The sequence below is a fragment of the Rhizobium sp. AN5 genome, assembly GCF_900215255.1.
GTDB classification, from domain to species: Bacteria; Pseudomonadota; Alphaproteobacteria; order Rhizobiales; family Rhizobiaceae; genus Agrobacterium; species Agrobacterium tumefaciens.
On record NZ_OCMJ01000004.1, the window covers coordinates 341,558 to 399,228 of the forward strand.

The 57,671-nt window shown below is 59.9% G+C and carries 47 protein-coding genes and 1 tRNA gene (1 of these 48 cut by a window edge); 28 read left to right on the top strand and 20 right to left on the bottom strand.

Annotation, left to right across the window (positions count from 1 at the left end):
* Positions 1 to 186, top strand: the 3' portion of a protein-coding gene (locus tag CRP02_RS13970; RefSeq protein WP_050923858.1) for a hypothetical protein. The gene continues 171 nt to the left of window position 1, outside the view; the window shows 186 of its 357 coding nt (coding positions 172–357); its start codon lies off the left edge, out of view; the stop codon is at positions 184 to 186.
* A gap of 21 nt (positions 187 to 207) precedes the next feature.
* On the opposite strand, the gene CRP02_RS13975 is transcribed toward CRP02_RS13970, so the two are convergent.
* From CRP02_RS13975 to CRP02_RS14005, 7 genes are all read right to left on the bottom strand, one after another.
* A complete protein-coding gene (locus CRP02_RS13975) occupies positions 208 to 1,572 on the bottom strand; it encodes a metallophosphoesterase (protein ID WP_097172774.1) in 1,365 nt (454 codons plus the stop codon).
* Between the two features lie 193 nt (positions 1,573 to 1,765).
* Positions 1,766 to 3,586 (bottom strand): phosphogluconate dehydratase, encoded by a 1,821-nt coding sequence (edd, locus tag CRP02_RS13980; protein WP_003515140.1) that lies wholly within the window; start codon positions 3,584 to 3,586, stop codon positions 1,766 to 1,768.
* Between the two features lie 123 nt (positions 3,587 to 3,709).
* Positions 3,710 to 4,408: a 6-phosphogluconolactonase gene (gene pgl, locus CRP02_RS13985; RefSeq protein WP_003515141.1), complete on the bottom strand. Its 699-nt coding sequence runs from the start codon at positions 4,406 to 4,408 to the stop codon at positions 3,710 to 3,712.
* 10 nt (positions 4,409 to 4,418) lie between these two features.
* The gene (gene zwf / locus CRP02_RS13990) at positions 4,419 to 5,894 is read right to left on the bottom strand and encodes a glucose-6-phosphate dehydrogenase (protein WP_003515142.1); all 1,476 of its coding nucleotides are present in this window, start codon (positions 5,892 to 5,894) and stop codon (positions 4,419 to 4,421) included.
* 137 nt (positions 5,895 to 6,031) lie between these two features.
* Positions 6,032 to 6,382: a hypothetical protein gene (locus tag CRP02_RS13995; protein ID WP_097171512.1), complete on the bottom strand. Its 351-nt coding sequence runs from the start codon at positions 6,380 to 6,382 to the stop codon at positions 6,032 to 6,034.
* 26 nt (positions 6,383 to 6,408) lie between these two features.
* Positions 6,409 to 7,695: an NAD(P)/FAD-dependent oxidoreductase gene (locus tag CRP02_RS14000; RefSeq protein WP_097171513.1), complete on the bottom strand. Its 1,287-nt coding sequence runs from the start codon at positions 7,693 to 7,695 to the stop codon at positions 6,409 to 6,411.
* A gap of 10 nt (positions 7,696 to 7,705) precedes the next feature.
* Complete coding sequence (locus CRP02_RS14005; protein ID WP_013635499.1) at positions 7,706 to 9,142, bottom strand: glutamine synthetase family protein; 1,437 nt, start codon at positions 9,140 to 9,142, stop codon at positions 7,706 to 7,708.
* A gap of 129 nt (positions 9,143 to 9,271) precedes the next feature.
* Here CRP02_RS14005 and CRP02_RS14010 point away from each other — a divergent pair, with 129 nt between their 5' ends.
* Positions 9,272 to 10,453 (top strand): NAD(P)/FAD-dependent oxidoreductase, encoded by a 1,182-nt coding sequence (locus CRP02_RS14010; protein WP_097171514.1) that lies wholly within the window; start codon positions 9,272 to 9,274, stop codon positions 10,451 to 10,453.
* A 316-nt stretch (positions 10,454 to 10,769) separates the two neighbouring features.
* Here CRP02_RS14010 and CRP02_RS14015 read toward each other — a convergent pair whose 3' ends face one another.
* Positions 10,770 to 11,117, bottom strand: coding sequence for a hypothetical protein (locus tag CRP02_RS14015; protein WP_179784022.1), 348 nt, complete (start codon positions 11,115 to 11,117; stop codon positions 10,770 to 10,772).
* A gap of 83 nt (positions 11,118 to 11,200) precedes the next feature.
* Between CRP02_RS14015 and CRP02_RS14020 the strand changes: the two genes are divergently transcribed.
* On the top strand, positions 11,201 to 12,073 hold the full coding sequence (locus CRP02_RS14020) for a LysR family transcriptional regulator (RefSeq protein ID WP_097171516.1): 873 nt from the start codon (positions 11,201 to 11,203) through the stop codon (positions 12,071 to 12,073).
* 6 nt (positions 12,074 to 12,079) lie between these two features.
* Here the strand turns inward: CRP02_RS14020 and CRP02_RS14025 are convergent, their stop codons facing one another.
* Both CRP02_RS14025 and aceA read right to left on the bottom strand, forming a co-directional pair.
* Positions 12,080 to 12,337 carry a hypothetical protein gene (locus CRP02_RS14025; RefSeq protein ID WP_003515151.1) on the bottom strand — a complete coding sequence of 86 codons (258 nt, stop codon included), beginning with the start codon at positions 12,335 to 12,337 and terminating at the stop codon, positions 12,080 to 12,082.
* A gap of 83 nt (positions 12,338 to 12,420) precedes the next feature.
* On the bottom strand, positions 12,421 to 13,710 hold the full coding sequence (gene aceA, locus CRP02_RS14030) for an isocitrate lyase (RefSeq protein ID WP_097171517.1): 1,290 nt from the start codon (positions 13,708 to 13,710) through the stop codon (positions 12,421 to 12,423).
* 254 nt (positions 13,711 to 13,964) lie between these two features.
* On the opposite strand from aceA, the gene CRP02_RS14035 reads away from it, so the two are divergent.
* The 5 genes from CRP02_RS14035 (at position 13,965) to CRP02_RS14055 (ending at position 19,703) form a co-directional block, all read left to right on the top strand.
* Entirely contained in the window at positions 13,965 to 15,380 is a 1,416-nt protein-coding gene (locus CRP02_RS14035; protein ID WP_097171518.1) for a helix-turn-helix domain-containing protein, read from the top strand.
* A 151-nt stretch (positions 15,381 to 15,531) separates the two neighbouring features.
* Positions 15,532 to 16,629 carry a polyamine ABC transporter substrate-binding protein gene (locus tag CRP02_RS14040; protein WP_003515154.1) on the top strand — a complete coding sequence of 366 codons (1,098 nt, stop codon included), beginning with the start codon at positions 15,532 to 15,534 and terminating at the stop codon, positions 16,627 to 16,629.
* 179 nt (positions 16,630 to 16,808) lie between these two features.
* On the top strand, positions 16,809 to 17,966 hold the full coding sequence (locus tag CRP02_RS14045; protein ID WP_013635505.1) for an ABC transporter ATP-binding protein: 1,158 nt from the start codon (positions 16,809 to 16,811) through the stop codon (positions 17,964 to 17,966).
* Positions 17,967 to 17,977: 11 nt separating this feature from the next.
* On the top strand, positions 17,978 to 18,886 hold the full coding sequence (locus CRP02_RS14050) for an ABC transporter permease subunit (RefSeq protein ID WP_003515156.1): 909 nt from the start codon (positions 17,978 to 17,980) through the stop codon (positions 18,884 to 18,886).
* 4 nt (positions 18,887 to 18,890) lie between these two features.
* Positions 18,891 to 19,703, top strand: a complete 813-nt coding sequence (locus CRP02_RS14055; RefSeq protein ID WP_097171519.1) for an ABC transporter permease — start codon at positions 18,891 to 18,893, stop codon at positions 19,701 to 19,703.
* Between the two features lie 311 nt (positions 19,704 to 20,014).
* Here CRP02_RS14055 and CRP02_RS14060 read toward each other — a convergent pair whose 3' ends face one another.
* Both CRP02_RS14060 and CRP02_RS14065 read right to left on the bottom strand, forming a co-directional pair.
* Positions 20,015 to 21,673: an ABC transporter permease gene (locus tag CRP02_RS14060; RefSeq protein WP_323455367.1), complete on the bottom strand. Its 1,659-nt coding sequence runs from the start codon at positions 21,671 to 21,673 to the stop codon at positions 20,015 to 20,017.
* A gap of 85 nt (positions 21,674 to 21,758) precedes the next feature.
* Complete coding sequence (locus CRP02_RS14065) at positions 21,759 to 25,511, bottom strand: PAS domain-containing sensor histidine kinase (protein WP_097171520.1); 3,753 nt, start codon at positions 25,509 to 25,511, stop codon at positions 21,759 to 21,761.
* Between the two features lie 361 nt (positions 25,512 to 25,872).
* Between CRP02_RS14065 and CRP02_RS14075 the strand changes: the two genes are divergently transcribed.
* The 3 genes from CRP02_RS14075 to CRP02_RS14085 all read left to right on the top strand — a co-directional run bounded on the left by CRP02_RS14075 (position 25,873) and on the right by CRP02_RS14085 (position 28,484).
* Positions 25,873 to 25,949, top strand: a tRNA-His gene (locus CRP02_RS14075).
* 166 nt (positions 25,950 to 26,115) lie between these two features.
* Positions 26,116 to 27,747: a Ppx/GppA phosphatase family protein gene (locus CRP02_RS14080; RefSeq protein ID WP_179784023.1), complete on the top strand. Its 1,632-nt coding sequence runs from the start codon at positions 26,116 to 26,118 to the stop codon at positions 27,745 to 27,747.
* Positions 27,744 to 28,484: an RlmE family RNA methyltransferase gene (locus tag CRP02_RS14085; RefSeq protein ID WP_097101564.1), complete on the top strand. Its 741-nt coding sequence runs from the start codon at positions 27,744 to 27,746 to the stop codon at positions 28,482 to 28,484. The genes CRP02_RS14080 and CRP02_RS14085 overlap by 4 nt, the downstream gene beginning before the upstream one ends.
* Here CRP02_RS14085 and CRP02_RS14090 read toward each other — a convergent pair whose 3' ends face one another.
* Positions 28,485 to 29,882, bottom strand: a complete 1,398-nt coding sequence (locus CRP02_RS14090) for an MDR family MFS transporter (protein ID WP_003515163.1) — start codon at positions 29,880 to 29,882, stop codon at positions 28,485 to 28,487.
* A 193-nt stretch (positions 29,883 to 30,075) separates the two neighbouring features.
* Here CRP02_RS14090 and CRP02_RS14095 point away from each other — a divergent pair, with 193 nt between their 5' ends.
* The 5 genes from CRP02_RS14095 (at position 30,076) to CRP02_RS14120 (ending at position 35,548) form a co-directional block, all read left to right on the top strand.
* On the top strand, positions 30,076 to 31,077 hold the full coding sequence (locus CRP02_RS14095) for an MBL fold metallo-hydrolase (protein ID WP_179784149.1): 1,002 nt from the start codon (positions 30,076 to 30,078) through the stop codon (positions 31,075 to 31,077).
* A gap of 284 nt (positions 31,078 to 31,361) precedes the next feature.
* Positions 31,362 to 32,867, top strand: coding sequence for an IMP dehydrogenase (gene guaB, locus CRP02_RS14105; RefSeq protein WP_003515165.1), 1,506 nt, complete (start codon positions 31,362 to 31,364; stop codon positions 32,865 to 32,867).
* A gap of 112 nt (positions 32,868 to 32,979) precedes the next feature.
* Positions 32,980 to 33,381, top strand: coding sequence for an MAPEG family protein (locus tag CRP02_RS14110; RefSeq protein ID WP_174002315.1), 402 nt, complete (start codon positions 32,980 to 32,982; stop codon positions 33,379 to 33,381).
* Positions 33,382 to 33,530: 149 nt separating this feature from the next.
* On the top strand, positions 33,531 to 34,559 hold the full coding sequence (gene adhP / locus CRP02_RS14115) for an alcohol dehydrogenase AdhP (protein ID WP_003515167.1): 1,029 nt from the start codon (positions 33,531 to 33,533) through the stop codon (positions 34,557 to 34,559).
* Positions 34,560 to 34,669: 110 nt separating this feature from the next.
* A complete protein-coding gene (locus tag CRP02_RS14120; RefSeq protein ID WP_097171523.1) occupies positions 34,670 to 35,548 on the top strand; it encodes a dienelactone hydrolase family protein in 879 nt (292 codons plus the stop codon).
* Between the two features lie 44 nt (positions 35,549 to 35,592).
* On the opposite strand, the gene moaB is transcribed toward CRP02_RS14120, so the two are convergent.
* From moaB to CRP02_RS14140, 4 genes are all read right to left on the bottom strand, one after another.
* Entirely contained in the window at positions 35,593 to 36,138 is a 546-nt protein-coding gene (gene moaB, locus CRP02_RS14125) for a molybdenum cofactor biosynthesis protein B (protein ID WP_179784024.1), read from the bottom strand.
* A 26-nt stretch (positions 36,139 to 36,164) separates the two neighbouring features.
* Complete coding sequence (locus CRP02_RS14130; RefSeq protein WP_097171525.1) at positions 36,165 to 37,049, bottom strand: 4-(cytidine 5'-diphospho)-2-C-methyl-D-erythritol kinase; 885 nt, start codon at positions 37,047 to 37,049, stop codon at positions 36,165 to 36,167.
* A 6-nt stretch (positions 37,050 to 37,055) separates the two neighbouring features.
* Positions 37,056 to 38,900 carry a tetratricopeptide repeat protein gene (locus CRP02_RS14135; protein ID WP_097103171.1) on the bottom strand — a complete coding sequence of 615 codons (1,845 nt, stop codon included), beginning with the start codon at positions 38,898 to 38,900 and terminating at the stop codon, positions 37,056 to 37,058.
* 192 nt (positions 38,901 to 39,092) lie between these two features.
* Complete coding sequence (locus CRP02_RS14140; protein WP_003515172.1) at positions 39,093 to 40,109, bottom strand: polyprenyl synthetase family protein; 1,017 nt, start codon at positions 40,107 to 40,109, stop codon at positions 39,093 to 39,095.
* 111 nt (positions 40,110 to 40,220) lie between these two features.
* Here CRP02_RS14140 and CRP02_RS14145 point away from each other — a divergent pair, with 111 nt between their 5' ends.
* The 11 genes from CRP02_RS14145 (at position 40,221) to CRP02_RS14200 (ending at position 50,960) form a co-directional block, all read left to right on the top strand.
* Positions 40,221 to 40,451, top strand: a complete 231-nt coding sequence (locus tag CRP02_RS14145; RefSeq protein WP_003515173.1) for a DUF2007 domain-containing protein — start codon at positions 40,221 to 40,223, stop codon at positions 40,449 to 40,451.
* A 6-nt stretch (positions 40,452 to 40,457) separates the two neighbouring features.
* The gene (locus CRP02_RS14150; RefSeq protein ID WP_097171526.1) at positions 40,458 to 41,258 is read left to right on the top strand and encodes a tRNA1(Val) (adenine(37)-N6)-methyltransferase; all 801 of its coding nucleotides are present in this window, start codon (positions 40,458 to 40,460) and stop codon (positions 41,256 to 41,258) included.
* 87 nt (positions 41,259 to 41,345) lie between these two features.
* Positions 41,346 to 42,215, top strand: a complete 870-nt coding sequence (locus tag CRP02_RS14155; protein WP_179784150.1) for a S49 family peptidase — start codon at positions 41,346 to 41,348, stop codon at positions 42,213 to 42,215.
* Between the two features lie 20 nt (positions 42,216 to 42,235).
* Positions 42,236 to 42,430 (top strand): NfeD family protein, encoded by a 195-nt coding sequence (locus CRP02_RS14160; protein WP_003503256.1) that lies wholly within the window; start codon positions 42,236 to 42,238, stop codon positions 42,428 to 42,430.
* Positions 42,431 to 42,530: 100 nt separating this feature from the next.
* Entirely contained in the window at positions 42,531 to 43,493 is a 963-nt protein-coding gene (locus CRP02_RS14165; protein WP_013635520.1) for a glycine--tRNA ligase subunit alpha, read from the top strand.
* 110 nt (positions 43,494 to 43,603) lie between these two features.
* Positions 43,604 to 43,987, top strand: coding sequence for a hypothetical protein (locus tag CRP02_RS14170; protein WP_323455368.1), 384 nt, complete (start codon positions 43,604 to 43,606; stop codon positions 43,985 to 43,987).
* Between the two features lie 120 nt (positions 43,988 to 44,107).
* Positions 44,108 to 44,659: a LemA family protein gene (locus tag CRP02_RS14175; RefSeq protein ID WP_097171528.1), complete on the top strand. Its 552-nt coding sequence runs from the start codon at positions 44,108 to 44,110 to the stop codon at positions 44,657 to 44,659.
* A gap of 84 nt (positions 44,660 to 44,743) precedes the next feature.
* Positions 44,744 to 46,021 (top strand): 3-phosphoshikimate 1-carboxyvinyltransferase, encoded by a 1,278-nt coding sequence (locus tag CRP02_RS14180; RefSeq protein ID WP_097171529.1) that lies wholly within the window; start codon positions 44,744 to 44,746, stop codon positions 46,019 to 46,021.
* A gap of 23 nt (positions 46,022 to 46,044) precedes the next feature.
* A complete protein-coding gene (locus CRP02_RS14185; protein ID WP_097171530.1) occupies positions 46,045 to 47,982 on the top strand; it encodes a DUF2207 domain-containing protein in 1,938 nt (645 codons plus the stop codon).
* Between the two features lie 98 nt (positions 47,983 to 48,080).
* Positions 48,081 to 50,234, top strand: coding sequence for a glycine--tRNA ligase subunit beta (gene glyS / locus CRP02_RS14190; protein WP_097171531.1), 2,154 nt, complete (start codon positions 48,081 to 48,083; stop codon positions 50,232 to 50,234).
* Between the two features lie 231 nt (positions 50,235 to 50,465).
* Positions 50,466 to 50,960 (top strand): DUF523 domain-containing protein, encoded by a 495-nt coding sequence (locus CRP02_RS14200; protein ID WP_097171532.1) that lies wholly within the window; start codon positions 50,466 to 50,468, stop codon positions 50,958 to 50,960.
* A gap of 60 nt (positions 50,961 to 51,020) precedes the next feature.
* Here the strand turns inward: CRP02_RS14200 and CRP02_RS14205 are convergent, their stop codons facing one another.
* The 3 genes from CRP02_RS14205 to purD form a co-directional block, all read right to left on the bottom strand.
* Positions 51,021 to 52,844, bottom strand: a complete 1,824-nt coding sequence (locus tag CRP02_RS14205) for a methyl-accepting chemotaxis protein (protein WP_097101590.1) — start codon at positions 52,842 to 52,844, stop codon at positions 51,021 to 51,023.
* Between the two features lie 328 nt (positions 52,845 to 53,172).
* Positions 53,173 to 53,685: a plant virulence effector HPE1-like domain-containing protein gene (locus CRP02_RS14210; protein ID WP_097172778.1), complete on the bottom strand. Its 513-nt coding sequence runs from the start codon at positions 53,683 to 53,685 to the stop codon at positions 53,173 to 53,175.
* A 157-nt stretch (positions 53,686 to 53,842) separates the two neighbouring features.
* Entirely contained in the window at positions 53,843 to 55,114 is a 1,272-nt protein-coding gene (gene purD, locus CRP02_RS14215; protein WP_097171533.1) for a phosphoribosylamine--glycine ligase, read from the bottom strand.
* Between the two features lie 200 nt (positions 55,115 to 55,314).
* On the opposite strand from purD, the gene CRP02_RS14220 reads away from it, so the two are divergent.
* On the top strand, positions 55,315 to 57,639 hold the full coding sequence (locus tag CRP02_RS14220; RefSeq protein WP_097171534.1) for a Tex family protein: 2,325 nt from the start codon (positions 55,315 to 55,317) through the stop codon (positions 57,637 to 57,639).
* Positions 57,640 to 57,671 lie beyond the last annotated feature (32 nt).

Consider the following 57,671-nt stretch of genomic DNA (forward strand, 5'->3'; position numbering starts at 1 on the left):
TTCTATCTGGATATTCCCGACGCCCGCATCAACAAGATCGGCTGCGTTATGTTGCGCGTCAACGCCAACAACACCATCCACGTTCGTTTTCTGCGCATGCTGACACAAAAGGAACTCGACCGCATTTTCGTGTTCAGCACGCATCCGGCGCACAAGGACCGGAAGCTCGATATCCGGTCTTTCTGAGGGGCTGGAGAATCTCCGGCTTCAGGAAAGCCCACCCAGAACCGTCTGCTTCAGCTTCACATCCGGCACTTCCGCAAACGTAAGATCGCTGCGGCCGAAATAGGATTTCTGGTTGGTGGCGGACCAGTCGTTGCAGACCAGTTTGTAGCGCTCTCTCGCGACCGGTTTTTCCGGCATGGCGTAGAGATAATCGCCGGTGCGGTCAGCAAGCGGAATGTCGCCGTCCTGGTTGCAGCGCTTGAGGATTTGCGCAAGCGCTTCGCCATCCACTTCCGTCACCATCAGCTTGCCGTCGAAACGCAGCGAGGCGTTGAAATCGTAGCGGCGGATATCACCCTGTGGCAAACCAGCGCCGAAGGAGGTGTGGCCGATGAAGCCGACATCCGCGCCGGTTTTTGCGGCGATAAGTTGCGCCACACGGCGTCCGGCCTCGTCAACTGTCATCGCCTTTTCCGTTTTGCCGACAACCGCCTTCTCTTCTGCCGTCAGATGTTTGTCGAGTGTCTGTTCGATCAGGTCTTTGAGCGCCGGGGAGGAGGGGGCGTCGCTGTCGATGGCAACGGTCTCGATCGTCGACGCCTTGCCGGCGGTCAGGATCGTGGCAATGGCCATGGACGTGCACCATGAGCCCGTGTGGACATAGCGCGTCGCACCCTGTTCATGCACGAAGTTCAGGTGATCGTGGCCGCCGACCAGCAGGGTGCCATCGGGCAGCAATGGCAGGATATCGCGGTCGGCAACAACACCGGCGTGGCTGAGAACGATGTTGATCGCCTCGGGCTTGACGATTGCCGGCAGATTCGCCCTGGCCCATTCCACAGGCTGCGGAATGTCCAGCATCTCACGCGTCGCCTTCGGATAGGTATTGATCGCGTTGGTGGCTAGGCCTGCAACGATGACCGGCCGTCCGCCCACAATCACCTCCGCACTGGCCGGTGCGTAGGGTGCGCCGCTGCGCTTGTCGATGATGTTGGACAGTACGGTGATGCCGAGCGCGCGGGCACGACTGACGAAATTTGCGAGGTCGTTATCAATATCCGGCTCATGGTTGCCGATATTGATGACGGTGGGCGCGAGCCTGGCGAGCGCCGAGAGGAACGTCCACTCGATTTCGCCGGACGACCGTGTCGCCACCGCATTGCCGGTTTCGAACAGGTCGCCGTTCAGAAGAATAATGTGGGGTGACTTGTCAGCCGCGATGCGCATTTCTGTAGCCGCTAGGAGCTGCCCGATGCGCTCATAGGCCGAATGCAGGTCGGCAATCACGATTGCACGCAGGGCCACATCCTGCGCCTCCGCCGGCGTTGCCACCACCATCAGCGGCAGTATGGCGGTGCCAGCCATAAGCTTCAGCACGTCACGGCGTTTGCTTGAGAAAATCGTCATGTCTGGCCCCATCATCTTGAAATGCGTCATCGTCCCGCGGCTTGCTGAGAAGCCCCTATAGGGCGATCATCACAGCCGCATGACAAGTTTGGCGTTTAAGAGACGGGAAATAAAGCGGTTTCAGCGCGGGGTATGCAGGTCATGCCAAGAGGGTGCGGAGGCGAGGCCGAATCCGGCCTTCGCCTCCGGGCGATCAATGGAACAGAACGCTGGCGCCCTGGTCGGCAGGGCCGACATTACGGCGGAACGGGGCGAAAAGTTCGCGGCCCATGCCCCATTCGTTGGCGGAAAGGTCGGCGCGCGCCGGTTCGCGCTTTGCGAGCTCTGCGGCTGGAACAAGCACTTCAAGCGTTCCGGAAATGGCGTCGAGACGGATGATATCGCCATCACGGATGAGCGAGATCGGGCCGCATTCGGAAGCTTCCGGCGTGACATGGATGGCGGCCGGCACCTTGCCGGAAGCGCCAGACATGCGTCCGTCCGTCACCAGCGCCACCTTGAAGCCGCGATCCTGCAGTACGCCAAGTGGCGGCGTCAGGCGGTGCAGTTCCGGCATGCCGTTGGCCTTCGGCCCCTGGAAGCGGACGACAGCGATGAAATCGCGGTTGAGTTTGCCGTCCTTGAAGGCATCCTGAAGCTCCTGCTGGTCGTTAAAGACGATCGCGGGCGCCTCGATGATATGGCGTTCGGGCTTGACGGCGGAGATCTTGATGACTGATTTTCCGAGATTGCCGGTCAGCATTTTCAGGCCGCCGGTCGGCTGGAACGGCGTTTCGATGCTGGCGAGAACCTTGGGGTCGTGGCTCTGCTCGGGTGAAGGCTCGCGGGTCACTGCGCCGTTTTCGTCAAGCTTTGCATCCACGGTGTAGGCTTCGAGCCCCTGTCCGAAGACGGTGCGGACATCGTCATGCACGAAGCCCTGTTTCAAAAGCTGCTTGATGAGGAAGCCCATGCCTCCGGCGGCGTGGAAGTGGTTCACATCCGCAAGACCGTTGGGATAGACGCGGGCGAGCAGCGGCACGGTATCCGACAGGTCGGAAATATCCTGCCAGGTGAGGATGATGCCGGCTGCGCGCGCCATGGCGATCAGATGCATGGTGTGGTTGGTCGAGCCACCCGTCGCGTGCAGGCCGACGACGCCGTTGACGATCGAGCGCTCATCGATCATCTCACCCGCAGGCGTGAACTCGTTGCCCTGCGCGGTGATGGCGAGCGCCCGTTTGGCGGCCTCGCGTGTCAGCGCGTCGCGCAGCGGCGTGCCGGGATTGATGAAGGACGAGCCGGGCATGTGGAAACCCATGATCTCCATCAGCATCTGGTTGGAATTTGCCGTGCCGTAGAAGGTGCAGGTGCCGGGACCATGATAGGATTTGGACTCCGCCTCCAGCAGCTCGGCGCGCCCAACCTTGCCCTCTGCATAAAGCTGGCGAATGCGGGATTTCTCGTCGTTCGGCAGGCCGGTGGTCATCGGCCCGGCGGGGATGAAGATGGAGGGCAGGTGACCGAAGGAAAGCGCTGCGATGACGAGGCCGGGAACGATCTTGTCGCAGACGCCGAGATAGACGGCGGCGTCGAACATGTTATGCGACAGGCCGATGCCGGCAGCCATGGCGATGGCATCACGGGAGAACAGCGAGAGCTCCATGCCCGGCTGGCCCTGGGTTACGCCGTCGCACATGGCAGGCACGGCACCCGCGACCTGCGCCACGCCGCCGGCTTGCGCTGCGGCCTCGCGGATGATTGCCGGAAAGGTCTCGTAGGGCTGGTGCGCCGACAGCATGTCGTTATAGGCGGTGATGATGCCGAGATTGCCAACCCGGTCGCCGGCAAGGAGGTCCTTGTCGGCGGGGGAACAGACCGCAAATCCATGCGCGAGGTTACCGCAGGAGAGAGTGGAGCGATGAACCCCCTTCGAAACCTGCAGCCGCAGCCGCTCGAGATAGGTCTCGCGGTAAGGCTTGGAGCGTTCGACGATGCGGGCGGTAATGGCCTGAATGCGGGAATCGGCGGACATGAGCGTTCATCCTGTTCGTTGGTCGAGAACCGGCGTTCCGGGAGATGAAGGACCGGTTATCGTGTTTTCGTCTTGTGTCGTCGGGCGCTGTCGCGGGGCCGCTTGCGCGGCAACCGCATCCAGTTATGGCGCCCAGTAAATATCCACGGCTGTTTCTGCCCGGTTCAGCACGGCGCGGATCGGCATTTCGTCCTCATCCTCGCCCGACTGTGCTTTTTCAAGCGTCGCCTTTTTTGCTGCACCTTCGATGTGGAGCACCAGAAAACCTGCATCGTGAAGGCTGGAGAAGTTGAACGTCAACCGTTCTTCCCCCGCAGTTTCCGCCGCCATGGTCAAAACGCCGCGCGGTTCGTCAAGGTCGAGCGCTTCGTAGAGATTGTCGCCACCGGGAAAGAACGATGCGGTATGCCCATCCGTTCCCATGCCGAGCACGACGACATCGAAAGGATCGCAGATCGCCTCGGTCTTGACAGTCGCAAGCGTCGCTGCATCCTCAGGCGAGGCCGCGGGCTGGAACAGCGGCACGAAATAGGCCGCCTTCGCCTTGTCCTGCAACAGGTTCTCGCTGACCAGCCTGTGGTTCGAGCGCTCGCTCTCCGGCGGCACGAACCGTTCGTCCACCAGCGTCACGCTGATGTTGCTCCAGTCGAGATCATGATGGGAAAGCGCCTGGAAGAACAGCTTGGGCGTTGAACCGCCCGAAACGGCAATGCTTGCCGTTCCGTATTCTTTCGTCGCCGCGTCGAGACGCGCGGCAACATCCGCGGCCAGGGTTTTCGCCAGTTCAGCGGCTGTGTCGAAGACATGGATTGTTTCGCTCATACCCGCGCCCTCAGTCAGCGTCGTGCCAGGTGCGGCCGTCGCGCTCGATCAGTGCGATCGAGCCGCTCGGACCCCAGGTTCCGGCAGTATAACCCTGTACGCCCTGTCCCAGCTCTTCCCAGCTCTTGAGGATCGGATCGACCCAGTCCCAGGCCGCTTCCACTTCGTCGCGGCGCATGAACAGTGTCTGGTTGGAGCGGATGGTATCCATCAAAAGCCGCTCATAGGCATCGGGGCTGCGCACATTGAAGGCTTCGGCAAAGCTCATGTCCAGCGAGACCTGACGCAGACGCATGCCGCCCGGGCCGGGATCCTTGATGAGCAGCGACTGCTTGACGCCTTCGTCCGGTTGGAGGCGAATGACCAGCTTGTTGGCTTCGATCTTGCCGGCCGCATCGTCGAAGATCGAATGCGGGATCTGCTTGAACGTGACGACGATTTCCGAAACGCGGGTCGCAAGGCGTTTTCCCGTGCGAATGTAGAAAGGAACGCCGGCCCAGCGCCAGTTGGCGATTTCGGCCTTGATGGCGACGAAGGTTTCCGTGTTGGAAACGCCGCCCTCCAGCTCCTCCAGATAACCTTTCACCGGGCCGCCTGCGGAAGCGCCGGCGCGGTACTGGCCGCGAACCGTCAGCTTTTCGACGTTGCTGGTGTTGATCGGCTTCAGCGAGCGCAGGACCTTGAGCTTTTCGTCACGCACGGCTTCCGCGTTCATGGAAGCGGGCGGCTCCATGGCAACGAGGCAAAGCAATTGCAGAATGTGGTTCTGCACCATGTCGCGCAACGCACCGGCCGTATCGTAATACCCGGCGCGACCCTCAAGGCCGACAGCTTCTGCGACCGTGATCTGCACGTGGTCGATATGGGCGGAATTCCAAAGCGGCTCGTAAAGCGCGTTGGCAAAACGCAGTGCCATCAGGTTCTGCACCGTCTCCTTGCCGAGATAGTGGTCGATGCGGAAGATCTGTTCTTCCTTGAAGACATGGCCGATGGTGTCGTTGAGTTCCTGCGCCGAGGCAAGGTCGCGGCCGATCGGCTTTTCGACGACGATGCGGGTCGAGCGGGTGATAAGCTTGTGTTCGCGGATCTTGTCGGCGATATCGCCGAAAATGCCGGGCGCAACAGCGAGATAGAAGGCGCGTATGCGCTCCTTGCCCTCATCGAGCAGCTTCTTCAACACGTCCCATCCGTTGCCGGATTTTGCGTCGACGGGAACGTAGAAAAGCCGGTTGAGGAACAGCGCAACCTGCGCATCGTCATATTCGCCCGCCTTCAGATGCTCCTTAAGCGCGTCCTGCGCGAATTTGCGATATTCCTCATGGCTCATGACCGAACGCGACGCGCCGATGATGCGGGTCGGCTCCGTGAACTGGCCTTCGACCTGACGGTGATAAAGGGCCGGCAAAAGCTTGCGCTCTGCCAAATCGCCTGTGCCGCCGAAAACGACACAATCAAAAGCTTCAACAGGAATGATCTGACTGCTCATATCGATACTCTCGATCTTCAAGGGTTGGGGCATCCATAATCTAATCGATTTAAAAATGCCAGTCTCAGTTATGTGAAATTATGAATTTTGGTTTCGCGGGTCGAAAACCCGTACCGATTGTCATTGAGTGATGCCGGCTAGAAAGCAGGGTTCTTGAACAAGCCTTTTGCCGGCGGCGGAACGGAAAAAAAGAAAAAAACGACGATTGCTGCGATTTTCCCCATCCATGATCGCGGTGATGGCTCATCGACCTTGTGCGAGGCATCTATGCTGTCCAGCAGCAATCTTGCCTCATGCCGCTGCCACTCCGGCACCCGGATTTCCATGCCTCCGAAAGCGACCGTCAAATGCCAGTTCACGGAAACGATATGGGCAGAGGGCACGGTGGTGTGGATGCCATAGGCGCGCAGAAACGAACTCGTTACGGCGGTTTCCGCCATCCCGTAACCGGTCGCAATCGTTACAAGCCTGTCGCTAGGTCTTTCCATCAGATCTCCAGATGTGGGCGGATTTCCTAAAACCTGTCTCGCAATGCGTACCATGAGAGCGCCAGGAAAAGCAGCGGTGCCCGCAGCGACGCACCGCCGGGGAAGGACGGAACCTTCAAACGCGCGAATGGCGCAAGCATATCCTGTCTGCCGAGAACGAGATCGGCATAGAGCTTGCCGCAATAGTTCGAAAGCATCACCCCATGGCCGGAATAACCGCCGATGGAGGTGATCCCCGGCATGACTTCCCGCACGAACACCCGCCGTGGCAGGGTGATGCCAACGGAGCCACCCCAAGAATGGGTGATTTCGACATTTCCGAGTTCGGGATAGATTTCCGCGATCTGCCGGCGAATATGGCTGGAAATGTCGCGCGGCGTATCGGCCGTATAGGCCTCGCGTCCGCCGAACAGCAGCCGGTTGTCGGCCGTCTTGCGGAAATAGCGCACCACGAAACGGGAATCGGCCACGGCTTCCTTGCCGGGAATGATGTCGGGATAAGCGTCAAGCGGTGCGGTCGCGCCGATGAAGGAGCGGATGGGCATGATATGGGCCGCTGTCACCGGTTCCAGATTGCCGATATAAGCATTGGTCGCAATCAGCACCCGCGTTGCAGTCAGCGTGCCGGAGGGCGTTTCGATGATGGTCTTGCCGCCCGCCTGGCGTATGGATTTGGCGGGCGTCATTTCATGGATGCCGGCGCCCGCCTCTTTTGCGGCTTTCGCAAGTCCGACCAGCAGCTTCAGCGGATGGATATGGCCGGTGCCGGTATCGCGTGTGCCGCTGAAATAATGGCTGGAGCCGACACGTCTGCGTGCGTCCGCCCGCTCCATGTAGGAAATATGCGGATAGCCGTAGCGATTGTTCATCGCATCGACGCTTTTGCGGTAATCGTCTTCGTAAGCAGCCTTGTGCGCCACATAGAGCTGCCCGGGCAGATATTCCATGTCGATGCCGTGATCGCGGGCGAAGTTGAGGACGTAATGCTTGGCATCCTCGGCGATATCGAACAGTACCTTTGACTGCTCGAAGCCGATCTCGTCTTCCATCTCGTCGGGAAACGAGCGCTGCCCGGTGCCGAATTGCCCGCCGTTGCGGCCGGACGCGCCGTCGCCGAAACGATGCGCCTCGATCAAGGCGACGGAGACACCGTTGGCGGCAAGATTAAAGGCGGCCTGAAGCCCGGTATAGCCGCCGCCGACGATCGCGACGTCCACTGCTTTCGACCCGTCGAGCGCCGGATATTCCGGCCGCTCCTGGGCGCTTGCCTGATACCAGGAAATCCCCGGCGCTATCGGGCTTTGCCACGTCATGCTTCAGACCTCACACGTTGAGAAGCAGGAATTCCCGCTCCCAGGGGCTGATGACCTGCATGAATGTCTCGAATTCCCCGCGCTTCAGGCCCGCATAAAGGCCGACGAATTCATGGCCGAACACCCGCTCGAACTGTTCTTCGCCTTCCAGCAGCGCCACGGCTTCCAGCAGTCCGCGCGGCAGGTCGATGGAGCCTTCATTGGCCGTATCGGCGGTCGGTTCGGTCGGCTCGATATTGTTGACGATGCCGAGCCAGCCGCAGGCAAGCGAGGCGGCAAGCGCGAGATAGGGATTGGCATCCGAACTCGGCAGGCGGTTTTCGACACGCCTTGCCTGCGGGCTGGAAATCGGCACGCGGAAAGCCGTCGTGCGATTGTCGTAACCCCAGGCATTGTTGACCGGGCAAGCCATGTCAGGCGTCAGGCGGCGATAGGAATTCACGTAAGGAGCAAGCATCACCAGCGCGTTCGGAACATAACGCTGCATGCCGCCGACGAAGGCGAAGAACTCCTTGGAAGGGCCACCGTCCTTGTTGGAGAAGATATTGCGGCCGCTGTCGATCTCCACCACCGACTGATGGATATGCATGGCCGAACCCGGCTGACCCTGCATGGGCTTGGCCATGAAGGTGGCGTAGATGCCATGCTTCAATGCTGCCTCACGGATCGTGCGCTTGAACAGGAACACCTGGTCGGCAAGTTCGATCGGATCGCCATGGCGCAGGTTGATTTCCAGCTGGGCCGGGCCTTCCTCGTGGATCAGCGTGTCGATCTCGAGGCCCTGTTTTTCGGAGAAGTGATAGATATCGTCGATCAGTTCGTCGAACTCGTTGATGCCGGCGATGGAATAGCTCTGCCCACCGACGATGGAGCGTCCGGAGCGGCCCTTCGGCGGATGCAGCGGATAATCGGGGTCGTCATTCATGGCGACCAGGTAGAATTCGATTTCCGGCGCGACGACCGGCTTCCAGCCTTTTTCCGTGTAAAGCGAAAGCACGTTTTTCAGCACGTTGCGCGGCGTATAGGGAACGAAATTACCCTCGGCATCCACGACATCGCAGATCACCTGCGCGGTCGGGTCGCTTTCCCATGGCACCACGGACAGCGTGGAAAGATCAGGCACCAGCTTCAGGTCGCTGTCGCGCGGCTCATAGCGGAAGTTTGCCGTCTCATCCGGATATTCGCCCGAGATCGTGTGGCGATAGAGCGCGGAGGGCAGGGCAAGCGAGGTGTCGCCCGTAAATTTCGCCGTCGGCATCATCTTGCCACGCGCAACCCCGGCAAGATCGGGTGTTATGCATTCAATATCCTCGATACCGCGCGCCCTCAACCATTGCGAGGCTTCGCGCCAGGAGGAAACGCCACGGGTAGAGGAAAGGTCGAGGGGAGGTTTCTTTGCCATGGTTGCCTGCTTCTTCGGGCGGAGCATGGTTTTCTTCGGGGGCATGTATCACCGGGTCTGTGTTTCGACTGGCGCCATCATAACCGGAGTTTGGCAATTGGCGAGGGGGAAAGCGCCATTGACAACGGGCGACACTTCGAAAAGAGGAAAGGGAGAAGCAAACGGAAAACAACTATGGCAGACAAATGTGACGTGCTGATTTTGGGGGCGGGGGCTGCCGGCATGATGTGCGCCATCCGCGCCGGCCAGCGCGGCCGCTCCGTCATCCTCCTCGACCACGCCAAGACGCCGGGCGAGAAAATCCGTATCTCCGGCGGCGGACGCTGCAATTTCACCAACATCCACGCCGGGCCGAAGAACTATCTCTCCGCCAACCCGCATTTCGCCAAATCCGCACTTGCCCGTTACACGCCGCGTGATTTCATCGCTCTGGTCGAAAAACATCGTATCGCCTGGCATGAAAAGACGCTTGGGCAGTTGTTCTGCGACGATAGCGCCAAGGACATCATCCGCATGCTGCTCGGCGAAATGCAGGCTGCAAAGGTGAAGTTGAGGCTCGAAACTGCCGTCTCTGATGTCGCCCATGATGGTGGGCGGTTTCGGGTGACGACCTCCGGCGGCGTCATCGAGGCGGAAAGCCTTGTGGTCGCAACGGGCGGCAAGTCGATCCCGAAAATGGGTGCGACGGGTTTTGCCTACCAGATTGCCGAGCAGTTCGGCCTGTCGCTCATCGAGACGCGCCCTGGCCTCGTGCCGCTGACGCTTGATCCTGCGGCGCTGGAAAGGCTGAGCCCCCTTGCCGGTGTTGCCGTGCCAGCCGAAATTTCCCACGGCAAAACGGCGTTCAACGAAGCACTGCTGTTTACCCATCGGGGCCTAAGCGGCCCCTCAATCCTGCAAATCTCCTCCTATTGGCGGGAGGGCGACACGATCCGCCTGAAACTGGAGCCGGCGCGCGATATCGTTGGCTTGCTCCGGCAGGCGAAACAGAAGAACGGCCGCCAGTCGGCCCAGACCGCTCTTGCGGAAATCCTGCCGAAACGGCTCGCCCAACATGTTGTCGAAAAATCCGGCCTCACCGGCAATCTTGCCGATATGTCCGATAAAGCTCTGGCGACGTTGGCAAATGAGGTGCAGGACTGGCACATCAAGCCTGCCGGTTCCGAGGGATATCGCACGGCGGAAGTCACGCTTGGCGGCGTGGATACGACCGGCCTCGATTCCCGCAGCATGGCAGCGAAAACCGTGTCGGGCCTCTATTTCATCGGCGAATGTGTTGACGTGACCGGCTGGCTTGGCGGTTATAATTTCCAGTGGGCCTGGGCCTCCGGCCAGGCGGCAGGGGAGTTTGCGTGAGACTGCCGCCGATTGTCAGAGCATTCTCGCTTCTCTCCGCCGTCATACCGGCCCTGATCCGCTATCCAGCCAGCCCAAGTCCCTTGGCTAAAAAGGACATCTCGCCGCACGGACGTGCGTCCGCTGGACCCCGGATCTGGTCCGGGTGACGGGGTGCGGATATACGCCTTCGCCAAACTCACTTTCGTTGCCTGAGTTACAGTACGTGCTCGCTCTTTTAATAATCTGTTAATAGGCACGGAGTCATCTTGACAGAATGCCAGCAAAGCCGGATCGCGTTGTGGTTCCGCTGTACATGATGTCATGCTGGAGGCTCTTAACAGGGCATGGGTCGGTTGAGTTTTTCGTCAGGAGCCCGCGCATGAACAGATCCGCACATCGCCGCCCTCGCGCCATTGCCATCGCCCGCGCCGAAAGCGAGAGCAGGCAGTTGGCCTTTCGCCTGACTGCAATCGCAGCCGGTGCCGTGGCTGCCCTGATCGCCCTTTTTTACTAAGGTCAGGCTCTTCGCTTTCGCCCTTGCAGCAATCGCGGTAAAAAGCCGCCCCGGCCAGGATGCCTCAGCCATATCGGCATAGAATTTCTCTTCTTGCCGGATGGCTTCCCGCCGCGTGCGCGGCGTCTGGTTTTCGATGATGGCCAATGCTGAATAAAATACGTGCATGTCGCTCTCCATGTTGCGGAGGGCCATGATGCGCGCCGTTTTTTGTTTTATCTGCGCAAGAAAATGCGCTACGTTTTTCACCAATGAAAAACGTCACTTGGGATTCATACCAACTTTTCCTCGATGTGTCACGCAGCGGCGGCCTGACGGGCGCTGCGGCGCTGACGGGTTTGAGCCCTGCGACTATCGGGCGACGCATGGTCGAACTGGAGGAGCGTATCGGCAAGGCGCTGTTCCAGCGCAGCCAGACGGGATACGCGCTGACACCGGATGGCCGCGCGCTGTTTGACCGTCTTCAGGCGATGGAAAACGCGGCAAAGGATATCGAGGGATGGCAAAAGGCGTCGTCGGCCTCTTCCGTCGTGCGCATTGCTGTCGGCACCTGGAATGCCTGGCTGCTGGCAGTAAATTTCTCCGCCATCTGCACGGATCGCGATGATTTCCGCATCGACCTTTTCATTGCCGAACAGAGGGCGTCTTTGGCGCACCGTGAAAACGACATTGGCATTCGCGCTTTCGAGCCCGAGGAACGCAACCTCGCTGCCGTCAAGACGGGGGAGGTGGCCCATGCGCCCTACAGGTTGCGCAACGCCGCCAGCTCCGTTTCAGACCGGTGGTTGGCGGTGGCGGAAGAAAACGCCATTTCCGCCTACCTGCGCTGGCCGCATGAAAACCGGCGGGACAATATCGTGGTGACCGTCAACAGGCCGACGGCACTGCTCGATCTCACGCTGGCCGGAGCAGGGGTTGCCGTGCTGCCATGTTTCGTAGGCGATGCCGATGCGCGGCTGATGCGTGAGGATGACGAAATCGAAGCGCTTCGTCACAATCAGTGGATCGTCATGAACAATGACGATCGCCACCGCCGCGATATACGGACGGTGGCGGACCGGATGACGAGGCTGATCAAGGGGCATTCCGATTTGTACGCCGGGCGAAAAAGCCGTCCGGCATGAGCGGTGTCACGCAGCAGCACTTCCCTGCGCGACGATGACCGGGATCAGAAGATCGCCCCAGTTGCCGCCCCCGCCGTGATGGCGGGCTGAGCGGACGAGTTCAACGGAAACACCGGCCTCGACTGCCTTCATGACGGCCTGGTTGAGGCGGTGCAGATCGTTGGCCAGCATGCGGATGGCGACCTGTTGATCCTGCGTCATGGCGGAGGACTGTTCCTCGGCGCGTTCCTTGACGTGGGTCTTGATGGGGTTATGGGCATTCATGGCATTTCTCCTCTCTTTATTGGTTGGGGTTCTTGATGCGATTTGCAAGCCCTTCCCGTTCAAGGGAAGGGGAGTTTTACGGTTTATTCCGCCGCCGGGCGGAACTGGTCGTGCTCGGTGGATTCCTTCATGGCGGTGGTCGAAGACGTGCCGCCCGAGATTGTCAGCGACACGGCGTCGAAGTAGCCGGTGCCGACCTCGCGCTGGTGTTTGGTGGCGGTGTAGCCGTTAACTTCGGCCGCGAATTCCGCTTCCTGAAGCTCGGAATAGGCCGCCATCTGCCGGTCCTTGTAGCCGCGTGCCAGTTCGAACATGCCGTAATTCAGCTGGTGGAAGCCGGCCAGCGTGATGAACTGGAACTTGTAGCCCATTGCCCCGAGTTCGCGCTGGAACTTGGCAATCGTCGCGTCGTCGAGGTGCTTTTTCCAGTTGAACGACGGCGAGCAATTGTAAGCAAGCTTCTTGCCGGGATGCACCTTGTGCACGCCCTCGGCAAACCTGCGCGCCTGCTCGAGATCTGGCTTGGAGGTCTCGCACCAGATCAGATCGCAATAGGGCGCATAGGCCACTGCACGGGCGATGCAGGGTTCAAGACCGTTCTTCACCTGATAAAAACCCTCGACGGTGCGGCCGGCATCGTAATCAACGAAGGGCTGGTCGCGCTCGTCAATGTCAGAGGTCAAAAGCTTGGCTGCCTCCGCATCGGTGCGGGCGATGACCAGCGTCGGCACGCCCATGACGTCGGCTGCAAGTCGTGCCGCCGTCAGGTTGCGAATATGCGCCGCCGTGGGGATCAGAACCTTGCCGCCGAGATGGCCGCACTTCTTTTCAGATGCCAGCTGGTCTTCATAGTGAACACCGGCTGCACCCGCCTCGATGAATGCCTTCATGATCTCGAAGGCGTTGAGCGGTCCGCCGAAACCGGCTTCCGCATCGGCAACGATCGGCGCGAACCATGTGTCGACCGAAAGGCCCTTGCCCTCTGCCGTCTCGATCTGGTCTGCCCGTTGCAAGGTGCGGTTGATGCGCTTTGCAAGCTCTGGCGCCGCATTGGCGGGGTAGAGCGATTGGTCCGGATACATGGCGGAGGCCGTGTTGGCATCTGCCGCAACCTGCCAGCCGGAAAGATAGATCGCCTTCAGCCCGGCGCGAACCATCTGCATGGCCTGGTTGCCGGAAAGCGCGCCGAGCGCATTGATGAAATTCTCTTCGTTGATCAGCTTCCACAGCCGGTTGGCACCCATCTCGGCCAGTGAATGGCGGATTTCGACGGAGCCGCGCAGCCGCTCCACGTCGGCGGCGGTATAAGTGCGCTCAATGCCGTCGAAGCGTCCCTGCGGTGCGCCCGGAACAAGTTTGTAAAAATCCGTCATACTTCTCTCTCCCATGACAAATGCGGTTTTAGAAATGTGCTGTCTTCAACTGTGTGAAGCGCCGTTCGATGTGACTACATTTACATTTTCGAGAGTTAGAGCGCCAGAATAAACATAAAAACAGTGACTTGAAAGAGGTTATCCTGTAGTGTGCATGACAGGGTGGAGCTGTAAAATTGTAAATTTTGTAAAAGCCTCATGCCCGGCGATTTTGTAACAGGCTTGTATGAGTCTTTCGATGAGAGGTTGAGGCTTTGTCGGAAAACAAGATTTTTGCTGGCCCGCGCGTGCGTCGTATTCGCAACGGTCTGGCGCTGACGCAAACGGCCATGGCCGAGGCGCTGGCGATTTCGCCTTCCTATCTCAATCTCATCGAGCGCAATCAGCGGCCGCTGACCGTGCAACTGCTCTTGAAGCTTGCTTCAGTCTACAAGGTGGATCTGGACGACATGCAAGGCGAGAGTGCCGGTTCCGCCGGGCAATTGCGCGAGGTCTTCGCCGATCCGCTCTTGGTGGGCGAGGTGCCGTCGCCGCAGGAGCTGATCGAGGTGGCAGATGCCGCGCCCAATGCGGCAAGTGGCGTCGTCAAGCTGTACAGGGCGTATCGGGAACAGGCGCAGCGCCTTTCCGACCTCTCGGATCTTCTGGCGCGCGAGGGACATGAGACGGCGCTTTCCTCCACCCGCCTGCCGATCGACGAAGTGCGGCACGTCTTTGAAAACCGGCCGGCCTATGTCCATTCCATCGATGCGGCGGCAGAAGAGCTCCACAAGCAATTGTTGGGGGGCGAAGATCTCGCCGCGGGCCTTCGCGCATGGCTTCAGAAAAACCACGGTATCGTGGTCAGAACCCTGCCGGTCCATGCCATGCCCAATCTGCGGCGGCGTTATGACCGCCATTCCATGCGGCTGTTTTTGTCCGAGCGCCTGTCGCAGCCGGATCAGCTCAGGGAAATGGCGATGGAAACCTGTCTTCTGGCGCTTCGCGAGGAGATTGGCGCTGAGCTGGAGACGCTTGGCCTGAAGGGGGAAGAGGCACGGCGCATCGCCCGCTTCGAGCTGGCGCGTTATGCCGCCCATGCCCTGATGATGCCCTATGGCGTGTTTTTGAGTGCCGCCCAGCGCGCGAAATACGATCTCGATGTCCTGCGGTCGCGCTTCAATGTGTCGTTCGAGCAGGCCGCCAACAGGCTCGTCAGCCTGCAAAGGCCGACGGCTGCGGCAATCCCGTTCTTTTTGATGGAGATTGACAATGCCGGCAACCGTTTCCGTCTTGCGGGCGCTGGTGGGTTCCCGAGGGCACGGTTTGGTGGCCTCTGTCCGCGTCTTAATATCCACGCAGCTTTTGCCCAGCCGGGGCAGGTGCTGGTGGAGCCGGTGGAGATGCCTGACGGTGACGCCTTCCTGACGGTGTCGCGCACGCTTGAAGGCCCGCAGGCCGGTTTCGGCGAAAGGGTGCGGCGAACGGCCGTGCTTCTGGGCTGCGAACTCGCCCAGGCCGGGGAGACGGTTTATGGGGCTGCCGGCGCAGGTGGGCCGACCATTGCCATTGGTCCCTCGTGCCGGCTGTGTGAAAGGCAGGGCTGTCTGTCGCGGGCGGAAGCCCCGCTGACGAGGCCGCTCGGTCTGGACGAAATGGTGACCGGTCTTAGTGTTTTCGACTTCCAGTAGAGGTTTCGCATCACTTTTTTTCCGGTGGAACACATTCGGTTGAAAATGCTGTGCTGCACATTTCCCGCTTGCTCCCTTTTGTTTTCCTTTCTAGTCTCACTAAAAAAGGGGATCACGCTTCCGTCACGAGGATGCGTTAACAGGAGAAATCATGAAAAACCGTTCGCTCCGTTTCACTTTGGCTCTCACGACGGCGCTCGTTGCTGCAGGCTCGGCAATGGCCCAGGAGAAGGTCGTTCACGTCTTTAACTGGTCGGATTATATCGACGAATCGATCCTTACCGATTTCACCAAGGAAACCGGCATCAAGGTCGTTTACGACGTATTCGACAGCAACGAACTCGTGGAAACGAAGCTTCTGGCCGGCAGCTCCGGCTACGACGTGGTGGTGCCGACCGGCCCCTTCCTCGCCCGCCAGATCAATGCCGGTGTTTTCCAGAAACTCGACAAGTCCAAGTTGCCGAATCTGAAGAACATGTGGCCGGATGTCTCCGAGCGTCTGGCGAAATACGACCCCGGCAACGAGTATGCCGTGAACTACATGTGGGGCACCACCGGCATCGGCTATAACGTCGCCAAGGTGAAGGCGGCTCTCGGTGATGTTCCGGTCGACAGCTGGGATATTCTCTTCAAGCCGGAAAATGCCGAAAAGCTGAAATCCTGTGGCATCAATATTCTCGATGCATCGGACGAGACCTTCGCCATCGCGATGAATTACCTCGGCAAGAACCCGGACAGCAAGGAAACGGCCGATCTGGAAGCGGGCGGTGCCGTCTATTCGAAGATCCGTCCCTTTGTGAAGACCTTCAACTCCTCCGCCTATATCGACGAGCTGGCGAATGGCGACAGCTGCATCACGATCGGCTGGTCGGGTGACATTCTTCAGGCCAAAAAGCGTGCCGAAGAAGCCAAGAACGGCGTCGAAGTGAACTACGTCATCCCGAAGGAAGGCACCTATATGTGGTTCGACAACCTTGCCATCCCGGCGGATGCCAAGAATGTCGAGGAAGCTCACACCTTCATAAACTACCTGATGCGGCCGGAAGTCATCGCCAAGGCGTCCAACTATGTTCAGTATGCGAACGGCAACCTTGCCTCGCAGGCGCTGATGGATCCGTCGGTTGCCAAGAACCCGGCGGTCTACCCCAATGCCGAGACGATGAAGAAGCTCTTCACCATCTCGCCCTACGGACCGAAGGAACAGCGTGTCTTGAACCGCGTCTGGACGCAGATAAAGACCGGTAGCTGATAGCTCCGCGCGCTGGTTGAGAAACGGCCGGCGGGCCTGTTTCTCTGATACCTTGCCGGCAGGTCACGCAACCTGCCGGCGCTGCCCGCCTCATGGCATCGGACCGAAAAGTGTGACGCGGTTTTCGGGAAATCCGATGCTCAAATCTACAAAATCAACGGGATTTGAGGGTAGGGTGAATGGCGAAAACTCTGGGGCCGGTCAAACGCAAATTTAGCCCTTGGGACAATCCCGATGCGGTTCCCTTCATCCGTTTTGAAAACGTCACCAAGCGGTTTGGCGATTTCGTCGCCGTCGATAATCTGACGCTCGATATTTACGAGCGGGAGTTCTTTTCGCTGCTCGGTCCTTCCGGCTGCGGCAAGACCACGCTGATGCGCATGCTGGCCGGTTTCGAGGAACCGACCAATGGGCGTATTCTCCTCCAGGGCAAGGATATTTCTGGCGTGCCGCCCTACAAGCGCCCGACCAATATGATGTTTCAGTCCTACGCCCTTTTCCCGCATATGTCGGTGGAGAAGAACATTGCCTTCGGTCTGGAGCAGGACGGTCTGCCCAAGGCAGAAATATCCTCGCGGGTCGAGGAAATGCTGCGGCTCGTCAAGCTCAGCGAGTTTGCCAAGCGCAAGCCGAGCCAGCTTTCGGGCGGCCAGCGGCAGCGCGTGGCGCTTGCCCGCTCGCTTGCCAAGCGGCCGAAGGTGCTTTTGCTGGATGAACCGCTCGGTGCACTCGACAAGAAGCTGCGCGAGGAAACCCAATTCGAGCTGATGGACATCCAGACCAATCTCGGCCTCACCTTCCTGATCGTCACCCATGACCAGGAAGAGGCAATGACGGTGTCGGACCGGATCGCGGTCATGGACAAGGGCATTGTGGTGCAGGTGGCAACGCCTGCCGAGATCTACGAGGCGCCGAACAGCCGTTACGTGGCGGATTTCATCGGCGACATCAATATTTTCGACGCCAATGTCGTCACTAACGCGTCCGATATCGGCAAGCCGGGACTGGTGACACTCGATTGCGACGGGCTGACAGTTGCCGTGGAGCAGGAATGCGCCGCTGTCACCGGAAGCCGGGTGGCTTTCGCCATCCGCCCGGAAAAGGTCCGCATTTCGCTCGATCAACCCACCGACAGCGCCGTCAATTCCGCTTATGGCGAAGTCTGGGATATCGGCTATCTCGGTGACTTCTCGGTGTTCATCGTCAAGCTTGCCGATGGCCGTGTCATCCGTGCAGCGCAGGCGAATGTCTCGCGTCTCGTGGATCGCCCGATCACCTTCGGCGATATGGTGTGGTTGAACTGGAAACAGGATTCCGGTCTTGTGCTAACGCACTGAGGGAGGCTTTTATGGCGATCACCACTCCTGAAAACCGGCAAAGTCCCTGGCGATGGCTGGTCGTCGCGGTTCCCTATTTCTGGCTGATGCTGTTTTTCGCAGCGCCCTTTTTCATCATTTTCAAAATATCGCTTTCGGATACGGCGATATCCATGCCGCCCTATACGCCGGTCTTCGAAGGGTTTTCGAAGCTTGGCGCGTTCTTCTCGCAGCTGGATTTCGAAAACTACCTGTTTCTGACGGAAGACCCGCTCTACATCGACGCCTATCTCTCGTCGCTGCGCATCGCATTCATCTCCACCTTCCTGTTGTTGCTGATCGGTTATCCCATGGCGCTTGCCATGGCGCGTTCGCCGTCATCCATCCGCCCGACGCTGGTGATGCTGGTCATCCTGCCATTCTGGACCTCGTTCCTGATCCGCGTTTACGCCTGGATCGGTATTTTGAAGCCCGAAGGTCTGCTGACGGTGCTGTTCCAATGGCTCGGTTTTCTGGGGCCGGACCAGCAGGTCAATATCTTCCGCACCGAGACGGCGATCTTCATCGGCATCGTCTATTCCTATCTGCCGTTCATGGTGCTGCCGCTTTATTCGGCGCTGGAAAAATTCGACAATACGCTTCTGGAAGCGGCGGCCGATCTGGGTTGCCCGCCCTGGAAAGCCTTCTGGAAGATTACCTTCCCGCTGTCCCTGCCGGGCGTGGTGGCCGGGTCGATGATCTGTTTCATCCCGATAACCGGCGAATTCGTCATTCCCGATCTGCTTGGCGGTGCGCAGACGCTGATGATCGGCAAGACGCTCTGGACGGAATTCTTCGGCAACCGCGACTGGCCCCTGGCATCCGCCGTTGCGGTGCTGCTTCTACTGTTGCTGGTGGTGCCCATCGCCATCTTCCAGAACCAGCAGAAGAAAGTCGGGTGAGGCCATGAAACGCGGAAAATTCGACATCACCGTCCTGACCCTTGGTTTTGCCTTTCTCTATATCCCGATCATCATCCTGATCGTTTATTCCTTCAATGCCTCTAAGCTGGTCACTGTCTGGGGCGGATTTTCGCTGCAATGGTACAAGTCCATGTGGTCGAACCAGGGGCTGATGGATGCAGCCTGGGTGACGCTTCGTGTTGGTATTTTGAGCGCCACCATCGGCACCATCCTCGGAACGCTGGCGGCGCTGTCTCTGACGCGCTTTGCGCGCTTTCCGGGACGGGTGCTGTTTTCGGGCATGATCTATGCGCCGCTCGTCATGCCGGAGGTCATTACCGGTCTGTCGCTGCTGCTGCTGTTCGTGGCCGTTGGGGTGGATCGCGGCTTCTGGACGGTGGTCATCGCCCACACCACCTTCACCATGTGTTATGTGGCGATCGTCGTGCAGTCGCGCCTGTTGAACTTTGATCGCAGCCTCGAGGAAGCAGCGCTCGATCTCGGTTGCCCGCCGGTCAAGACCTTCTTCAAAATTACCCTGCCGCTGATCTTCCCGGCCGTCATCGCCGGCTGGATGCTGGCGTTTACGCTGTCGCTCGATGATCTCGTGATCGCAAGTTTCGCCACTGGTCCAGGTGCGACGACGCTGCCAATCAAGATTTATTCGCAGGTTCGTCTTGGCGTCACACCGGAGATCAACGCCATCTGCACGATCCTTATCGGGCTTGTCACAATCGGCGTGATTGTTGCTTCCATCGCCTCCAAACGCACGGAACTCCAGCGAATGAAGGACGAACACGCAGCCGCGCGCAACTGATCGAATATTCCTCTCCGATTTCTACGCGTTACTGTTGAGGCGTCGATAAAATTAGAAACCTGTAATTTAGTTTTTGACTTTTACGGTCTCAAAATAGGAATTATCGTCGGTAATTGATCGATTTTGGTTTTAACCGCTTGTTAATAGGAGTTGGCGGAAAGTAAATCCCAACGCAGGGCTGTCAAACTTTCGATAGCCGGGATTGATAATTTCCATATGGCGAGGTTGTCCCCCTTTCTCTCGTTAAAAAAGCACAACTAATACAGGCGGCCGAGAGGCCGCCTTTCTTTTTGCCGCCATGCGGGTTGCCTTCAGCGGTTTTCCGGATGATCCATCGATTTCGACACGAGAAGCACGGGGATAAGCCCGGCAATAATGATGATGATCGCCGGAACGGCGGCATCCTGCACTCTTGAGCGGGACGCGTCTTCATAGACCAGCGTGGCGAGCGTGTTGAAGCCGAAGGGCCGCAGCAGGATCGTCGCCGGCAACTCCTTCATGGATTCGATCAGTACCAGAAGAAAGGCTGTCAGCGCCGCAGGCCGCATATTCGGCAGCAGCACCTTGAACAGTGTCTGCAACCGGTTGCGCCCAAGCGTTCGCGAGGCCATGTCGATATGCGGCGAGAGCTTCTGGAACCCGGCATCAAGCGTTCCCTCCGCCATGGTCATGAAGCGCACCGAATGGGCGTAGATGATGGCAAAGGCAGTGCCTGACAGCAGCAGGCCGCTCGAAAATCCGAAATGGGAGCGGACAAACCCGTCGACGTGATTGTCGAGGCCGGCCAGGGGAATGAGCACGCCGATGGCGAGCACCGTTCCCGGCACGCCATATCCCATGGAGCCAAGTCGCGCGGCCACCTTGGACGTGCGCGAGCGCTCGGTGCGGATGGCATAGGAAAACACGAAAGCCGCAATCAGAGTGACGAAGGCGGCGGAAAGCGAGACCTCGAGACTGTGACCGAGTGCTTTCAGCAGCTTCGGCGCAAACAGCGCATCCAGCCTTTTTGCGGCGTAACCGCCAAGAACGATGACGGGAATGAGGAAACCACTCGCCACGGGAACGATGCAGAAGAGGCTTGCAGACCAGCGCCGCCAGCCGCGAAGGCTTTTCAACCGGTGGCGTTGCGCCATGGTCGTGGCTTTTGGAGCGGCAAAGCGCTGTTTTTCGCGGGCATTGCGTTCGATGAAGATCAACGCGCCGACGATGAGCAGAATGACGGCGGCGATCTGTGTCGCATTGGCAAGATTGCCGCGATTGAGCCAGGTCTCGTAGATCGTAAAAGTCAGCGTCTGGACACCGAGATATTCGACGGCGCCAATATCGTTCAGCGTTTCCATCAGGACCAGCGAAAGACCGATGGCGATCGCCGGCCGCGCCATCGGCAATTGCACGGAAAAGAATACGCCAAGCGGTTTCGCACCAAGCGTGCGCGCAGCTTCGGCCGCAAACCGTCCCTGCATGGAAAAGGCGGCGCGGGCCGACAGATACACATAAGGGTAAAGCACCGAACTCAGAACCACCACGGCGCCGCCAAGCGAGCGTACGTCCGGAAACCAGTAGTCGCGGATGCTGTGATAGCCGAAGGCGGCGCGAAGGGCGCTTTGTACCGGGCCGGTGAAATCGAGGAACTCGCCGAAAGCATAGGCTGCCAGATAGGAGGGAATGGCGAGCGGCAGGACAAGTGCCGCCGACAATACCCGCCGCAACGGGAATTCGAAGGTAGTGACGAGCCAGGCGCAGGCAATGCCGAAGAATGCCGTCGTTGCGGCCGTCATCGCCAGCAGCAGGAAGGTGCGAAACCCGGCGCGCGGCAGAACATTGGCTAGAAGATGTTGCCATCCTTCCGTGCTGCCGGTCAGCGCCAGCCAGAAGACCGCCAGAACAGGCATGGCTGCGATGGCTGCGACGATGACCGCCGTGATGGGCAACAATGAAACGCGTCTTGTTGCCGGAATGGAAACCGTCATGGAAATGCCAGCCTGCTGTCCTGCGAAAGCCTCAACCGGCTGTCCGTTTAGCCGGCGGTTCCCGCATTGCTACGCCCGCATGGCCTCAGTTGGCAAGAACCCGCTGCGAGGGAAAGGTAATTTCCACCAGCGTTCCCTCGTTCGGTGTCGAGGTGATGGAGAAGTTCGCCCGGTTGGCGTCCACCATCGCCTTGGTCAAGGGAAGGCCAAGCCCGGTGCCATCGCCGCGCACGCGCTTGCCTGATGATGCCACCTGCCGGAACGGCTTCATGGCCTGTTCCAGCTCCGCCCGGGTCATGCCGATGCCGGTATCGCGGATACGCAGCGCGACGCTGCCATTGGCCTCATAGGCGGTGGAAACCACGATCTGGCCGCCTGATGGCGTGAAGCGGATGGCGTTCGACAGGATGTTGAGCACGATCTGCTTGATCGAGCGCAGGTCGGCAACGATCTGTGGAACGGATTGCGAAAGCGCCGTGCGGATGATGACGCGCTGATTGTTGGCCTGCGGTTGCACCAGCGAGACCGCCTCGGCCACCGTCTCGTTCAGCGGAACCGCTATGAAATCGACATCCATCTGCCCGGCTTCGATCTTGGAGATATCGAGGAGGTCATTGACGATATCGAGCACATGCCGACCCGAACGTCCGATATCATTGGAATATTCCACATAACGCGGATGACCGATCGGCCCGAAACGCTCGGTCGCCATCATGTCCGCAAAGCCGATGATGGCGTTGAGAGGCGTGCGGATTTCGTGGCTGACACGCGCAAGAAAATCGGTCTTGTGCGCATTGGCGGTTTCCGCCGCGCGCTTGGCGTTGCGTAGCTCTTCTTCCGTGCGCTTCCACTGGGTGATGTCACGGATGACCACGCAATAGCCGTGCGAGGATTTGAGCCGTCCGATCGTCATGAACAGCGGCAGAAAACCGCCGGATGCCTCGCGGCCGATCACCTCGCGGCCATCGTTCAGCACGCTGGCGACACCGTTATTGGCAAGGCCGGAGAGATAGTCCAGCACCGCACGCTGGCTCTCATGCGCAAACAGGGTGACGAAGGGTTTCCCGGCGATTTCGCCATTGTCGTAGTTGAACAGCGCACTGGCGGAGCGATTGAGCGAACGGATTTCGCCGTCGTCTCCCAAAAGCACCACACCATCCGTTGCCGTTTCCAGAATGGAATGCAGTTCCTCGACTTCGCCCTGCAATACGGAAACGCTGCCTGCGTCGGCATTCGCGGTCTCGGCCGCTGACGTATTCTCGTTGGCTGCCGTAACCGGTGCCTGCTTTTCTTCCAGCGGAACCAGCGACAGCATCAGCGCCTTGGTGTCTTCCCAGCGGATGGATTGCAGCCGTGCCTTGACCGGAATGATGTCATTTTCGGCGCTCACGACGACCATGCCGCCTTCGTTATCAGGCATATCCTCAAGCTCCTGCCGTTGCAGCAGGGCTTCCAGTCCGCCGACCTCGTCCAATTCATCGAGAGAGCCGTAGCCCGTCAGCCGCAGGAAATCCGGATTGGCATGGATCAGCCTGTCACCGGCATGCACCAGCAGTGCCACGGGCATCTGGTCCAGCGTTTCGGCGCTCAGCGCATCGGCGGGGCGCAGCGGTGGGCTAACCATCGCAGCGGCGATATCGGCCGCCGGTGCGACTTCGGTTAAGGCGACTGTCTTTTCTTCGATCTGGATTTCATCGGCAGGCTTGTTCGTGGCCGCAGGGCGTTCGCCGCGAACATAGTCCGCGAAGAGATCGTCTTCCTCAGCCGGTTCTGTGGCATTAACGTCTTCTTCCAGCACGGGCGGCAGGTCCACCTGTGTTACGGCGTTTATGTCGTCATGGATATCCTGCGCAGCCGGCGCGGCAGAAGGAGCGTCTTCTTCCGCCTTCGGGTCTTCGTCTGAAACGGCGTCTACGGGTGCCAGCGTCCGGCCGATTTCGCGGAAGGCGGCCTGCTCGCCTGCGGTCAGGCCCTCGCGGGAGCGCCAGCGGCGCTCTTCCAGATGGACGACCTTGTCGGAGTAGGTTGGCTCCGGCTCTGGTTCTGGTTCCGGGGTCGGTACGACAGCCAAGGCCGGCACTTCGAATTCCGGCGGGCTGTAATCGTGGGGCCGCTCTTCGTCCGAAATCTCGGCTGGCGCATCTTCAGCGGCCGGGGTTTCGTCATCGAGCTCATCGAGAAAAGCCAGCAATCCCTCGTCTTCATCCTCGGCAGCCGGCTGCGGCAAAACCTCGGTTTGAAGGGCGTCTTCGCCGTGCAGGAAGGTGAGGCCGGTGGCGTGCGGATCCTCTGCGGCATCGGCCAGCCGCACGATGCCGAAACCACGGAAACCGTCAAATTCGCGCGAGCGCGTATAGGTGGGCAGGGCGGCGAGATCGATCGGCACCATGAGAGACGTGCCTTCGACCGGCCAATAGATCGTCTTGCCCGACCAGGTATCACGGCGGCCAAGAAGCTCACGAATCTTGCCTTCCGGATCGAGATTGAGCAGTGCCGCCACATCGGCAAAACTCATGCCTTCGACAGCTGCCGCCTTCGCGCCCACAGCCTCCGCAAATTCGTGCGAGATCGAGCTGAAGCGGCCCTCGGCATCGATTTTCCAGACGAAACGGGATGCACGCGCGCCGGCGTTGAAAACAAAAGGCCGGGGTTCGTCGGTCGGTTCCACGGCAGCCGGGACATCCTCTTCAACTGGTACAGCGGCCTGCGCCGCTATTGTTTCAGCGACCTCATCTTCCGCCTCTGCGCGCTCCACGTCCGGGGCCTGTTCGGTATGGTCTTCGCTGGAAGCCTGGCCAGTTGCCGGAACCTCTGCCTCATCCGCATCCAGCTCGAAGAGATCGGCAATATCGTCCGTCATCGCCGCATTCGCAGCCGTATCGGCATCCTCCAGCGGGACATCCGCCGGGGCATCCGTTTCTTCTTCTACTGCAAGCAATGGCAGGACGGCTTCCTCATCCTGTTCCACCGTCACTTCGTCTTCGACGTCGGAAGGCAGTTCCGGCACGTCCTCCACATCTTCTATCCCGGCGACGGCGTCGAGCACGGAATCGAACGAGGCAGCCGTTGCGGCAACAGGCGCGGTCTCGGCAACCGGCAAAGCCGGTTGGGCGGCGGCCGGGGTTTCCTGCGGCTTGTCTTCGGCAAAGCCGTTAACGGGATCGAGTGTCCCGAGCGCGGTTTCGACCACGAACAACAGATTGAGTTCTGGCGATGTCGTGATCTGGCCGGCGGCGGCGGGCATGTAACCCTTGCCGGTCGGCACGGGCCGTTTGACGAGGTGGCCAGTCTGACCTGCGGCCATCCTAACCAGCGTCTTTGCCGTATGCGGCGTGATGCCGAGCGACGCAAACTTGGCCGAAGCGGCAACGACCTCGTTATCGCCATTGATGACAGCGATATGGATATCGGGATCGTCAAAGCCTTCAATCATGCGCCTTGCGCATTCCGCCGTGTCGGGTGCGGCCTGATCGGTGAGGGCGGAAAACAGAATAGCAGGCTGGCCCGGTTCGGCCTCGATGATTTCCGCCTTGGCGGTAACGGCAAGGCTGCGGAAGCCGGCATTGATGCGAATGGTAAATAGCAGGCTGTCGCCCGTCTTCGAAAGACGCGCCGCCGTCGCGGCCAGCTGCCGGAAGGTCACGTCCTGCCGTTTGGGTCCCTGTTCCAGAAAATCATAGACCATCGGCGTGCCGAACAGCGCTGCACCGCGCCCATTGGCCCAGAGCGCGCTCTGAAGATCGAGCGAGAACAAAGCCATCGCCTCGCCGCGCCCGAAACCTTCGCGCACCCGTTCATGCACTGCGATATCGATAAAGGGATACTGGACGGCGGGCATGTCGAAACCTATTCTGGCACTACCGGACCTTGCGAGGCTTTCGGCTTCCTCATGAAGCTGAAACGTAAACCCGCTGAGGCACCACGTTAACAGAATTTTAAATAACTTCACAGGGCGGCGCGGTCCACCGCCGCCTGAATGAATCGCCAAATAGAGTTAACATGAACAGGCCCGGCGAGACCCGTTCTGGCCCCGTTCCAGATTACAAGCGGTATACCCGGCTATCGACGGTTGCCAGCTCTGGCGCAATGAAAACCGCTTGCCTTTCCAAGCCTTTTTTCGCAAAATTCGCTGAAGGACTTGCAAATAGCGAAAACACCTTTTATGTCACCCCCCGTGGCGCCGGTTCGGCGTTTGATGTGCGGTTGTAGCTCAGTTGGTTAGAGCGCAGGTTTGTGGCACCTGAGGTCGGAGGTTCGAGACCCCCCAACCGTACCATCTCCAATTTCCTAAAGTTCCTGAAAATCATTGCAGCGATTTCGAGCCCGATTTGGGTTATCGCAAACGCATGTCTTTGCCGCGCGTCGACTGTGCGGTTTTCTCGCTTCCAAAAACCATTTGGCTAAAATCTCTTGCGCTGGTATTGTCCGCCCAACGAAACCTTATGAAAGCCAGCAGCATAGCGTCTACGCTTGTGCGCGGCGAAATGGACAAGACAGTGATCGACCCCGGAAACGGCCCAAAGCCGTCGGAACAAGGGGCGTCGGTGGCAAACAAAGGGAAAGCGAAGCGATCCCGTCGTGGCAAGAAAAACAGGCGTGACGGTAAACCCCGTGACGTTGCTGTGCTGTCGCATGATGTTGCCGCGGATGTTCCGGCCGGTTCCCCCTATGTATCGGCTCTCGAGCCGGATGCCGAACCGCGCAAAAGAAAGCGGCGTCGGCGTTCCCGTGGCAAAGGCACCTCCCATCAGACGCCGCCTGCTGCCAGTGAGCAGCCAGAGGCTGTCATCGCAACGGATGCCACCAATCCATCCTCCGTGCCGCCTGCTGGCGGTCGCAAGTCGCGTAACCGCAAGCGGGCTCACCGTGATCCGCGCAGCCGCGATCCGCAGGGTCGCCCGCTGGTTCCCTCCCATGCGCCCCGACATATCGGCAAGCAGAACGGGCGCGCCAATGGGGCGGCTCAGGAACCGCACCGGCAACAATCCGAAATGTCCGCCCGTCACGGCGCGCGCCATCAAGAGCATGGTTCCGAATTCGCAACGGACATGTATGCGGCGCTCGATCTCGGCACCAATAATTGCCGACTGCTGATCGCGCAGCCGACACGCCCCGGCCAGTTCCGGGTCGTCGATGCCTTTTCGCGCATCGTCCGGCTGGGCGAGGGGCTGGTATCGACCGGCCGTCTTTCAGACGATGCCATGGATCGCGCGGTGGAGGCTCTCAAGGTCTGCTCCTCGAAACTTGCTGGACGCCCGATCAGGCGTATGCGCCTCATCGCCACCGAAGCTTGCCGGGCAGCAACCAATGGCGAGGAGTTTCTGGAGCGGGTTACCCGGGAAACCGGGCTCAAGCTTGAGATCATCAGCCGCGAGACGGAAGCGCGTCTCGCCGTTTCGGGTTGCGCCTCCCTCGTCGGGCGTGAAGCCCGTTCGGTGGTGCTGTTCGATATCGGCGGCGGATCGTCGGAAATCGCGGTCATCAAGGTCGGCGAAAACCGTTCCAACCGGCTCGCCAACCACATCACCCACTGGACATCGTTGCCGGTCGGCGTTGTTACCCTCTCGGAACGCCATGGCGGCCGCGATGTGACGCCGGATGTGTTTGCCGCCATGGTGCGGGAAGTCGAGGGGTTGCTGGATGCCTTCCAGTGCCCGCCTCTGGCGCCGCTTGCGCATCACGAGGATTTTCACCTGATCGGAACCTCGGGTACGGTGACGACACTTGCGGGCGTTCACCTCGATCTACCGCGCTACGATCGCCGCAAGGTGGATGGCCTCTGGCTTTCCGATACCGAGGTGACGGCGATGCAGGACAAGCTTCTGGCATGGGATTTTGCCGGCCGCGCCGCCAATGCCTGCATCGGTCCTGACAGGGCCGATCTGGTTCTGGCCGGCTGCGCCATCCTCGAGGCCATTCGCCGTCGCTGGCCGGCGCGACGCATGCGTGTGGCCGATCGCGGGCTGCGCGAAGGCCTGTTGACGGATATGATGGCGGATGACGGCGCATGGCGGCGTAACCGGATAAGGCGCATGCAGATGGCACGGCAGGACAGAACGGAAGGTTTGACATGAGCAAGGCGCCCACAAGCACCAATCGCACCGGCCGAAAGATCGGTCAGAAGGTCAAGAAGACCAAGCTCAAGGCCTCATCGCGCCGCTGGCTGGAACGTCATATCAACGACCCCTATGTGCAGCGCGCCAAGCTGGAAGGTTATCGCGCCCGCGCCGCCTTCAAGCTTCTGGAAATCAACGACAAGCACCAGATCCTGAAGGGTGCCACCCGCATCATCGACCTTGGTGCGGCACCCGGAAGCTGGTCGCAGATCGCTTCGAAGGTGACGGATTCCACTGAGGATGATATCCGCGTCGCGGCTATCGATTTTCTCGAAATCGATCCCATCCCCGGCGTGAAGATCCTGCAGCTCGACTTCCTCGATCCGACCGCACCGGACCAGTTGATGGAGGCCGTTGGCGGCACGCCGGATCTGGTACTGTCCGACATGGCGGCACCAACCACAGGCCACCAGAAGACGGACCACATCCGAACCATGCATCTGTGCGAAGTCGCAGCCGATTTCGCGGTTCAGGTGCTGGCGGAAGGTGGCCATTTCCTTGCCAAGACCTTCCAGGGCGGCACGGAAAAGGCGTTGCTCGACATGCTGAAGAAGAACTTCAAGCAGGTCCTGCATATCAAGCCGGCGTCCTCGCGCTCGGAATCGGTCGAAATGTTCCTGCTCGCCAAGCATTTCAAGGGCCGGACGGCCGCAACGCAGTCCGTTATGCACGTCGATGAGGCGGACGAAGACTAATCACTCTGCCGGTTGCGAAACCTTGCCGCGGTGGCCGGAAACGGCCGCGCCGGCTTGCGCGTCCATGCGGATGATCGGCACGATTGCAAACAGCGAGACCAGCGCCACGATGGTGAAGGCAACGTGGAAATCGGCAAGCTGCAGATGCGAGCCGGACAACATGCTGCTGACTTCCAGGATGGCGGCTGCGAAAGCCACGCCGAGCGCAAGGCTGATCTGTTGCAGCACGGATGCCATCGAAGTCGCCTGACTTGCCTGGCTGTCGTCTATATCGGAATAGCTGAGCGCGTTGGATCCGGTAAAGAAGAAGGAACGGGCAAAGCCCGCCGTGACCAGGCAGATCATGATCAGCGGGTAGGGCGTTTCCGGCGTGAAGAAGCTGTTGGCGAGCGTCGTGAAGGCGCCGACGATGCCGGCTCCGATCAGCGTTGATCTGAACCCCGTTGCGGCAAAGACCCGCTTGGCCATGAATTTCGTGGTGATCGCGCCGATTGCCCCGGCAAAGGTGATCATGCCTGATTGAAACGGGTTGAGCCCGAAACCGATCTGCAACATCAACGGCATCAGGAAGGGAATGGCGCCCGTGGAAATGCGGAAGGCGGTGCCGCCAACGGTGGCCGCCCGGAATGTCGGGTTGCGGAAAATGCGGAAATCCAGAATGGGGGCAGGGTGGTTTGCCGCGTGGCGCACATAAAGAAAGCCGCAGATGAAACCGATGACCGTCGAGGCGATGCCGATGGCGGGCGGCAGTGCCGGAAGGCTGACGACCGACACGCCGAAAACCACGCCCGATGCTGCAAGGCCGGATAACACGAAACCCTTGCCGTCCATCGGTGGCGGATTGGTGGTCTCGATTTCAGGCAGGAAGATCGTCGACAGCCAGATGCCGATGACGCCGATGGGCACGTTGATGAGGAAAATCCAGTGCCATGAAAAATAGGTGGTGATGAAGCCGCCGATCGGCGGGCCGGTCAGAGGCCCGACAAGCGCCGGTATCGTCAAAAGCGCCATGGCGGAAACCAGCTCGCTGCGTTGCGTCGTCCGTAGGAGGACGAGGCGGCCGACGGGCGTCATCATCGCCCCGCCCATGCCTTGCAGGAAGCGCGAGACGACGAATTCGAATACTGATGACGAGACCGCGCAGCAGATCGAACCGACGACGAAGACGCCGATGGCGAAACGGAAGATTTTCTTCGCGCCGTATTTGTCGGCCATCCAGCCGCTGATGGGAATGAAGATCGCCAGCGACACCATATAGGCCGTCAGGGCGAGCTTGAGCGTGATCGGACCCACATGGAGATCGGCCGCAATGGCCGGAAGCGATGTGGCGATGACGGTAGAGTCCATCTGCTCCATGAAGAGAGCGACTGCCAGGATCAGGGGAATGATGCGGTTCATGAGGCTGCCTGCGGCTCTCCGCTGCGACAATGGTATCGCAGTTCCTCCTACGCCTGATGGGCCGACTTGCCAACACGTTAATTATCAATTTCTGAAGTTCCGATCAAACCTGCGTGAGGCCGGTTTTCTTGCAACTTTCTCGCTCTATTGTCCGTTGGGCAAAGTGACATTGGCGAGAATCGGGAGAAAAATGATGACTCAATCCTTGAGCATGAGCAGACGCGGCCTTATCGGTGTGGCGGGAGCAAGCGTTCTCGGCGCGCCGCTTTTGATGGCGCGCACCGCAACGGCGCAGGCGAACCAGCCGCAAACTTCCATGGAGATCAAACACGCCATGCCGCCTGAAACCAATCGCTTCAAGCTTGGTAATTTCGAAGTGCTTGTCGTGAAGGACGGCGCGCGCGCCGCGCCCAATCCGGGCGAGACCTTCGGCACCGATCAGTCGGCGGAAACCGTCGGCAAGCTGCTGGAAGACAATTTTCTGCCGAAGGAGCAATTCGTCAATTCCTTCTCGCCGGTTCTCGTAAATACCGGCACGGACCTCGTGCTGTTCGACACGGGTTTCGGCGAGTCCGGCCGCGGCGCCGGTAACGGCCGTCTGATCGAAGGCATGGCGGCTGCCGGTTACTCTCCTGAGGACGTGACCGTGGTGGTTCTGACCCACATGCACGGAGACCACATTGGCGGATTGATGGAAAAGGGCGCGCCGGCCTTCTCCAAGGCGCGTTATGTTTTCGGCCAGGCGGAATATGATTTCTGGACGGACGAGAAGCGGGTTGGCACGCCTGCCGAAGGCGGCCAGAAGGGCGTCATCGCCAACGTCAAACCGCTGGCGGAAAAGGCGACCTTCATCGGCGACGGCGCTGACGTCGTTTCCGGCATCACCGGCATTGCGGCGTTTGGCCATTCGCCGGGTCACATGATCTTCCGTGTCGAATCGGAAGGCAAGCAGCTGATCCTGACGGCTGATACGGCCAACCATTTCGTCCTGTCGCTGCAAAAGCCGGATTGGGAAGTGAAGTTCGACATGGACAAGACGGCGGCAGCTGCAACCCGCAAGAAGGTCTACGACATGATCGCCACGGACCGGCTGCCGTTCCTCGGCTATCACATGCCTTTCCCGGCTGTCGGTTATGCGGAAAAGCTGGATACGGGGTACCGTTTCGTGCCGAAGTCCTACCAGTTCGACATCTGATGCATGTCGCGCAAGAGTGTTAAGCAGTTTTGCGATAACGACATGCATAAAAACAAGCAGTTAAAGTGCGTCGTGCGGAGCAGGGATCCACACGACGCGCTTTAACGTCTGCTGCAATGCAGCAACAGAAGAAGCCCGGAAGGTCATTCCGGGTTTTTTCTGTTTCCTTCCTGTCATGAACGTGTTACCAGCCCTCGCCAACTTCCAAGCAATCCTTGCAGGGCGCCGGGGTGAACTTTTCGTTCCGGGACGGCCACGCATTTTCATTATGAAGGAATTTGGTCATGGCACGCATCATTCAAACACCCACTGGTTTGGACGCTCTCACATTTGACGATGTGTTGCTGCAACCCGGACATTCCGAGGTTATGCCGGGACAGACGAATATCGCCACCCGCATTGCCCGCGATATCGATCTCAACCTGCCGATCCTCTCTTCCGCCATGGACACGGTCACGGAAGGCCGTCTTGCTATCGCCATGGCGCAGGCCGGCGGCATCGGCGTCATCCACCGCAACCTTACCCCCATCGAACAGGCCGAAGAAGTCCGGCAGGTAAAGAAGTTCGAGAGCGGCATGGTCGTCAACCCGGTCACCATCGGCCCGGATGCCACGCTCGCAGAAGCACAGGCTTTGATGAAGGCGCACGGCATTTCCGGCATTCCGGTGGTTGAAAACGGCGGTGCCGGCGGCCATAAGAACGGCCGTCTCGTCGGCATTCTGACAAACCGCGACGTGCGTTTCGCATCCGATCCGCAGCAGAAGATCTATGAACTGATGACCCGCGAAAACCTTGTTACGGTCAAGGAAAGCAGCGTCGATCAGCAGGAAGCGCGCCGCCTGTTGCACAAGCACCGCATTGAAAAACTGCTGGTGGTGGATGGAAAGGGCAATTGCGTCGGCCTCATCACCGTCAAGGATATGGAGAAGTCGCAGCTCAACCCCAACGCCACCAAGGATGCGCAGGGCCGTCTTCGCGCCGCTGCCGCCATCAGCGTCGGTGCCGATGCCATCGAGCGCGCAGAACGCCTCATCGATGCCGGTGTTGACCTTCTGGTCGTCGATACCGCGCATGGCCATTCGCAGCGCGTGCTCGATGCCGTTTCGGTGGTCAAGAAGATGTCGAACTCCGTTCGCATCATCGCCGGCAATGTTGCAACTGCTGACGGCACCAAGGCGCTGATCGATGCCGGCGCCGATGGCGTCAAGGTCGGTATCGGCCCTGGTTCCATCTGCACCACCCGTATCGTCGCCGGCGTTGGCGTTCCGCAGCTTGCTGCGATCATGGCCTCGGTCGAAGTGGCCAATGCTGCAGATATTCCTGTCATCGCCGATGGCGGCATCAAGTTCTCGGGCGATCTGGCGAAGGCTATTGCCGCCGGCGCCTCCGCCGTCATGATCGGCTCGCTTTTGGCCGGCACGGATGAAAGCCCGGGCGAAGTGTTCCTCTATCAGGGCCGTTCCTTCAAGGCCTATCGCGGCATGGGTTCCGTTGGCGCCATGGCGCGCGGTTCCGCCGACCGTTATTTCCAGGCGGAAGTGCGCGACACGCTGAAGCTCGTTCCGGAAGGTATCGAAGGTCAGGTTCCCTATAAGGGTCCGGTCTCCGGCGTCCTGCACCAGCTGGCTGGTGGCCTGAAGGCTGCCATGGGTTATGTCGGCGGCGGCACGATCAAGGAATTCCAGGAGCGCGCCACCTTCGTGCGCATTTCCAGCGCCGGTCTGCGCGAAAGCCACGCCCATGACGTGACGATCACCCGCGAAAGCCCGAACTACCCCGGCGCGGTTTGATCTTTCGAACCGAATCCGCGAAAACATAGTCTCAGTATTTGGCGCTCCCCGATTCATGCCGGATCGGGGAGCGTTATTGTGATTGGAGGAAAGCATGTCACCAACGACCGCAATGTTCTGGCCGATGATAGCCCATGCATTTCTCGTGTTCGCTCTTTACGCCCTACTGCTTTACCGCCGCAAAAAATACACTCTGACGGACCGCGACACTGCGCTCAGATATCGCGATACGGGACAGGAAGGGCGCGAAAGCTATCTGGTCAACCGCAACATTGCCAACCAGTTCGAGCTTCCGGTTCTCTTCCACCCCATCTGCCTGCTGCTTTATATTACCGACGCGGACAATATCGTTACCGTCGTTCTCGCCTGGCTGTTCGTGATTTCCCGTTATGCGCACTCCTTCGTTCACGTCACCAGCAACCGTCTGCGTTATCGTGCGCCGTTGTTCGCGATTGGTTTCGCGCTTCTCGTCTGCCTCTGGGGCTGGCTCGCCATCTGGTTGGCGCTGGAGTGAGATGGCACCGTAAGGTTGCTTCATAAGTGAGACAATCGCGCCTCTAAAATGCTGCGATTTGCGATGGGTCAATTCCGTGACGCCCCATCCCCGGTAGTCTCTGCCTCGCCGTCGAGAATTTCAGGCGAGCAGAGATTAGGGAGTATGTCATGGCTAAAACAATGAAGGCCGCGGTTGTCCGCGCATTTGGCAAACCGCTGACCATCGAGGAAGTGGCGATACCGGATCCCGGCCCCGGTGAAATTCTCATCAATTACAAGGCGACCGGAATTTGCCACACGGACCTGCACGCCGCGACGGGCGATTGGCCGGTCAAACCCAATCCACCATTCATCCCCGGCCATGAAGGCGTCGGCTACGTCGCCAAGATCGGTGCTGGCGTGACTGGCATCAAGGAAGGCGACCGCGCCGGCACGCCGTGGCTTTACACCGCCTGCGGATGCTGCATTCCGTGCCGCACCGGCTGGGAAACTCTTTGCCCAAGCCAGAAGAACTCGGGTTATTCCGTCAATGGCAGCTTTGCGGAATACGGACTTGCCGATCCTAAATTCGTTGGCCGACTTCCCGACAATCTGGAATTCGGCCCCGCTGCACCCGTGCTCTGCGCCGGTGTCACCGTCTACAAGGGTCTCAAGGAAACCGAAGTGAGGCCCGGCGAATGGGTGGTCATATCGGGCATTGGCGGGCTTGGTCATATGGCCGTGCAATATGCCAAGGCCATGGGCATGCATGTCGTTGCCGCCGATATTTATGACGACAAGCTGGAGCTTGCGAAAAAGCTGGGCGCGGATTTCACAGTCAACGGCCGGGCGCCGGATGCGGTGGAACAGGTGCAGAAGGCGACCGGCGGCGTCCACGGCGCGCTCGTGACGGCGGTTTCGCCCAAAGCCATGGAGCAGGCCTACGGTTTCCTGCGCTCCAAGGGCACGATGGCACTTGTCGGCCTGCCGCCGGGCTTCATCTCTATTCCCGTTTTCGAAACGGTGCTGAAGCGTATCACGGTGCGTGGCTCTATCGTCGGCACGCGGCAGGATCTGGAGGAGGCGCTTTCCTTCGCTGGTGAAGGCAAGGTAGCCGCTCACTTCTCCTGGGACAAACTCGAAAACATCAACGACATCTTCCGTCGCATGGAAGAGGGCAAGATCGACGGCCGTATCGTCGTGGACCTTGCCGCCTGAGACAGATGACCAGCGGTGGCGCTCACGCAAAAGTGTGCCGCCGCTTGTTCACCGGGCGGCGATCTGCGCTATCCTCCCTGTGCATCTGCGCGTTCAGGGAGAAGAGAGCGATGGACGACAAGCCGAAGATTACGCAGGCCATGATCGACGCTTACGATGAATATACCCATCTCAGCCTCGATCGCCGCAAATTCATGGAAAAGCTCAGCCTGCTTGCCGGGTCCGGCGCAGCTGCGGCCGCAATCGCGCCGCTTCTTTCGGCCAACAGCGCCCGTGCGGCAATCGTCGCGCCTGATGATGCGGGTATCGTTGCGGAAGAGGTGACGTATCCCGCCCCCGGTGGCGAGATGAAGGGCTATCTCGTCACGCCGAAATCGGTTTCCGGCCCCATTGGCTCGGTCATCGTCATCCATGAAAACCGGGGCCTGAACGACCATATCCGCGATGTGGCAAGACGCGTGGCGCTTGCGGGGTTCAGGGCGCTTGCGGTTGATTTCCTGTCGCCGCAGGGCGGCACGCCTTCGGATGAAGAAAAGGCACGGGAGATGTTCAGTGGCCTCGATATGGAGGCAACAGTCGCCAATGGCGAAGCCGGTCGGGTGTGGCTTGCCGCAAGGCAGGGTGCGAACGGCAAGGTTGGTGCGGTCGGTTTCTGCTGGGGCGGCGGGCTGGTCAACCGGTTCGCCACCAAATCGGCAGGCCTGAATGCCGGTGTCGCCTATTACGGCCAGCAACCGCCGGCGGCCGATGTGCCTGATATCAAGGCGCCCCTGCTGTTACAGTATGCCGGTCTGGATGAGCGCATCAATGCCGGTATCGACGCCTATAAAAAGGCGCTGGAGGAAAACGGCAAGACCTTCGAAATCTTCGTTTATGACGGCGTCAACCACGCCTTTAACAACGATACGTCCTCGGCGCGATACGACAAGGCCGCGGCCGATCTCGCCTGGGGCCGGACGACGGAGTTCTTCAAAAAATATCTGGCGTGATGGGGTTTTGGTCCGCTGTGACGGACAACCCCTGAAATCCCGCTCTAGACGCCGCCAGCCCCGCGTTTCAGATGCTCATCAAGCCGGGGCATGATCTCAACGAAATTGCAGGGCAGGTGGCGGTAATCGAGCTGGGCTTTGAGAATACCGTCCCAGGCATCCTTGCAGGCGCCGGGAGAGCCGGGCAGCACGAAGATGAAGGTGGCGTTTGCCACGCCGCCGGTCGCCCGTGACTGGATGGTGGCGGTGCCGATCTTTTCGTAGGAAATGCGATGGAAGATGGCGGAAAAGCCGTCCATGCGCTTTTCGAACAGAGGTTCCAGCGCCTCGGGTGTCACGTCGCGGCCTGTAAAGCCGGTGCCGCCGGTGGTGATGACCACATCCACGCTCCCGTTGAGTGTCCAGTCGCGCACAGCGTTGAAAATAGCGGCCTTGTCGTCGGCTACGATGGTGCGGGCGGCGACCTTGTGTCCGGCTTCCTCTATGCGTGCGACTAGCGTGTCGCCGGACTTGTCATTCTCAAGCGTGCGGCTGTCCGAAACGGTCAGAACCGCGATGCAGAGGGGAATGAAGGGTCTTTCGCCTGCCATGGCCTTATCCTCGAATTGTGTTGTCTTCAGATGGTCCGCGTCGCCTGAAAATACCAGCCGGGGCGCTTGTTTCGAAGCGATGTTTCCGCTTTTCGGGCGGCCTCGAAGGAATGAAATAGTCCAAAACAGGTGGCACCCGAACCGGACATGCGCACAAGGGAAGCACCTTCCTGCGACAGCATGCCGGCGATTGCGCCGATATCCGGCAGGAGCGCCTTGGCGGGGACTTCCAGATCGTTGCGGCTTTGCGCCAGAAAATCCATCCAGCCGCCTTCTTTCCGCTCCGGCAGGGGCGGGTTGGCCTTGTCGAGCAATCGCCGAAAAATCTCCGGCGTCGAGACCGCTTTCAGAGGGTTGGCCAGCACTAGAAAGAATTCCGGCAGATCGGAGACCGGCTCGATATCCTCGCCGATACCTCGCGCGATGAGTGGGCGGCTTTCAAGGCACATCGGCACGTCAGCGCCAAGCGCAAGCGCGATGGGTGCGAGATTTTCAGGAACAATCCCGGCATTCCAGTGCCGCAACAGCGCCCGCAGTGTCGCCGCCGCATCCGCTGAGCCGCCGCCAATGCCGGAGGCGACCGGCAGGTTCTTTTCGAGATGGATGGCAACCGGGCGTGCCGATTGACCTGCCGCCACAAGCGCATCACGCAAAAGGTCTCTGGCACGGACGACGAGATTGTTGCCGCCATCGCCTGCGCGCAGCAGATCGCCAAACGGGCCGGAGATGGAGAAAGCGTCGGCATCGGCATCGCGAACATGGATCGCGTCGCCTGCTTCGGTGAAGGTCACCAGCGTCTCGAGCAGATGATAGCCATCTGCCCGCTGACCGGTTACATGCAATGCCAGATTGATCTTGGCCGGGGCCGCCTCGGTTGTTTCGACAGCCCCGGTAATGTCATCCGCGCGCATGTCGCGTCAGGATTTCTTGTCCGGGGCAGGGGCAACAGGGGCCGGTGCTGGCGGAGCCGGCGGCTGCGGCGCGGCCTCCTTCTTGGCGGTGTTTTCGGCGTCCTTTTCCAGCGGCGGCAGGCCGTTGGCAATCTTTTCCTTCACCTTGGCCTTGTCCAGATCGTCATTGTCGCCAATCAGCGCGCGGTTCCACTGATACACGGCCTCGATCTTGCGGCCGACACGCCAGTAGGCATCGCCCAGATGATCGTTGATGGTCTGATCGCCGGCCTTGAGCTCGATTGCCCGCTCCAGTTCGGTCACGGCCTGATCAAATGCGCCCAGCCGGAAATGCGCCCAGCCAAGCGAATCGACGATATAGCCGTCATTCGGCCGAAGCTCGACCGCGCGGCTGATCATCTTCATCGCTTCATCGAGGTTGATACCCTTGTCCACCCAGGAATAGCCGAGATAGTTCAGCACCTGCGGCTGTTCCGGGTTGAGTTCGAGCGCACGCTTGAAGTCCGGCTCGGCCTTGTCCCATTCCTTCAGGCGCTCATGGGCGATGGCGCGCTGGAAGAACACGGTCCAGTCCGACTTCTGCGGTACGGCACCGATCACCTCGACAGCCTTGTCGTAGTTTTCGGCCATGGCCTTGTAGTCCTTGGCGTCGGAAAGCACGCTGCCATAGGCGAGGTAAGAACGGATATCCTTCGGATCGGATTGCAGCAGGGATTGCAGGTGGTTGCGCGCTTCCTCCACCTTGCCAGTCTGCGCCAGCGTCAGCCCGAGCTGCAGCTCGGAGATGCGGTGCATCGGCGAATCCTTCGGCACGTCGCGGTAGAAGGCGATGGCACGGTCGGGCTGTTTCATCGCCTCGGCAAGTCCGCCGAGAAGGATCAGCGTATCGGCGCTTTGCGGATCGAGCGCCCGCGACGTCTGAAGGTAAAGCGTGACGATCTCTTCGGCACCTTCGCGGTTCAGCGCGCCCGCGATGGAAAACATCACGGAAGCCGCGCCTTCAACGGCATTGGTGATCTGCTGCGGCGGCTTCTCGCCCATCTCGATGGATTGGCGAAGCGCCTTGAGCGGCGCATAGTTCGGCGCAAAGGTGTCGCCGACCGCAATCGCGTCCAGCGCCTTCTGCTTGTTGCCGGCTGAAGCCTCCAGCCGTGCAAGCGCCATCACCGCGCGCATATAGGTGTCGGAAGCGGTTGCCCCGCCTTCACGATCCGTCACGGCTTCATTGAGGCTCTTGCGGGCAGCATCGGTGTTGCCGGAGACAAGGGCGATCGCCGCGGCATTGTATTTCTGGAAAATCGAAATCCAGCCCGGACCCTTCATGTTGTTGACGAGGGCCAGTGCTTCCTTGGGCTTGCCGGAACCGGCGCGCGCCCATGCCGTCAGAAGCGTGTTGACCATGCGGTCGAGATCGTTCGGGCCGGTATATTTCAGGATTTTCTCGGCCTTGACGAATTCCTTGTCCTTGATGGCGTCGAGGCCGCGCACGATGGTCGTCACGCGTTCGACGGAGGTATCGTCCTTCATCGAATCGGCAATCTTGGCGCCAGCCTCGAAATTGCCGCTCAACAGTTCGGCGATCATCAGGCGCTGGCGGATTTCCGAATTGGCCGGATCGAATTCCAGCGCCTTCTTGTAGAGCGAAATCGCGGTGGGGTAATCCTGATCGACATCGGCATTGCGCGCGGCAAGGAATGCGCCGGAGAAGGTATTCACCTTGGCAGGATCGAAAGTAACGGCCTTGGCTTCCGTTTTCGTCTCCGCAAAGCCGGGGCTTGCACCCGCGCCAAGTGCGAGAGCGGCGGCAAGAGCCGCGCTGCAGAGAAGACGAAGTGCTGGTTTACGCCGCATGAGGGAACCTTTGCCTTTGTGCAGAAGCACGGAAAAATCAGTTTCCATTGTTTGGTCACGATAGAATGGCTTTTTTGAAGCAACCCCGCAAGAAATTATGGCCCGCGCCACAATCTCCCCTTGCGGGACACCCGGCCCGAAACAGCGGGCGGACGGTCTTGTCCATCCGCCGTTTGCCTGAGGCCTCCAGCGTCAGTTGAGACGCTCGATGCAGAAGTCGATGACTTCCAGAAGCGCGTTTTTCCACGGGCTTTCCGGCAGCGGTGCAAGCGCATCGCGGGCAATGGTACCGTAATGCGTGGCGCGGCCGATTGTATCGCCAAGACCGTTGTATTTGGTGATAAGGCCGAGCGCCTTTTCGAGGTTCTCATCGCTGCTTTCGCCGTTTTCGATGGCGTTGCGCCAGAAGGCGCGCTCATCCTGCGTGCCGCGGCGATAGGACAGAATGACCGGCAGGGTGATCTTGCCCTCACGGAAATCGTCACCCGTATTCTTGCCGAGATCGGCGGATTTGCCACCGTAATCCAGCACGTCGTCAACGAGCTGGAAGGCGAGGCCGAGATTCATGCCGTAGGATTTCAGCGCGCTGCGGCTTGCCTTGTCGGTTTTGGCGACGATGGGGCCAACTTCCGCAGCCGCTGCAAAAAGGGCGGCCGTCTTGGCACGAATCACCTGCAGATAATCGTCCTCGGTCGTTTCCATGTTCTTGGCGACCGAAAGCTGCAGCACTTCGCCCTCGGCGATGACCGAAGCGGCGGTGGACAGCACGTCGAGGGCATCGAGCGAGCCGACATCCACCATCATGCGGAAAGCCTGGCCGAGCAGGAAGTCGCCGACGAGAACGCTTGCCTGGTTGCCCCAGATGGTGCGGGCGGTGGATTTGCCACGGCGCAGATCGCTTTCATCCACCACATCATCATGCAGCAGCGTCGCCGTGTGCATGAATTCCACGCTGGTGGCGAGCTTGATATGGTGGTCGCCCTCGTAACCGAACATCGAGGCCGAAGCCAGCGTCAGCATCGGCCGCAGACGTTTGCCACCGGAGGAGATCAGATGGTTGGCCACCTCAGGTATCATCTGGACATCGGAACCGGCTCTGGAAAGGATAAGCTGGTTCACCCGTTCCATGTCGGCACGGGTCAGGTCGACAAGCGGCTTGACGGATGCGAGTTTGTTTTTGCTTTCTTCAAGCGGTATGACGACGCCCAAGGGACAGGACTCCTGTTCGAATTTGAGTTCGACAATAAAAACTGGCGCCTGTCGCGGCAAGGGGCGAATTGCCGCTAGCCATTCAAAAAAATGGGAATTTGGGGCTTATCCATGCGTGAACTGATCCGTACCAACGATGCCGTGCTGTTATCCTTCGCCGAAAGCCTGATGAAGGACGCTGGCATCCATTGCCTTGTCGCCGATCAGGCAATGAGCATTCTGGAAGGTTCGCTCGGTCTTTTGCCCCGCCGGTTCCTGGTGGAGGAAGACCGCGCCGGTGAGGCCCGCCGCATTCTTGTGGATGCCGGTCTGGGCGACGAATTGCGCAACGAAGAGGCGTAAACGAACGTGGGCGGCGAGATTTCGGAAACTTTGGATGCGTTTCACCGGGGCCGTTTTCACATTCTCCAGCCCAAGGGAAGGGGGCACCGCGCCGGCATGGACGCCATGCTTCTTGCCTCGCTGGTGGCGGACGAGCGCGCCTGCCGTATAGCCGATCTCGGCGCGGGCGCGGGTGCGGCAGGTTTCGCGGTTGCCACGCGGCTTGAAAAGGCCGAAGTGACCCTGTTCGAACGTTCGCCGGAAATGGTGGAATTTGCCCGCCGCAGCCTGGCATTGCCGGAAAATGCCGCTTTTTCCGCCCGTGTCAGCGTGCGTGAGGCCGACGTGACCCTGCGTGGCAAGGCGCGCGTCGAGGCCGGTCTGCCGGACGGGCATTTTCACCACGTCATCATGAACCCGCCCTATAATGATGCAGGCGACCGCCGCACCCCCGATGCGCTGAAGGCTGAGGCCCACGCCATGACGGAGGGCCTGTTCGAGGACTGGATCAGGACCGCAGGTGCGATCACGGTTCCGGGCGGGCAGCTTTCCCTGATTTCGCGGCCGCAATCGGTGGCGGAGATCATTGCCGCCTGTGGCGGCCGTTTCGGCGGTATCGAGATCACACTCATCCATCCACGCCCCGGTGAGGACGCGGTGCGCATGCTCGTAACCGCTATCAAGGGATCACGGGCGCGGCTGTCGTTCCGGGCGCCGCTCGTCATGCACGAGACCGGCAGCCATGCCTTCACGCCCATCGTAGATGACCTGAATAATGGCCGCACCGCCTATCGCCGTAATGTAAAGGCAATCGGGCCTGGCCTATAAATTCGCCGTTCCTCCGGCCGCAAACCATTGTGTTTTGCAGGGCAATACATACATCCGTGACGAACAGGCAAATGCTGCGAGGAGTGAATTGTGGGTTTTCTGAAGTATCTGGTGCCGAAACGCTTTCGCAAAAAAGAACTCGTCATCCCTGTTGTGCGCATGCATGGCGCCATCATGGCTGGCGGCAACCAGTTCCGCCCCGCTCTCAATCTTGCCTCCTATGCACCGCTGCTGGAAAAGGCCTTTGCCGTCAAGGACGCGCCAGCTGTCGCCATTTCCGTGAATTCTCCCGGTGGCTCGCCGGTGCAGGCGCGAATGATCTATAATCGCATCCGCCAGCTTGCCGAGGAAAAGGACAAGAAGGTCCTGATCTTCGTTGAGGATGTGGCGGCCTCCGGTGGCTACATGATCGCGCTTGCCGGCGACGAGATCATCGCCGACCCCACCTCCATCGTCGGTTCGATCGGCGTCGTTTCCGGCGGTTTCGGTTTCCCTGAAATGCTGAAGAAGATCGGGGTGGAGCGCCGCGTCTATACGGCTGGCGAGAACAAGGTCATCCTCGATCCCTTCCAGCCGGAAAAAGAGGGCGACATCGAATATCTGAAGTCGCTTCAGGTCGAAATCCACAATGTTTTCATCGATATGGTCAAGATGCGCCGCGGCGCAAAACTGAAGGGCGACGAGACGGTCTTCTCCGGCCTGTTCTGGACCGGCATGCGTGGCCTGGATCTCGGCCTGATCGACGGCTTGGGCGACATGAAGGAAGTTCTGCGCCGCCGTTACGGGACGAAGGTCAAGCTTCACCTCGTCACCGGCGGGCGCTCGCTGTTCGGCAAAAAAGTGCCGGGCGTGAATTCGGCACTCGGCCTCAATGCCGAAAGGCTTGCGGCAGGCGCCGTTTCGGGACTTGCGGAAGTCGCCGAAGAAAAGGCATTGTGGTCGCGTTTCGGTCTATGATGTCGCAGGAATAGGGCCTTATGGCGCAGCTTATTACAATTATTCTTCTGGTAGTGGGATCCGTCATCCTCTACCGCCGCTTCGTTCGCGATGCTGAAAAGCTTTCGGCAAAATCGAAGCAGCGCGAAAAGGAACGCGAAACCGGCGCCATCGGCACGCTGATCAAGGACCCCGAAACCGGCGAATACCGCGTGAAGCGTGAGGATGAGACGTAAGCCGGTGTCTCCACGCATAAATCCTTGACCCCTTCGCCATGCCGTGGCACCAGTCCGCATCCGAAGTAAGTCAGTGCTTACTTATCCTCACAACGCCGCGATGACTGCAATGACCGATATTCCAGACCACATGAACCCCAAGCGTTCCTTTCAGGCGCTGATCCTGACGCTGCACAATTACTGGGCCGACAAGGGCTGCGCGGTGTTGCAGCCCTATGATATGGAAGTGGGCGCGGGTACGTTTCATCCGGCAACGACGCTGCGCGCGCTGGGGCCGAAGCCGTGGAAGGCTGCCTATGTGCAACCATCACGCCGGCCTTCCGATGGTCGCTACGGTGAAAACCCCAACCGTTTGCAGCATTATTACCAGTATCAGGTCATTCTGAAGCCCAACCCTTCCAACCTTCAGGAACTGTATCTCGGTTCGCTGAAGGCCATCGGTCTCGATCCGCTGCTGCATGATGTGCGCTTCGTCGAAGACGACTGGGAAAGCCCGACGCTCGGCGCCTGGGGTCTCGGCTGGGAGTGCTGGTGCGACGGTATGGAAGTATCGCAATTCACCTACTTCCAGCAGGTCTGCGGCATCGAATGCTCGCCGGTCGCCGGTGAACTGACCTATGGTCTGGAGCGTCTGGCCATGTATGTTCAGGGCGTCGACAATGTCTACGACCTCAACTTCAACGGCCGGGAGGGTGAAGAGAAGATTTCCTATGGCGACGTCTTCTTGCAGGCCGAGCAGGAATATTCCCGCCATAATTTCGAATTTGCCGATACCGGCATGCTGCATCGCCATTTCATCGACGCGGAAAAGGAATGCCTGGCGCTTCTCGCCGCGGGCGCGCCGGGTGATGATGACAATCAGCGCCTGCATAAATGCGTGTTCCCGGCCTATGACCAGTGCATCAAGGCAAGCCATGTCTTCAACCTGCTGGATGCGCGCGGCGTGATCTCGGTGACGGAACGCCAGAGCTATATCCTGCGCGTGCGCACGCTGGCGAAAGCCTGCGGCGAAGCCTTCCTGCTCACGGATGCGGGCGGGTTGAACTGGAACAGGGCCGCCTGATTTTTTAACGGTCAGCCGTTCCCGAGAGTTTCGATGAATTTGAAAGGCCGTTCTTGACGGCCTTTTATTTTATGTGGATTGGTGCGCTGAATACAGCCACGGATTTAACTATGACTAGCATTAGAAACTTCTGTTTTTTGTTCGTATTTGCACTCGGATGCGCTCTCGGAAATGGTGCGGCTGCGGAAACGACAGAGTGGATAAGCGGCAAGGAAGCCTTTCCCCGTGCCGACAAGCTGCGTTCTTTCGGCATGATCGTCACCCGCATGGATTGCAAGGATAGTGGCCAGCGAACTCTCGATGTGGGTAGCGCGCTCGTTCGCATGCATTACACGCGCAACACGGAAATGCGCGACTGGGTTATAGACGGCTGGAACCACCTGGAAGAAAACAAGAACTATTGGGCCGAGCGCGGCTACAAGCTCGCCTCCCATACTCTTTTTGTACGCAAGACATCCGGCCTGAGACTGTATTGTACCGTCTTTTATAAATAACGGGTGTTTGCGTCCCGCGGTGCGTCTCTTCTGGCAAAAACGCAGAGAACGACCGAAGCCTCATGACTTTGCGCTAATGAGCGGCTATCGTGCGCGCAACGAAGCTGGGAATCGCAATTCATGTTCATCACGCTGGCAATCATCGCGGCAATCGCGCTCTATGTCGTCTTCATCTATAACGGGCTCGTCAAGGCGCGGCAGATGAAGGAAGAGGCGTGGTCTGGCATCGACGTGCAGTTGAAACGCCGCGCCGATCTCATTCCCAATCTCATCGAGACCGTGAAGGGTTACGCGGCGCATGAAAAAAGCACCTTCGAGGAGGTGATTGCCATGCGCAACCGGGCCCAGGCCGTACCGGCTGGCGATGTGGAAGGCCGCGCCCAAGCGGAAGGCATGCTGTCGCAGGCGCTCGGCAAGCTCTTTGCACTCGCTGAAGCCTATCCCGATCTGAAAGCCAACACGAACTTTCTGGAATTGCAGCGCTCGCTGGAAACCATCGAGGGCGAACTGCAGATGTCGCGCCGTTATTACAATGGCGCCGCGCGCGATCTGAACGTCAGGGTGGAAAGCTTCCCATCCAATCTGATCGCCGGCCAGTTCGGTTTTGCCAAGTCGCCTTATTTCGAGATCGACAACCCGGCAGACCGCGCCGTGCCGACCGTGAAATTCTAAGGCCACCGTTCCCCGGGTCCAAATCCTCCCGCCGACATTCCTGTATCCCGGCTCTCTGCCGCATTCTTTGACAAGACGACGATCATGATCGAACTGACCATCACCCCGCCCGGCCACCCGCTTTCCGGCACGGTAGAGCCGCCAGGCTCCAAATCCATCACCAACCGCGCGCTTCTGCTGGCTGGCCTCGCCAAGGGCAAAAGCCGCCTAACCGGCGCGTTGAAGAGCGATGATACGCTCTATATGGCCGAAGCCCTGCGCGCCATGGGCGTTAAGGTGACAGAACCCGACGCCACGACCTTCGTGGTGGAGGCTACAGGCGTGCTTCAACAGCCGGAAAAGCCGCTTTTTCTCGGCAATGCCGGCACAGCCACGCGGTTCCTGACTGCGGCTGCAGCACTGGTGGATGGCGCCGTCATCATCGATGGCGACGAGCACATGCGCAAACGCCCGATCATGCCGCTGGTGGAAGCGCTGCGCGCCCTCGGCGTCGAAGCGGATGCGCCGACCGGCTGCCCGCCAGTTACCGTGCGGGGCAAGGGCATGGGTTTCCCGAAGGGCAGCGTCACCATCGATGCCAACCTCTCCAGCCAATATGTGTCGGCACTTTTGATGGCCGCTGCCTGTGGCGACAAGCCCGTTGATATCATCCTCAAGGGCGAGGAAATCGGCGCGAAGGGCTATATCGATCTCACCACATCAGCCATGGAAGCCTTCGGCGCGAAGGTGGAGCGGGTCAGCAACGCCATCTGGCGCGTGCATCCGACAGGTTACACGGCAACCGATTTCCACATCGAACCCGATGCCTCCGCCGCTACCTATCTCTGGGGCGCGGAACTTCTGACCGGCGGTGCTATCGATATCGGTACGCCCGCCGACAGGTTCACCCAGCCGGATGCCAAGGCCTATGAGGTCATGGCGCAGTTTCCGCACCTGCCCGCTGAAATCGACGGTTCGCAGATGCAGGACGCCATTCCGACCATTGCCGTTCTCGCCGCCTTCAACGAAACACCGGTACGTTTCGTCGGCATCGCCAATCTGCGCGTCAAGGAATGTGACCGCATCCGCGCCGTCTCGCTCGGGCTCAACGAAATCCGTAACGGTCTGGCGCATGAGGAAGGCGACGACCTGATCGTGCATGCCGATCCGGCGCTCGCTGGTCAGACGGTCGATGCCTCCATAGATACTTTTGCCGATCACCGCATCGCCATGAGCTTTGCGCTCGCGGCGCTGAAGATCGGCGGCATCGCCATCCAGAACCCGGCCTGCGTGGGCAAGACCTATCCGGGCTACTGGAATGCGCTCGCCTCGCTCGGCGTCGACTATACCGAAAAGGAAAGCGCTGCCGAGCCGCAGCACTGAAACCGGCTGGAGGAGACCGCCCCGTGAAGACCATCGCCGCAAGACTTCTCGCGCTGCTTGTCTTCTTGGGCGCGGCCTGCCCGGCCTTTGCGGAAGAATTCATCCGCTCCTATCATTCCGTCGTCGAGGTTGCGAAGAGTGGCGAACTGACGGTGACGGAAACCATCACCGCCCGTGCCGAAGGCCAGAACATCAAGCGCGGCATCTTCCGCGATTTCCCGCTTTATGCGCTGGATGCGAATAACCGCCGCACCAAGGTGGATTTTAACGTCGTTTCCGTGGAGCGGGATGGCGCGCCGGAGAACTGGCGCACCGAGAATATCGATGGCGGCATCCGCATCTATACCGGCAGCGCCGACCGTTTTCTGCCGACCGGCGAGCATATCTTCCAGATCACCTACACCACCGCCCGGCAGATCCGTTATTTCAGCGATTATGACGAACTCACCTGGAACGTCACTGGCAATGGTTGGCAGTTTCCGATGGGTGAGATTTCCGCCACCATCACTTTGCCACAGGGCGTGAAGGCCACCGATACTGCCGTTTTCACCGGTCCACTCGGTGCCAAAGGCAAGGATGCGCGCATTTTAAGCGAAGGCAACGAGGTGTTTTTCGCCTCTACCCGCCCGTTTTCAGTGGGCGAGGGCATGACAGTTGCCGTGAAGTTACCGAAGGGCGCCATTGCCGCCCCCGACTCCTCGCAGGAGGCAGGTTGGTGGCTACGTGACAATCTTGCCATCCTGCTTTCGGGCGGCGGGCTTTTCGCAGTGCTGCTCTATTATCTGCGAGCATGGTTCGCGGTCGGCCGTGATCCGGCCAGGGGCATAGTCGTGCCGCGCTGGGATGCGCCGGAGGGGCTTTCGCCGGCTCTGGTCAATTACGTTGATAACAGGGGTTTTTCCGGCGCAGGCTGGACAGCGCTGTCCGCCTCGGCACTTGATCTGGCGGTCAAGGGTTATGTCGTTCTGGAGGATCTGAAGAACTCCATCGTCATCCGCCGCACGCAAAAGCAGGCTGGGGCGGAGTTGCCGAGCGGGCAGAAGACGCTGTTGTCCTCCATCGGTGGTCCGGGCGAGACGCTCACCATCGACAAGGCCCACGGTGCGGAAGTCGAAAAGGTCGGAACGCAGTTCCGCGCGGCGATAGAGAAAGAGCACCGCGGCAAATATTACCGCAGCAATGCCGGTTACATCGTTTTCGGCATCTTCTTCAGCGTCGCCATCATCGTCGCGACACTGGTGTTCGGTGATCTCGATGAAAGCGCCATCGCCGCCGTGCTGGTCTTCGGGTTTTTCGCCTTCTTTTTCAGCATCCTGTCGATCGGCATCGGCCGGCAGTTCTCGCGCGGTGCACCGCTGCGCAAGCGCATCGGCGGCATCGTCATGCTGGCCTTTGCCGGTTTTGTGGCGTTTTCGGCCATTGGCGGCATTGCCACGCAGATCCTGCTGGATGTGACACATGACACCAAGTCGCTGGCGCTGGCCGCCATCGGCGGCATCGTGCTTACCAATGCGCTGTTCCTGTTCCTGATGGGCGCGCCGACGCCGCTCGGCCGCAAGCTGATGGATGGCATCGAGGGCCTCAGAACCTATCTGACGCTGGCGGAAAAGGATCGGATGAACATGGCGGATGCCCCCGCCATGTCGCCGCAGCATTTCGAGACATTGCTGCCCTATGCGGTCGCGCTCGGCGTGGAAAAACCCTGGAGCCGCACCTTCGAGACCTGGCTTGCCACGGCTGCTGCCGGTGCAGCGGCGGCAAGTTATGCGCCCGGCTGGTATTTGGGCAGCAATTACGGCAGCTTCGGAGACCGGATTGGCGGGTTCTCCACTTCCATGGCGAATACAATCGCTTCCACCATTCCCCAGCCTGTCAGCTCATCTTCCTCCAGCTTTTCAGGTGGCGGCGGTGGTGGTTCTTCCGGTTCGGGCGGCGGCGGCGGTGGTGGCGGCGGCTGGTAACGTCCACCGACGGTAATTTAACCGATAGCTGATGACTTTTGCCGCTGGTCTTGCTAAGTCCGCGACACTCTTTTGCAACAGATTAAAGTCCTTATCCCATGCCCGATCTTCTGCTTGAACTTCGCTCCGAGGAAATCCCCGCACGCATGCAGCGCAAGGCGGCGGGCGATCTGAAGAAACTCGTCACTGACGCCTTGGTGGAGAGAGGGCTGACCTATGAGGGTGCGCGCGAATATTGGACGCCGCGCCGCCTGACGCTGGATATTCGCGGCCTCAATGCCCGCTCCGCCGATGTCAGGGAAGAAAAAAAGGGTCCGCGCACCGATGCCAATGAAAAGGCGATTGAGGGCTTTCTGCGTGGCGCTGGCCTTAATGATGTCTCCGAGGCTCAGGTCGTTTCCGATCCGAAGAAAGGCGATTTCTACATCGCCATCATCAACAAGCCCGGCCGCCCGGCGGAAGAGATCATCGCCGAGGTGATGCCCGGCATCATCCGCTCCTTCCCCTGGCCGAAATCCATGCGCTCCGGCCCGGCCTCCATGCCGAAGGGCTCTAGCTATGCCGGCATCGAAGGCAAGGGCTCGGAGAGCCTGCGCTGGGTGCGCCCGCTGCAATCCATCGTCTGCCTGTTCGGCCCCGAACATGACGAAACCCAGGTCATTCCCTTTGTCATCGACGGCATCGTCGCTGGCAACGTCACCTATGGCCACCGTTTCCATGCGCCGGGTCCGATCACCGTGCGCCGTTTCGAGGATTATGTCTCGAGCCTTGAAAAGGCGAAGGTCATTCTCGATGCCGACCGCCGCAAGGATATCATCCTGCACGATGCCAAGGATCTGGCATTTGCCAACGGTCTTGAGCTGGTGGAAGACGAAGGCCTTCTGGAAGAAGTCTCCGGCCTCGTTGAATGGCCGCAGGTGCTGATGGGAACTTTCGAGGAGGATTATCTGCAGATCCCGGCGGAAATCATCCGTCTTACCATCAAGACCAACCAGAAGTGTTTCGTCACCCGTAATCAGGGTGCGGAAGAGGGACTTTCCAATCGCTTCATCCTGATCTCGAACATCGAAGCAAGCGACGGCGGCAAGGAAATCATCCATGGCAACGGCAAGGTCGTCCGCGCCCGCCTGTCGGATGCCCGCCATTTCTGGAACCGTGACCAGGGCGATCTGCCCGATCTGGAGACGCTCAAGGATTCGGCTGCGAAATTCGGCCTCGATCTGAAGAAGCCGCTCGACCAGCGCATGGCGAAGCTCGATGCGCTGAACGTTACCTTCCATGCCAAGCTCGGCACTCAAGGGCAGCGTGTGGCCCGCATTCGCGAACTGGCCAAGGCTCTGGCCCCCGTCGTCGGTGCCGATGCTGCTCTGGTGGACCGCGCCGTGGTGCTGGCGAAAGCCGACCTGCGCACCGAAGCCGTCGGCGAATTCCCCGAGCTTCAGGGCCTGATGGGCCGAAAATACGCAACCTTGCAGGGCGAAAACGAAAGTGTCGCCGCGGCGATCGAGGATCACTACAAGCCGCAAGGCCCATCGGATCGCCTGCCAGCCGACAAGGTGGCGATCACGGTTGCTCTCGCCGACAAGCTCGACACGCTCGTCGGCTTCTGGGCCATCGATGAAAAGCCGACCGGTTCGAAGGATCCCTTCGCACTGCGCCGTGCGGCGCTGGGCGTGGTTCGCATTCTGCTTGAAAAGAACGTGCGCCTGCCGCTCTTGAGCGTCGCGAAGGATACTGACCTCCTCTCCTTCTTCCACGACCGCCTGAAGGTCTATCTGCGCGATCTTGGCGCCCGCTACGATCTGATCGATGCAGTCCTGACACCGGAATCCGACGACCTGCTGATGATCGCCCGCCGTGTCGAGGCGCTGACCGCCTTCATCACCGGCGAAGATGGCCGGAACCTACTGGCCGGTGCAAAGCGCGCCACCCAGCTTCTGGCCGCAGAGGAAAAGAAGGGCACTGTGGTTGCGAACAGCGTTTCAGAAGAACTACTGAAGCTCGACGCCGAAAAGGCGCTTTGCGCGGCGATCAAGACCGCTTCCGCCGATGCCGCAAAGGCCGTCGAGACGGAAGATTTCCGCTCCGCCATGCAGGCGCTTTCGACGCTTCGCGCGCCCGTCGACAAGTTTTTCGAGGATGTTCTCGTCAACGATGAGGACGCGGCCATCCGCGCAAACCGTCTGGCGCTGTTGAAGGCCATTCGTGAAGCCACCGGAACGGTTGCGGATTTCTCGAAGATCACAGGGTGAGAACATGGGGGTAAACGGGCATTGCAGAATGCTGGGTTTCACCCCCCTCTGTCCTGCCGGACATCTCCCCCACAAGGGGGGAGATCGAATCGTTGCGACCGTTCGATCATCCTCAAAGTTAAGGATTTGGCGGGGAGTGTCCCGCTTGCCGATCTCCCCCCTTGTGGGGGAGATGCCCGGCAGGGCAGAGGGGGGTATTTCTGCTTCCACGCTTGCCCGGCTCGTTTTGCAATGACTCACACGCCCCCCAAAATCCTCATCAGCGCCTGCCTTCTCGGCCAGCCGGTCAGATATGACGGCAAGGGCAAACCTCTCGTCCACCCGGCGATAGACCGCTGGCGGGATGAATGGAGGCTGGTGGCGATCTGTCCGGAAATGGCGGGTGGCATGTCCGCGCCGCGCCCGCCGGCAGAGATCGAGAAGGGAGCTTCCGGTCTCGATGTGCTGGAAGGCCGCGCCCGGGTGCTGGAAGTAACCGGCGGCGATGTCACGGCGGAATTTATTGCCGGTGCGGAAAAGGCGTTGGCCCTTGCGGAAGCCAATGGCTGCACGCACGCGCTATTGATCGACGGCAGCCCGTCCTGCGGATCGGTTGCGATCTATGACGGCTCGTTCTCCGGCATCAAACATGCGGGCAATGGCGTGACGGCGGCGCTGCTTGAAAGAGCGGGAATTGTGGTCTTTTCGCCTGCTGATATCGACCAGCTCGATACTCTGACTCGTTGAAACAAAAAAACGCCGGAGTTTCCTTCCGGCGTTTTCGTTTATCCATCACCTCAGCGTCTATCACCCCGCCATGCGCATCTGCTCTGCCATACCGTGAAGCTGGTGGCTGGAGGAGACGCGGAAGCCGCGGATGAGGTTCAGCAGCTCTTCGGTATCCACGGCCAGCGCTTCCGCCGAAGCCGTGGTCTCTTCCGCCATCGCCGCATTGTGCTGGGTGGCGACGTCGAGCTGGTTGAGCGATGTGGAGATCGAGCGCAGCGTCGTGTCCTGTTCGGCCGCCGAATGGGCGATCTTGCCGACGATCTCGTTGGCGGATTTGATCTGGTCCGAGATGCGTTTCAGCGCGTCACCGGCTTCGCCGACGAGACGCACGCCGTTTTCCACCTGGTTGGAAGAGCGGGCGATCTGGTCCTTGATCTCCTTGGCGGCGGCGGCGGATTTCTGCGCCAGTTCGCGCACTTCCTGTGCCACCACGGCAAAGCCCTTGCCCGCTTCCCCGGCGCGCGCCGCTTCCACACCCGCATTCAGTGCCAGAAGATTGGTCTGGAAAGCAATATCGTCGATCACGCCGATGATGTTTGAAATCTGATCGGAAGATTGTTCGATGCCGCTCATCGCCGCAATCGCTTCTTCCACCACCCGGTCGCTGCGCATCGCTTCGGAACTGACTGTCGTGACGCGCTTGGCAGCGTCGGCTGCGCCTTCGGCCGTCTGGCGCACCGCAACCGTCAATTCGTCGAGCGCGGCAGAGGTTTCCTCGAGATTTGCCGCCTGCCGTTCGGTGCGCTGCGAAAGCTCGTTGGAGGCCTTGCGGATTTCTTCCTTCGAGCCGCCGATATCGATGCTCTTGGAATTAACCTTGGCCATGGCGGCGTCGAGATGGGTCAATGCCTCGTTGAAATTGTCGCGCAGCGCGGCGTAACGGTTGCCGAGATCGGCGCAACGCACGGTCAGATCACCGCCGGCGAGTTTTTCCAGCGCCTCGCCAATGGTGGTGACGACACGCGCCTGCAATGCGGCCTCGTCGCGCTGCATGTCGAGGTTGTTCTGGCGCTCGGCGTTGAGCTGCTGCTGCTGTTCTTCTTCCCGGCGCTGCATCGCGTGGCGCTCCCGCACCTTGTCCTGAAGCGAGGCCGTGGCCTTCGCCATCATGCCCACCTCGTTTGTCAGCCCGGTATGGGGAATGGTGAGCGAGACGTTCTCATTGGCGACTTCACCCAGCGCCCGGTGAATGTCGCCGAGCGGCTTCGAGATGCCCCGGATGACGTAGAAGGCGGCGGCAAGTGCCAGCACGAAGATGGCGGCACCGATGGACAGCGCCCTCATCACCTCGCCACGGACCTGGGCATTCAGATCATCGATGTAAACGCCGGTCACGACCACCACCTGCCAGGGCTCAAAAGCAAGGGCGTAGGAGCTTTTGGCGTAGTCATTGCCTTCCATGCCGGGCTTCGGACCGTAGAAATCCGTCTGGCCGCCGCCGTTGCGGCCAAGCCGTACGAGCTCGTCACGATACTGGAAGCCCTTGCTGTCCGGCTTGCCCTTGTAGTTCTCGCCGACACGCTTTGCGTCGGGATGGAATTTCATCGTCACGTCGTAGTCGTAACCGAACAGATAGCCATCCGGGGTGAACCGCATGGCGCTGACGGTGGCGAAGGCCTGCTTCATGGCGTCTTCGCGTGAAAGCGTCCCGGCCTTTTCCTTGTCGTGGAAGGATTGCAGGATGGAAATGGCGGATTGCACCTGTGTCCGCAGCATGCCGTAGCGTTCTTCATAGATCGCGTCGGTGGCGGATTTCAGCTGGTAAAACGTTGCTGCTGCGAAGGCGGCCATAAGGGCCACCACGAGCACGATCAGCTGACGGGAAATGGAAAGATTCTTCATGGGCGCTCACAAGCTTTTGCGTCGCGAGCCGGAAAAAGCCGCGCGCTGCCGAAGTTTCGAAAATGGGAAGGCGCCTGATGCGCTGTGATCAGCCTGAAAAGCAAAAGTCCGCTCCAAGCCCTCATGTCGTGCTGCATCGCACTATGAGGTCACTTAGCGGCGAAAAATTTGAATAAATATTTAATTAGAAAAAGCTTTATGAGCCTGCTTGGCAGAATAATGGATGAAGAATTTAATATTCACCGTATAGTTGCCGTGAACTTTGAAAAATGCAGCGATGACGCGATTATTTGACTTTTGTCATCAAAGACGGCGCCGACACTGTCGGTCAATTGCCGCGCAATTTGAAATCCTGGAAATCGGGTGTCGCTATTACTGATGCGCTTGACGGTGCCGTGGCATTGGCCGCCGAAATTGTCTTCGTCGCTGCCGTGGTCGCCGTCATGTCTATGCCTGCGGGCGTGGCTGCCGTTTCCTGGGGGGGAGTGCCAGCTTCACCCTCATCATAGGTCGCAATTGCGGTGGCAGGGGTTTCCTGCGGCATCCACGCGGGATTGGTGCTGACGAAGGTGACGGGCGCGCCGCCAAGCCAGGCCTCGGTGCGCACCAGCGTGCGCTTACCCTCGATTTCACGCATTTCCGTGTGCTGCGTGCCTGGCTCGATGGAGGGGATGGCAAAGCCCTCGGGGGCAGCTTTATCCTTCACGGGCTGGCAGCCGGCGCAATCGAGACGAACGAAGCTGCCATTGCTGGTGTGGGTGCCGTTTACATATTCGATGGAAGACGCCATCGCCGACCCGCCGGTCAGCGCGACAACCGCTGTCAAAAGAAGACGACGCATCGAAAAACCCCCGAAATGACGGCGCAGCCTCACGATCGAGACAGAATGCGCCCTTCAATGTTCGGCAGATATTATCGGTCTTTCGTTTCCATCAGGTCAGCAAACTTGGTAAAAATTGAGCGAAATCTCCGCTCGGGCCGCTGTATGCCTTAAATGGTCAGACTTTTTCGCGCGCCACGGCCTGCCAGCCGATATCGCGACGGCAGAAGCCGTTTTCCCATTCCACCTTGTCCGCCAGCGCATAGGCGCGCGCCTGCGCCTCCGTCACGTTCTTGCCAAAGGCGGTGACGTTCAGCACGCGTCCGCCCGTCGCCACCAGTCTGCCGTCCTTAAGCGCCGTCCCGGCATGGAACACCTTTGCCTCTTCGCTGGCATCGGGAATATGGGCGATCGGCGTGTTCTTGTCGTAGGCACCGGGATAACCCTTGGAAGCTAGAACAACGGTCAGCGCCGCATCGTCGCGCCATTCCGCTTCCACCTTGTCCAGCGTGCCGGTGGCAGTGGCGTAGAGGATCGGCAGCAGGTCGCTCTTGAGGCGCATCATCAGCACCTGACATTCCGGATCGCCGAAACGCACATTGTATTCGATCAGCTCGGGGCCTTTGGCGGTGATCATCAGACCGGCGAAAAATACGCCGGAGAAGGGATTGCCGTCTTTCGCCATGCCAGAAATAGTCGGTTCGATGATTTCTTTCATGGTGCGCTCCACCATGGCTGGTGTCATCACCGGGGCGGGGGAATAGGCGCCCATGCCGCCGGTGTTGGGGCCGGTGTCGCCATCACCCACGCGCTTGTGGTCCTGGGCTGTTGCCAACGCCAGCGCGGTTTTGCCATCGGAAAGGCAGAAGAAACTGGCTTCCTCACCGTCGAGGAAAGCTTCCACCACAACCTCGGCGCCGGCAGCGCCAAAAGCGCCGTCGAAACAGTCGTCGATGGCGGCAAGAGCTTCCGCCTTGCTCATGGCAACCGTTACGCCCTTGCCGGCGGCAAGCCCGTCGGCCTTGATGACGATGGGTGCGCCCTGTTCACGGACATATTGCTTGGCCGGTTCGGCGGTCTTGAAACGCTGATAAGCCCCGGTTGGAATATCGTAACGGGCGCATAGATCCTTCGTGAACCCCTTGGAACCCTCAAGCTGAGCGGCTGCTTTCGAAGGCCCGAAGGTGGCAATACCAGCCGCACGCAGATCATCCGCCAGACCCGCAACCAGCGGCGCTTCCGGTCCGACGACGACGAAGTCGATCGTCTTTTCCCTGGCGAAGGCGATAACGGCGGCGTGGTCTTCCACGTCAAGCGCAACGAGTGTCGCATGGTCGGCGATGCCGGGATTGCCGGGAGCGGCATAAAGTTCATCGAGCAGGGGAGACTGGGCGATTTTCCACGCCAGCGCATGTTCGCGTCCGCCGGAACCGATCAACAGAACTTTCATGGTCAACACCCCTGCAAATTCGCCTGTAACCTTGTTTGAGGGGCGTTAAGGGCAGGGGGGCGAAAGGTCAAGGAGAAAGCGCCGGAAATGCCCGTCTTTCCCTCGAACTCAGCCTTTCCTGTGAATCGTTGCCGCCTCTTGTTGTCACGCCACAATCAGACATTATGTTCGCCGCTCCAGATGTGACATCAGAGAACCCCATGACCGCAGATAATGCCCGCCTCGCCACGCTCATCGCCTCCGAAATCAACGCCCGCGCCGATCAGGTGAAGGCGGCAGTGGCGTTGCTGGACGAGGGAGCGACCGTGCCCTTCATCGCCCGTTACCGCAAGGAAGCGACGGGAGGGCTGGATGACACCCAGCTTCGAACGCTTGCCGAACGCCTCGTCTATCTGCGTGAACTCAATGCGCGCCGCGCCTCCATTGTGGATACCATCAACGGTCAGGGCAAGATGACGGATGCCCTGATGGTCAAGATCATGCAGGCGGGCACCAAGGCGGAGCTGGAAGACCTTTATCTGCCCTACAAGCCGAAGCGCCGCACCCGCGCCGAAATCGCCCGCGAGCGCGGTCTCGGTCCGCTGGCCGAAGCGATCTGGGCAAACCGCGCAGCTGATCCGGCAAAGCTTGGCGAGGCCTATGTGCAGGGCGAGGTGGCGGATGTGAAGGCAGCGCTTGAAGGCGCGCGCGACATCGTGGCGGAAACCATGACGGAAAACGCCGATCTTCTTGGACGCCTGCGCGACTATATGCGCCAGAACGCCATTTTCCGCGCCAAGGTGGTCGACGGTAAGCAGGCGGCAGGCGAAAAATTCTCCGATTATTTCGATCATTTCGAGCGCTGGGCGACGGTGCCGGGACACCGCGCGCTGGCCATGCTGCGCGGCTGGAACGAGGAAATTCTGACGCTGACCATCGATGTCGATGCGGATGATCCCTCTCCGGTCAAGCCGGCGCAGCGTACCGTCGCGGCCGCGTTCGATATCCGCAATGCCGGCCCCGCCGATCAATGGTTGATGGAAGTGGCAGGCTGGACCTGGCGGGTGAAGCTCTCCATGTCGCTTTCGCTCGATCTGATGCGCGAATTGCGCGAACGTGCGGAAGAAGAGGCGATCAATGTCTTCGCCCGCAATCTGAAGGATTTGCTGCTGGCCGCACCGGCGGGCTCCCGCGCCACCATGGGGCTCGATCCGGGCATCCGCACCGGCGTCAAGGTGGCCGTGGTGGATGGCACCGGCAAGCTGCTCGACACCACGACGGTCTATCCCTTCCAGCCGAGGAACGACGTGCGCGGCGCGCAGGCGGAACTCGCCATGCTCATCCGCAAGCACAATGTCGAGCTGATCGCCATCGGCAACGGCACAGGCAGCCGTGAGACGGAAAAGCTGGTCGCCGATCTGCTGACACAGATGCCGGCTTCGGCTTCCGGCGCAAAGCCCACCAAGGTCATTGTTTCAGAGGCGGGCGCGTCGGTCTATTCCGCGTCGGAACGGGCGGCGGCGGAATTCCCCAATCTCGACGTGTCCCTGCGTGGCGCGGTATCCATCGCCCGCCGCCTTCAGGACCCGCTGGCCGAACTGGTGAAGATCGAGCCGAAATCCATCGGCGTCGGGCAGTATCAGCACGATGTCGATCAGGGCCGTCTCAGCCGTTCACTCGACGCGGTCGTGGAAGATGCGGTGAATGCCGTCGGTGTCGATCTCAATACCGCGTCCTCGCCGCTTCTGGCGCGGGTTTCCGGCCTCGGTGCTTCGATTGCCGACGCCATCGTCGCGCACCGTGACCAGACCGGCCCCTTTGCCAGCCGCAAGGAGCTGTTGAAGGTGCCGCGCCTTGGCCAGCGCACCTTCGAGCAATGCGCCGGCTTTCTACGTATTCCCAACGGCAAGGAACCACTGGATTCGTCCTCCGTGCACCCCGAAGCTTATGGCGTTGCGAAAAAGATCGTTGCCGCCTGCGGTCGCGACCTGCGCACGCTGATGGGTGACAGCGCCACGCTGAAGGGGCTGGATCCGAAGCGCTTCATTGACGAGCAATTCGGCCTGCCCACCGTCAAGGACATCATCGCCGAACTGGAAAAGCCCGGCCGAGACCCACGTCCGAGCTTCAAGACGGCGACCTTTGCCGATGGCGTGGACGAGATCACCGATCTGAAACCGGGCATGTTGCTGGAAGGTACCGTCACCAATGTCGCCGCCTTCGGCGCTTTCGTGGATATCGGTGTGCATCAGGACGGGCTCGTGCATGTCTCGCAGCTGGCCGACCGTTTCGTGAAAGACCCGCATGAGGTCGTGAAAGCGGGTGATGTCGTCAAGGTCCGTGTCGTGGAAGTGGATGTGAAGCGCAAGCGTATTGCCCTCACCATGCGCAAGGACGGTGGCGAGGCGGCACCCCAGCCAATGCGCGAAAAGGGCAATTCGGGCGCCATGCGCCATGCGAATTCCAAACCGCAGGGACACAACGAAGGGTCGCAATCCGGTGGTGCTCTTGCCGCGGCTCTGGCCGAAGCGATGAAGCGACGCTGACCTCCGGTTGAAATGATTTCTATGGAAAAGCC

Excerpts from the sequence above, each read along its gene's own strand:
- CRP02_RS14085 (WP_097101564.1), top strand. The coding sequence starts at position 27,744 with ATGAGCAAGGCGCCCACAAGCACCAATCGCACCGGCCGAAAGATCGGT.
- aceA (WP_097171517.1), bottom strand. The coding sequence starts at position 13,710 with ATGACGGATTTTTACAAACTTGTTCCGGGCGCACCGCAGGGACGCTTC.
- CRP02_RS14175 (WP_097171528.1), top strand. The coding sequence starts at position 44,108 with ATGTTCATCACGCTGGCAATCATCGCGGCAATCGCGCTCTATGTCGTC.
- CRP02_RS14060 (WP_323455367.1), bottom strand. The coding sequence starts at position 21,673 with ATGACGGTTTCCATTCCGGCAACAAGACGCGTTTCATTGTTGCCCATC.
- CRP02_RS14005 (WP_013635499.1), bottom strand. The coding sequence starts at position 9,142 with ATGCCCCCGAAGAAAACCATGCTCCGCCCGAAGAAGCAGGCAACCATG.
- CRP02_RS14145 (WP_003515173.1), top strand. The coding sequence starts at position 40,221 with ATGCGTGAACTGATCCGTACCAACGATGCCGTGCTGTTATCCTTCGCC.
- CRP02_RS14170 (WP_323455368.1), top strand. The coding sequence starts at position 43,604 with ATGACTAGCATTAGAAACTTCTGTTTTTTGTTCGTATTTGCACTCGGA.
- CRP02_RS14130 (WP_097171525.1), bottom strand. The coding sequence starts at position 37,049 with ATGCGCGCGGATGACATTACCGGGGCTGTCGAAACAACCGAGGCGGCC.
- CRP02_RS13975 (WP_097172774.1), bottom strand. The coding sequence starts at position 1,572 with ATGACGATTTTCTCAAGCAAACGCCGTGACGTGCTGAAGCTTATGGCT.
- CRP02_RS14055 (WP_097171519.1), top strand. The coding sequence starts at position 18,891 with ATGAAACGCGGAAAATTCGACATCACCGTCCTGACCCTTGGTTTTGCC.
- CRP02_RS14025 (WP_003515151.1), bottom strand. The coding sequence starts at position 12,337 with ATGAATGCCCATAACCCCATCAAGACCCACGTCAAGGAACGCGCCGAG.
- CRP02_RS13995 (WP_097171512.1), bottom strand. The coding sequence starts at position 6,382 with ATGGAAAGACCTAGCGACAGGCTTGTAACGATTGCGACCGGTTACGGG.
- CRP02_RS14135 (WP_097103171.1), bottom strand. The coding sequence starts at position 38,900 with ATGCGGCGTAAACCAGCACTTCGTCTTCTCTGCAGCGCGGCTCTTGCC.
- CRP02_RS14015 (WP_179784022.1), bottom strand. The coding sequence starts at position 11,117 with ATGCACGTATTTTATTCAGCATTGGCCATCATCGAAAACCAGACGCCG.
- CRP02_RS14160 (WP_003503256.1), top strand. The coding sequence starts at position 42,236 with ATGGCGCAGCTTATTACAATTATTCTTCTGGTAGTGGGATCCGTCATC.
- CRP02_RS14010 (WP_097171514.1), top strand. The coding sequence starts at position 9,272 with ATGGCAGACAAATGTGACGTGCTGATTTTGGGGGCGGGGGCTGCCGGC.
- CRP02_RS14045 (WP_013635505.1), top strand. The coding sequence starts at position 16,809 with ATGGCGAAAACTCTGGGGCCGGTCAAACGCAAATTTAGCCCTTGGGAC.
- glyS (WP_097171531.1), top strand. The coding sequence starts at position 48,081 with ATGCCCGATCTTCTGCTTGAACTTCGCTCCGAGGAAATCCCCGCACGC.
- adhP (WP_003515167.1), top strand. The coding sequence starts at position 33,531 with ATGGCTAAAACAATGAAGGCCGCGGTTGTCCGCGCATTTGGCAAACCG.
- CRP02_RS14200 (WP_097171532.1), top strand. The coding sequence starts at position 50,466 with ATGACTCACACGCCCCCCAAAATCCTCATCAGCGCCTGCCTTCTCGGC.
- purD (WP_097171533.1), bottom strand. The coding sequence starts at position 55,114 with ATGAAAGTTCTGTTGATCGGTTCCGGCGGACGCGAACATGCGCTGGCG.
- CRP02_RS14080 (WP_179784023.1), top strand. The coding sequence starts at position 26,116 with ATGAAAGCCAGCAGCATAGCGTCTACGCTTGTGCGCGGCGAAATGGAC.
- CRP02_RS14205 (WP_097101590.1), bottom strand. The coding sequence starts at position 52,844 with ATGAAGAATCTTTCCATTTCCCGTCAGCTGATCGTGCTCGTGGTGGCC.
- CRP02_RS14050 (WP_003515156.1), top strand. The coding sequence starts at position 17,978 with ATGGCGATCACCACTCCTGAAAACCGGCAAAGTCCCTGGCGATGGCTG.
- CRP02_RS14000 (WP_097171513.1), bottom strand. The coding sequence starts at position 7,695 with ATGACGTGGCAAAGCCCGATAGCGCCGGGGATTTCCTGGTATCAGGCA.
- guaB (WP_003515165.1), top strand. The coding sequence starts at position 31,362 with ATGGCACGCATCATTCAAACACCCACTGGTTTGGACGCTCTCACATTT.
- CRP02_RS14110 (WP_174002315.1), top strand. The coding sequence starts at position 32,980 with ATGTTCTGGCCGATGATAGCCCATGCATTTCTCGTGTTCGCTCTTTAC.
- CRP02_RS14065 (WP_097171520.1), bottom strand. The coding sequence starts at position 25,511 with ATGCCCGCCGTCCAGTATCCCTTTATCGATATCGCAGTGCATGAACGG.
- pgl (WP_003515141.1), bottom strand. The coding sequence starts at position 4,408 with ATGAGCGAAACAATCCATGTCTTCGACACAGCCGCTGAACTGGCGAAA.
- edd (WP_003515140.1), bottom strand. The coding sequence starts at position 3,586 with ATGTCCGCCGATTCCCGCATTCAGGCCATTACCGCCCGCATCGTCGAA.
- zwf (WP_003515142.1), bottom strand. The coding sequence starts at position 5,894 with ATGAGCAGTCAGATCATTCCTGTTGAAGCTTTTGATTGTGTCGTTTTC.
- moaB (WP_179784024.1), bottom strand. The coding sequence starts at position 36,138 with ATGGCAGGCGAAAGACCCTTCATTCCCCTCTGCATCGCGGTTCTGACC.
- CRP02_RS14120 (WP_097171523.1), top strand. The coding sequence starts at position 34,670 with ATGGACGACAAGCCGAAGATTACGCAGGCCATGATCGACGCTTACGAT.
- CRP02_RS14220 (WP_097171534.1), top strand. The coding sequence starts at position 55,315 with ATGACCGCAGATAATGCCCGCCTCGCCACGCTCATCGCCTCCGAAATC.
- CRP02_RS14165 (WP_013635520.1), top strand. The coding sequence starts at position 42,531 with ATGACTGCAATGACCGATATTCCAGACCACATGAACCCCAAGCGTTCC.
- CRP02_RS14095 (WP_179784149.1), top strand. The coding sequence starts at position 30,076 with ATGACTCAATCCTTGAGCATGAGCAGACGCGGCCTTATCGGTGTGGCG.
- CRP02_RS14020 (WP_097171516.1), top strand. The coding sequence starts at position 11,201 with ATGAAAAACGTCACTTGGGATTCATACCAACTTTTCCTCGATGTGTCA.
- CRP02_RS14210 (WP_097172778.1), bottom strand. The coding sequence starts at position 53,685 with ATGCGTCGTCTTCTTTTGACAGCGGTTGTCGCGCTGACCGGCGGGTCG.
- CRP02_RS14090 (WP_003515163.1), bottom strand. The coding sequence starts at position 29,882 with ATGAACCGCATCATTCCCCTGATCCTGGCAGTCGCTCTCTTCATGGAG.
- CRP02_RS14180 (WP_097171529.1), top strand. The coding sequence starts at position 44,744 with ATGATCGAACTGACCATCACCCCGCCCGGCCACCCGCTTTCCGGCACG.
- CRP02_RS14040 (WP_003515154.1), top strand. The coding sequence starts at position 15,532 with ATGAAAAACCGTTCGCTCCGTTTCACTTTGGCTCTCACGACGGCGCTC.